Genomic DNA, 53,384 nt, shown 5'->3' on the forward strand with positions numbered 1-53,384 from the left:
CGTCTTGAGCTGCTCGATATCCTCGTCCGGGATCTCGGTGTCGAACGCTTCCTCGAGGTTCATCACCAGGTCCACCACGTCCAGGGAGTCCGCGCCCAGGTCATCGAGGATGGAAGCTTCCGTCGTCACTTCGTCACTTTCGATGTCCAGCTGCTCGCAGAGGATGTCCCGCACCCTGTCAAAGGTCTCCATTTTTCGTTGCCTCCTTCAGTAACGTTGCCTTGCCGCCGGCAGGCGGCCGTCTCTTCACGAAAATCATCATACCTGTTTTTGCCACATTTATCAAGGGCCATGCAGGATTTTTATAATTTATTAACAGTTTCTTTTCCCAAGCCCCTTTGTCCACAAACCGGGGCTGTTCTCGTTATATGCCACAAAATTATGGATTATACCTTTTAGAATTTCTTCATCCCCTTTTCCCTCTTTTCTTTCGCTTTTTGGAAAAATAGGGTATAATCATAGTATCCCGATATGGAACATGTGTTTGTGACAGATTGGAGGATCCGCCATGCAGTTTGCCCTTCTGGGCCATCCGCTCGGCCACAGTCTCTCCCCGCAGGTGCATTCCCTGCTCGCGCGCTGCACCGGGGCAGAGCTTCAGTATACCCTGCGCGACGTGCCGCCGCAGGAGCTTCCCGCCGCAATGCCGGGGCTTCTGGGGCTCGACGGCTTCAACGTCACCATCCCCTATAAAGGGGAGGTCGTCCCTTACCTCGCGCGCCTCGATATGAGCGCCGCGCGCTACGGCGCGGTGAACACCGTCGCGCCCTCCGCCGAGGGGCCGGTCGGCTACAACACCGACTGCACCGGCTTTCTGCGCTCGCTGGGGGATTGGAAGGAAGGGCTGCGAAGCGTTCTGGTGCTGGGCGCCGGCGGCGTTGGGCGGATGTTCGCCATCGAGTGCGCGCGTCTGGGCGCCGCCGTCACCCTCGCGGTGCGCGAAAGCTCGCTGCCGCGGGCCGGGGCGCTGGCAGAGGAAATCACTGCCACCTACCAGGTCCCTGCGCGCGCCCTGCTCACCGGCGACGCGGCAAAGGGGGACGAAAGCTACAGCCTGCTGATCAACGCCACCCCCTGCGGGATGTTCCCGCACTTGGACGAATGCCCCGCGCCGGACGCGCTCATCGAGCGGTGCGGGCGGGTGTTCGATTGTATCTATAACCCTGACAAGACCCGGCTGCTGCGCCGCGCGGGGGAGCTCCAGAAACCCGCTTTGGGCGGGCTTCGCATGCTGATCCTGCAGGCGGCGGCCGCGCAGGAAATCTGGTACGGGGCTAGGTTTCGGGAAGACCAGCTACAAGAAATCGAGGAGCGGCTCGCGCAGGTGCTGTGCAAGGACGGCTCAAAGGAATAGAAACGGAGGAAACCGCTATGGGAAAACCGATCGTGATCTGCGGCTTCATGGGCAGCGGCAAGACCACCGTGGGGCGGCTGCTGGCAAAGCGCCTGCTGGACAAGTTCATCGACCTCGACGAGGAGATCGAGCAGACGCAGAAAATGTCCATCCCCAATATCTTTAAGGAAAAGGGGGAGGAATATTTCCGCGCGCTGGAGCATGTCACGCTGCAAAACGTGCTGCGCTCCCCCGGACCGTTCACCCCGGTCGTCGCCGTGGGGGGCGGCACCCTGATGGACCCGGACAACGCGGCGCTGCTGAAGGAGTACGAGTGCTATGTGGTCTATCTCTCGACCGACTTTGACATCTGCTATGAGCGGATCAAGTCCAGCAACCGCCCGCTGGTCATGCAAAATACCCGCGAGCAGCTGCGCGCTTTATACGACCAGCGCCACGAGGTGTATGCGGGGCTGTGCAACACCCAGCTCTATAACCACGGCGCGCCCGAGCGCACGGTGACCAATATTATCTCCCTGATTAACCCCTTGAGCATCCAAAAGCTCTGACATCTTTGCGCCCTGTTTACATATCATAGGCATGATACTTCATATTGTCAGGGGGATGAGCCCATGTGGGCCAACGAGCAAACATTCTATCAAATCTATCCGCTGGGGTTTTGCGGCGCGCCGAAGGAGAACGACGGCGTCGCCGTCCCGCGCATTCGCAAGGTGCTGGACTGGTGCGATTATCTCGATGGGCTCGGGGTGGGGGCCGTCTATTTCTCCCCCCTCTTCGAGTCCGACCGGCACGGCTACGACACGCGGGATTACCGCAAGATCGACTGCCGCCTGGGCGGTAATGAGGATTTCGCGGCGGTCTGCGGCGCGCTGCATGAACGAAACATCCGGGTGGTGCTCGACGGGGTCTTTAACCACGTCGGCCGGGGGTTCTGGGCCTTTCAGGACGTGCTCCAAAACCGGGAGGCCTCTCCTTACAAGGACTGGTTTTATCTGAACTTCGGTCAGCCGAACGCCCGGGGCGACAATCTTTCCTACGGCGACTGGGAGGGGCACGACGAGCTGGTCAAGCTCAACTTGCAAAACGGCGCGGTCGTCGAGCACCTCTTTTCCTGCATCGAGGGCTGGGTGCGCGACTTCGGGATCGACGGGCTGCGCCTGGACGTGGCTTACTGCCTGGACCGGGAATTTTTAAAACGCCTGCGCCGCTTTTGCAGCGAACGCTTCGGGCCGGAGTTCTTCCTGGTGGGCGAGGTGCTCTTCGGGGACTACAACCTCATCTGCAACGACGAAATGCTTCACAGCTGCACCAATTACGAGTGCTACAAGGGGATGCATTCGAGCTTCAACAGCGGCAACATGTTCGAGATCTCCTATTCCCTGAACCGGCAGTTCGGGCCGGAAAACTGGACCCTTTATAAGGGCAAACATCTGCTCAGCTTTGTGGACAATCACGACGTTTCGCGGATCGCGAGCCTTTTGGCGCAGCCGCGCTGCCTGCCGCTGATCTACGGATTGCTCTTCGGCATGCCGGGGATCCCCTGCCTTTACTACGGCAGCGAATGGGGCGCCGCGGGAACAAAGGAGCCCGGCTCGGACGACAGCCTGCGCCCGTGCTTTGAAAGCCCCCAGCCGAATGAGCTGACCGCCCTCATCCAGCGCCTGATCGCCCTGCGCAAGGAGTATAAGGCGCTCTGCTACGGGGACTACCGCAACGTCGCCGTGCAGAGCCGCCAGCTTTGCTTCGAGCGCAGCTTTGAGGGAGAGCGGATTCTCGTTGCCATCAACGCGGACGAAAACGAGATGCCCATCCCCTTCGCACAGGGGGCGCAGGAGCTGCTGGGCGGGGAGCGCGCCGGGGCGGCGCTGCCCGGCTTCTCGATGGGCTTTTACCGCTTATAAGACCGGACTGAAAAGGGGCCGCGGGAATATTCCCGCGGCCCCTTTTTATTTTTCCATTACAGCTCCCCGAGCCGGTGGTTGATCTCGCGCAGCGCGTAATAGGCGTCCTCAAAGATGGGCTGCAGCTGCCGGTAGCGCGCGACGTTCTCCTTGATCGGTTCGGTCACGCTCTCGACCTTGTGGAAGGCGTGCACCGCGCCGAGGTCCTGATAGACCCCCACGCAGATCCCCGCCAGCACCGCCGTGCCGAGGCTCCCGGCCTCGTCCGAGATGTTGGTCTTGACGATCGGCATGTTGAAGCAGTCGGCCAGGATCTGCCGCCAGACGGCGCTCTTCGAGCCGCCGCCCACGATCCGCATGCTGGTCATGTCGTCCTTGATTCCCTGCATGATCTTTAGGATGATGGTCAGGTTCATCGAGACCCCCTCCATCACCGCGCGCAGCATCTCGGCCCGGGTGCTCTCCCCCCGCAGTCCCAGAAAAGCGCCCTTCGCGCCGTTGTCCCACAGCGGAGCGCGCTCCCCCATCAGATAGGGCAGGAAGATCACCCCGCCCGCGCCGGCGGGGCAGCTCTCGATCTCCTTGTTGATATAGTCGTAGGCGCTGCCGCCCCCCGTCTTTGCGAGCTCCTGTTCGTAGAGGCAGAGCTGGCTCTTCATCCAGTTGACGCTCAGCCCCCCCGCCTGCATGGTCCCCCCGTCGCTGTAGGTGCCGGGGGTGAAGGCGCCCTTCTGGATCCGGCAGCGCGGGTCCATCCCGGGCGCGTCGGTAATCCGGCTCACCCAGCTCGAGGTGCCGAGGCTGGTGTAGGCGTCCCCGGGGCGCAGCACCCCGATCCCGATCATCGAGGCGCGCCCGTCGCCGACCCCCTCGGCCACCGGCGTGCCGGGGGCAAGCCCGGCCTCTTCGGCCACCGAGGCGCGCACCTTCCCGATCAAAGTGCCCGGCTCGACGATGTCGGGGAACTTTTCGACGTCTGCGCCCGCGGCCTTAAAGATCACCTCGGACCAGCAGCGCCCGTACATGTCATAGGCGTGGGTATAGCCCGCGTCGCTCGGGTCGGTGACAAACGATCCGGTCAGCCGCGCGCCGATGAAGTCCTTGGACTGCATGAACTTATAGGTCTTTTCATAGGTCCCGGGCTCGTGCTCCATCAGCCACATCACCTTTTCGATGGTGAAGTTGGCGCTGGGGCGTATCCCCACGATGTTGTAAAAGCTCTGCAGGCGCACCTTCTCCTCCAGGGCGGCCGCCTCCTTGGTGGCCCGCCCGTCGGTCCAGATGATCGAGGGGCGGATGGGCTTGCAGTCCCGGTCCAGCGGCAGGCAGCCCATCATCTGGCCGCTCAGGGAAATGGCCGCCACCTCGGCGGGGTCCAAGCCTTCGAGGATGGCGTGGTTGTTTTTGCAAAAGGCTTTCCACCAGTCCTCGGCGTCCTGCTCGGCCCAGTTGGCGTTGAAGTAGTGCACCGGATAGCTCTCCAGCCGGCTGCGCAGGATGGTTCCGTCAAAGGTGAACAGGGTCGCCTTGTCGGCCGAGGTGCCGATGTCGTGGGAAAGCAGATATTTGGCCATGGGGTTCTCCCTTCTCTCTCTTGTCAGCGCGCGTCCGCCTGCGCCGCGATTTTGATGGCGCTGCCAGCGCCGACCCCGAACCGGGAGACCCCCAGGCCGATCATCTGCTCCACCGTTTCGATGGTGCGGATCCCGCCCGCCGCCTTCATCCTGATCCGGCCGCGGTTGGCTTTGGCCATTATCTCGACATGGTGGAGGGTGGTCGGATCGGGCAGCTTGCCGGTGGCGGTCTTGACGAAGTCCGCCCCGCCCTCGATGACCAGCTCGGTCGCCTTCATGATCTCCTCGTCCGAGAGGATGGACACCTCAATAATGCACTTGAGGGGCTTATCGCCCACCGCGTCCTTGACCGCGCGGATGTCGCGGACCACCTCGTCGTAGAGCCCGGACTTGAAGAGGGGGATGTTCATCACCATGTCGCACTCCTGCGCCCCGAGCGAGATGGCGGTCTTGGCGGCAAAGGCCTTGACCTCGCAAAGGTCGCTCCCGTTGGTGGCGCTGCACCCGGCCCCGGGCAGGGTATCACTCCCCTGCAGCCCTTTTACAATCATCGGGATGAACCAGCGGTTGGTGATGAGGGAGTAAAAGTGATACTCCTTGGCTTGTGCGATCAGCTCCTCATATTCCTTCACCCCCGCCAGGGTGGTGGTCAGCGTCGCATCGGTCATCCGGCAAAACTCGTAGCCTGTTATCATATCATGTCTCCTCCCTTATCTCTGGTTTGCCGCTTCGATCAGCTTGATCCCGCTGCCGAAGCTCACCCCGAAGCGGGAGACGCCCAGCTCGATCATCCGGTCCACCTTCTCGAGCTCCCGAATCCCGCCCGAAGCTTTCATTTTGATCCGGCCCTTGACCGCCTCGGCCATCACCTCGATGTGGTGCACCGTCGCCGGGCCGTCCCGGCCGACGGCGGTCTTGACATAGTCCGCCCCGCCCTCGATCACCAGCTCGCAGGCCTTTCTGATCTCGTCGTCCGACAGCAGCGGGGTCTCGATGATGCACTTAAGTACATGGTCCCCCATCGCGTCCTTGACCGCGCGGATGTCGCGGACCACCTCGTCGTAGAGCCCGGACTTGAAGGCGGGCAGGTTCATCACCATGTCGCACTCGGTGCAGCCGACGCGCAGGTCGTCCTTGGCGAACAGGACCTTGATCTCGGTGGGGACCATGATCCCGCCGCAGCCCGAGCCGACCACGATCCCGGTGCCCCGCACCCCCTCCACCAGCATGGGGTAGAAGCAGGGCACGCCGATGACCGAATAAAACCCATATTTCTTGGCCGCGTCGATCAGCTCCTGGGTCTGCGCCTTGGTCGAGCAGGGGGCGATCAGGGTGCCGTCCATCATGGCGGCGAGTTGTTTTCCATTGACAGGCATTGCGCTTCCTCCTTCTAGCGGTTGTCGGCGGCCTGCATGATGGCAAGCCCGCTTTGATAGCTTACGCCGAACCGGGTCACCCCGAGCTCGATCATCTGATCCACCGTCTCAAGGTCCCGGATCCCGCCCGAGGCTTTGATCTGGATCCTCCCCTTTGCCGCCCTCGAGACCACCTCGATGTGGTGGACGGTGGTCGGGCCGTCCCGGCCGACGGCGGTCTTGACAAAGTCCGCGCCGCCCTCGATCGTAAGCTCTACGGCCTTCTCGATCTCCTCATCCGAGAGCAGCGGGGTTTCGATGATGCACTTTAAGATGTGGTCCCCCACCGTGTCCCGCAGCACCCGGATGTCCTCGACGACCTCCCTGTACATCCCGGACTTGAAGTAGGGGAGGTTGATGACCATGTCGAACTCGTTGCAGCCTAAGGACAGGCCGTTCTTGGCATACTCGGCCTTGATGTAGCTGGGCTGGTTGTCCCCGCACCCGCACCCGAAATGCACGTCGGTGCCGCGCAGCGCCTCGGCGATCACCGGGTAGAACGGCCGCGGCCCAAAGACGCAATGGAAGTGATACTTCTTGGCATAATCGAGCAGCTCCCTGGTCTGTTCGAGCGTCGAGGTCGAGTGGATGAGGGTACCATCCAGCATGTGGGCAAACTGGGTTCCGTTGACGGGCATAGCTGATTCCTTCCTTTCCTCTGAGGGCTGTTTGTGACTTCTACCTTGCGTCGGCCGCCTCCATGATTTTTAAGGCGCTGCCGACCGAAACGCCGAACCGGGTCACCCCGAGCCCGATCATCTCCTCGACCGTTTGGAGCGTGCGGATCCCGCCCGCCGCCTTGATCTGCGCCCGGCCGCGCACCGCCTTCGCGATCAGCTCGACCTGGTGCACCGTGGTGGGCTGTGGGATCGTGCCGGTGGCGGTCTTGACGAAGTCCGCCCCGCCCTCGACCACCAGCTCGGCGGCTGTTTTAATTTCCCCGTCATCCAGCAGCGGCACCTCAATGATACACTTCAAAACGTGATCGCCCACCGCCTCCTTGACCGCGCGGATATCCTCGACGACCTCCTGATACATCCCGGATTTGAAGTAGTGCAGGTTCATCACCATGTCGATTTCTCCGGCTCCCAGGCGCAGGGAATCGAGCGCGGCATGCGCCTTGAGGTAGCCCGGCTCGCAGCCGGTGTCGGTGCAGCAGCCCGAGCCCGCGATGGTGTCGCTCCCGCGCACCCCCGCGGCGAGCAGGGGTACAAAGCAGCGCGGCCCGATCACCGAGAAGAAGTGGTGTTCGTGCGCGAGCGCGATCAGCTTCTCCATATCGTCCTTGGTGCAGCAGCTGCCGATCTGGGTGGCGTCGAGCATGCGGCAGAAATCCTTACCACGTAAGGTCAAGAGGTACCACCGTCCTTTCACAAGTTGGGAGTGGTTTTGCCTTCCTGATTCAGTGTATCGCAGGGCGGTGGGAATGTAAAGATGGGCGCGGGTGTTTTCTCCTGTTTCATTAAAGAACGTGGATAATTTCTGTTTATAACGACATGCCCCAAAACGAATTTGTTGATATTCACAATATTTAAGGCAATAATTTTATACAACATTCCAAAATGTGAACAAATACCGCATTGACGGGCGCGTTCTTGTATTTTATAATGGAGTTGAGAAGCAGGTTAGACACGGCCGGCGCGTCAGCGCCAGTTGGAAAGGTGTGAGCAAGCTATGAAAAACATCAAACGCCTCCTGTCCCTTTGCCTGTGCGCCGCACTTGCCGCGGGCCTCTGCCTGACGGCGGCCGCACAGAATTCCATCCTCCCCCGGGCCGCGGTTGTCATCCAGGGTGAAAACGGAGCGGGAATCGAGATCAGGGGAAATACCGTCTGGGTATCGGACGACAGCCTCGCCGGTTTTCAGCTCATCGATCCCGTCACCGGCGAAGCGCTGCTGTCCGGCGAAGAGCTCGCCGCGCTGAGGGAGTCCCTTCTCTCAGATGAGGGGTGCGATTTCACCGGGCTTTTGGAGGAATACCGCCTCGACCTCTATTTTGTCGGGAGGCTTGACCGGATCAACGCCTTCCAGGCCGGCGCCTTCAAGGGGATCACGGTCTGCGAGGGCTCTTCTGCCCAAAGCCTGATCGCCAGGGACGGCGGCCGGTTCAACGTACTGGGCGACCTGCGCTACGGCGAGGTCTACGGCGCCGATACCCGGCTGCACATCACCGGAACCGCCGGGACGGTTCAGCCCTACGCCGGCGGCTTTGTCGGCGCGAAATACGGCGTGGTGGATTTCGTCAACGGCTCGATGAACGACACCGGGGGCTTCCGCACCCGGATCGCCCAGCGGGACAGCAAGCGTAGGTCCCACACTCCGGAGCTGGTTTGGAACGACGACGGCGTGTACGGCTATTGGCAAGACGATGCGTTTATCCCCGTCTTCTAGCCCCGAACGGCATGGGCTTATCCTGGAATGGTTGTTACTCCGCTAAAAGGGAGCGGGCAGCAGATCGTATCTGCTGCCCGCTCCCTTTCTTATGGGTGCCTCCGGAAATTCCTTCGGTCTTATTTTATTCGTCGTCCTCGATCGGCTCGATCAGGCCGTAGCTGTCGCCCTTGCGCTTATACACCACGCATATTTCGCCCTGCTGCGCATCGCGGAACATGAAGAAGCTGTGCCCCAGCATGTTCATCTGCAGGATGGCCTCCTCCACGCTCATCGGCTTGACCGGGAAGCGCTTGGTCTTCACCACGCTGTAGTCCTCGGCCTCGAGCGCCGGGTCATTATATTCCGGGGCGAAGGCGTCGGTACGGAGCCGCTGCTCGAGCTTGGACTTATTCTTGACGATCTGCCTGACCAACAGGTCCACCACCGCCTCGAGGGAATCCATGCGGTCGTTGGTGGTTTTCTCCGCGCGGAAGTTCATCCCCGCCGCGCGCACGGTGATTTCAACCGTCTCCCGCTCCCCTTCATTGGTCACGGTGACGACAGCCTCGGCGGTCTCGTCAAAAAATCTATCCAGCTTGGAGAGCTTTTTCTGCACACGCTCCTTAAACGAATCTTTTACGGTTGTTTTGCGGGATTTGATGGTGATGTTCATATACACAGCCCCTTTACGGATAGTCTGCGCCACTATGAAATTAGGCAAAATTCATAGTTTTGCTATCTTTAGTATACCATACGCTATGTAAAAAAACAATGAACAATTCCCAATATTTCCATGAAGGGTTCTAACCAGCGGCCGTCGGGCATAGGATATTACTTTGAGCCCTTACAGCGTCGCGCTCTGGTGCCGGGTGACATGGCACCCGAGGCTCACCGCCGCCGGCAGGCAGGCGATATGGGTGGGGGCCGCGAGGATATGCACCCCCAGCGCGGTGGTGCTGCCGCCAAACCCCTGCGGCCCGATCCCCAGGGCGTTGATCCGGCGCAGCAGGCCCTCCTCCATCTCCCGGTAATAGGGGTCGGGATGGGGCTCGTCGAGGCTGCGGCAGAGCGCGCGCTTCGAGAGCAGGGCGCACAGCTCGAAGTCGCCCCCCAGCCCCACGCCCACAATCACCGGCGGGCAGGGCTTGCTGCCGGCGGCGCGCACCGCATCCACCACAAAGTCGCAGACGTCCTCCTTTGAGGCGGAGGGCGAGAGCATGCGCTGTACGCTCATGTTTTCGCTCCCGGCCCCCTTCGGCGCCACCGTCAGGGTAAGCCGGTCCCCCTCGACCAGGGTAACATGCAGGATGGCCGGGGTGTTGTCCCCGGTGTTCTTGCGCCGTAGCGGGTCGGCCACCACCGAACAGCGCAGATACCCCTCCAGGTACCCGGCCGACACCCCCGCATCCACCGCGCTCTGCAGGGTGCCCCCGGTGATGTGCACCTCCTGCCCCAGCTCGGCAAAGACCACCGCCAGCCCGGTGTCCTGGCAGATGGGCAGATTGCACTCTCGCGCCGCCTTCCGGTTCTCGATCAGATCTCCGAGCACCTCCCGCCCGAGCGGGGAGGTCTCCCCCGCCAGCGCCCCGTCCATCGCCCGGCAGAGGTCGTCGGTGAGGGTATAGTTTGCCTTCATGCACAGCTCGCGCACCGCCGCGCTGATCTGCCGCGCCGTAATTTCCCGCATGTCAGAAGCTCCCCCTTACCAAAACGCCGTTTACCAGCACCGCGTCGGGCTTCGCCCCCAGGGCGAGCGGGTCGCCGGAGTAGAGCAGGATGTCCGCATCCTTGCCCGCCTCGAGCGAGCCGACCCGGTTTGCGATCCCGCAGAGCTCTGCCGCCGTGATGGTGATCGCCCGCAGCGCCGCGTCGTAGTCCATCCCGTTTTGATGGCAGAGCCCCGCCGAGAGGGCGAGCATCCCGATCGGCACCTCGGGATGGTCGGTGCAGATGGCGGTCCGCACCCCGGCCGCCGCCAGCTTCCCGGCGCCCGCCAAATCGAGGGCGCGCAGTTCGGGCTTGCTGCGCGAGCCGATCACCGGCCCGGCGATCACCGGCACCTGCCGCGCGGCGAGCAGGTCGGCCACCTCGTGGCCCTGGGTGCCGTGCACGATGGTGTAGGAAAAGCCGAATTCCTTCGCGATCCGCACCGCGGTGAAGATGTCGTCCGCCCGGTGGGCGTGCATCTGAGCGGGAATCTCCCCGCGCAGCAGGGGGATGAGCGCCTCGCACTTGAGATCGAACTCCGGTTCGTCGGCGTCCTCGTCCTCCCCGGCCTTCTGCAAGTCCTCGATGTACCGCTTGGCCTTATAGAGCTGCTCGCGGATGATGGCCGCCGTTGCCATGCGGGTGATCGGGGTCTGGTTCTTCTCGTTGTAGACCGACTTTGGGTTCTCCCCGAAGGCAAACTTCATCGCCGCCGGGGCGCGCACCACCATGTCGTCGATGCACCGCCCGTAGGTCTTGACCGCGCAGAACTGCCCGGCCAGCGGGTTGGCGCTGCCCGGCCCGGTCATCACGGTGGTGACCCCGGCCTCCAGCGCCTCCGAGAAGCCGCGATCCAGCACGTTGATGGCGTCGATCCCCCGCAGGTGCGGCGTGCTCGGGTCGGTCATCTCGTTGCCGTCGTCCCCCTCGAAGCCGAGGGAATCCTCCCACATCCCCAAGTGGCAATGCGGGTCGACGAAGCCGGGGTAGGCGCGTTTCCCCTTGCAGTCCACCGTCTCCTCCCCCGTGCGGGGCAGGTCGGCCCGGCTGCCGACAGCCTTGATCCTGCCGTCCTCGATTTGGATGAACCCATCCCCGATCGGCTTGCCGGCCGCCGGGTAGATGGAAAGATTGACGAGTATCATAACATCCTCCAGAAAGTGATATTTTTCAAAATAAATTTGGACAAGCCTATTTACAAATATTGTAAATTATGTTATTATATGGTTGTCAAGCAAGGGAAGCCAAGCCCTTTCTTGCGTCTGCCGCCCCACCATGCGGCAGAGAAGTGCTGTGCACGAAACTTTCCGGCTGACCCAGCGCCCATCCAGCCCATGCGGCGCAGGATGCAGCCAGACCTTTCACTTCCCCAAACTTCTTTTTTGTGCCTTTTACTTCGTCTTCGCGCCGCTTTTTAAGCGGCGCTCTTTTTTTGCCCGCCGGGCGGGAAAGGCGATTAAGTAAAGGCCAAGGCCCCGAGTCGCCCGTTATCCGGGCGGCGCGACCGAAGCGCCCGGCAGCTCTGCGTCGCTCCTCGGGCGGGTACAAGAATTCCCCCGCCTTGCGACGGGGGAGAACGTGCATTATTTTCTTCCGCGGCGGGAATTCTGATGCTTGACGTTCATGGTCTTCTTCATGTCGGACATCTTATCGTCGCTCTGCTGCATAAACTTGGAGAGCATATCCTCAAAGCTGGCCGGCTGAGGCGGGAACTGGGATGCCAGATTGCTCCGGTTTTGCTGCCCGCCCCGTCCCCGGTTCGCGTTCGGAGCAGGCCTCTGGCCGCCGCTGCGTGGAGCGCCGCCTCCGCCCGCCGGGCGGGGAGAGCCTCCGCGCGGCGCGCCGCCCCTCGGGGGGCCGCCCGCCGGACGCTCGGGCGCTGGGAGGGTGCGCTTGATGGATGCGCTGATCTTCCCATCCTCGGAAATATTCAGAATCTTGACCTTGACGACCTGTCCCATGCTCAGATGCTCGGAAATGTCGTTGACATAGGTCGGCGCGATCTCGGAGATATGGACCATTGCCGTCTGGTCGTTCTCGAACTTGACGAATGCGCCGAACTTGGTGATGCCGGTAACCTTCGCCTCCAGGATATTCCCTACTTCTACCTGCATACTGTTTGCAGTTCCTCCTCAGCTTTGTTGCCCCTCAAATTTTATATGCGAATGCATCAGCTTCCCGATGCATTGATATACACCGTCTCATACGGGTAAACGAAATCAAGCCGCTCGCGTGCGGTACGCTCGATATAATCCATGTCGTCGCCCTTGCTCAGCTGCAGCTCCAGCTCCTTGTTCTCGATCCGCTGCTCCTCGCACTTGCGCTGGATGTCGCTGAGCTCCGCGCGCCGGGCCGTGATGTCGGCCTGCAGCTGGATCAGGGAGACCCCGGAATAGATCGCAAAGGCGATCACCGCCAGACGAAACAGTTTATTCTTAGGCGTGTGGCGCACCGGCGCCTTGCTCTTCTTTGCCCTCATGACGTTTCGCTCCCTTTTTCCCGCGGCGTTTGTCTCTTTCAGATATAACTAGATTATACAACATAACACGCCTGCGTTTCAAGGCGTAATTCGCTTTATGGCAAGTTTTTTTTGAAAGAGCGCCAAAGAAGCCCACAATCCGGATGAAAAGCCGCGCAACCCAGTGGATCACCCGGTAAACCGGACGCAGCAGCAACCGGTAAATGACCCGCGCGATCCGCCGGATCAGGCTGATAATCGCCTTCGAGCAGGCCATCAGCACCCTTGACAGGGTATAGTAGCAGAGCAGGGCCCCGAGCAGCTCGCCGAGCAGGATGAAATAACGGATTTCCCCGTGGTTCTCAGCGATCATGAACAGGAAGGTTACCACCGCGCACACCCCCCAGAAGAGGATGTCCTCGGCCATGACCAGCGGCGCAGGGTTATAGACGGCGATCCTGAGAATGCGGAACAGATCGTATAGCAGCATGAGGCCCGCCCCGAGCAGGATGGACCAGAAAAACAGCAGGGTCTGCTGTGCGATATTGACCTCCAAGAGCCGCAGCCCCCTCTCCCGAATTACGGATTACTTGAAGAGACGGGAAAGGAACCCTCCCCGCTTGGGCTGCGCCTCGCTGTAGCTCAGCGACCAGATTTCGCCCTCCAGGTCGAGCTCGCCGGTCTGCACGTCGATCTTGTTGATATGCAGATCAAACCCCTTGATGGTCAGCTCCCCCAGCTCGGTGAAGGCGATCACCGACTGCTCGTCGTAGCTGTCGATGTCCTGCACCCCCGAGATGGAAAGCCGGTGGCGGTCTTCCAATATTACATTGTGCGGCTGCTGAAAGCCGGTCTTTTCCTTTTCGTCGCTCATGGATCGGTATCCCCCTCGTCCCAATTTTTCACGAACCGGTATACCAATCTATATGCCGCGCCCCTGCGCTCTATTCCCCGGCGGCGAGCACCTCGTAGAGCAGGGGGGCGTCGTCCTTGGTGGCAAATTCCGAAACCTTGAGCACTTTTACCTTGAGCGGGCGCTGCCCGAGCGCGATCTCGATGACGTCCCCCTCTTTGATGGGATAGCTCGCGCGCGCCGGTTTGCCGTCCACCAGGATCCGCCCCGCGTCGCAGGCCTCGTTGGCGATGGTGCGCCTTTTGATCAGCCGGGTGACCTTGAGGTATTTGTCCAGTCTCATGTCCTTCCTCCTTTTTCTTTTCCATTGTATCTCGCCCCCCCGTGCTTTATGCGTGGAGGCGGATAACTAAAATCCCCGGCAGCCCTCACAGGGCACCGGGGATTCCTGATCATGTTGTTAGACCAACTCGATGATGGCCATCTCGGCAGCGTCGCCGCGGCGCGGTCCGATTTTGATGATTCTGGTGTAGCCGCCGTTCTTGTCCTTGTATTTCGGGGCAATATCATCAAAAAGCTTTTTCGCGACATCCTCTTTCGTGATGAAAGAGTACGCCTGACGCTTGGAGTGGAGATTATCAAGTTTCGCCGTCGTGATCATCTTCTCGGTCATCGCACGGACCTCTTTGGCTCTGGTAACGGTGGTTTCGATCTTCCCGTTTTCGAGCAGATAGGTCACCATTGCGCGAAGCATAGCCCTGCGGTGGTCGGTGCTCCTGCCGAGCTTTCTGGTACCTGGCATCGAAATTCACTCCTTCTTTGCAACTTTGCATGATGGTGGGGCATGGCCCCCAGAGGAGACTTCTCTCCTATTCTTCTTCCTTGCTGAGGTTAAAGCCCAGGCTTTCCAGCTTGCTGATAACCTCTTCCAGGGACTTCTTTCCAAGGTTGCGGACCTTCATCATCTCTTCGGGAGACTTGTTGATGAGGTCGTTTACCGTATTGACGCCCGCGCGTTTTAAGCAGTTGAATGCGCGCACCGACAGGTCAAGCTCTTCAATGGTCATCTCAAGGACTTTCTCGCTCATGTTGTCCTCGCTCTTTTCGAGGATCTCCGTGCTGCCCACCTCGTCGGACAGGTCCACGAAGTGGTTGAGTTGTCTATTGAGGATCTTGGCTGCCAGACTGACCGACTCCTTGGCGGAGATCGTACCGTCAGTCCAGACCTCTAATGTCAATTTGTCATAGTCGGTGATCTGCTCAACGCGGGTATTCTCAACCGTGTAGTTCACCTTCAAGACGGGGGTGTAGATGCTGTCGACATAAATCTTGCCGACGATCATTTTGTCTATCTGGTTGCGATCGGAAATCGACTTGTCGCCAAGCATCTTCTCTTTCATCAGCTGCTTGTTGCGGTCGGCCGAGACATAGCCCTGCCCCTTGTCGATCACGATCTCCATGGAAAGGGTCGCGCCCTCTCCCAGGGTGGCGATGTGCATGCTCGGGTCGAGGATCTCAACGTCCGAGTCACACTGGATATCGCCCGCCGTGACTTCGCACTCGCCCTGCGCGTCGATATACACGATCTTGGGCATATCGCTGTAGAGCTTGGCGGTCAATCCCTTAATATTGAGAACGATTTCGGTAACATCCTCTTTCACGCCCGGGATCGTGGAAAACTCGTGCTGGATCCCGTCAATCTTAATCGATGTGACCGCAACACCAGGAAGCGAGGAGAGCAACACACGCCTTAAACTGTTACCCAGCGTCGTACCGAATCCGCGGTCGAGCGGCTCGACGACAAACTTGCCATAGGTCCCATCGGGTTTGAGGTCGACCATCTCGATTTTGGGTTCGATGATTCGTACCATAATTGGTCCCTCCCTTTAAAGGTTCGCATTCCCATGCTGATTTCTGTTCGCTGCCCGTCCACACGGACGGGCGGGCCAGACCAGGATTACTTGGAGTACAGCTCGACGATGAGGTGCTCTTCGACGTCGAGGTCGATGTCCTCACGGTTCGGAAGCTGGATCACTCTTGCCTCAAGTTTATCCTTGTCGACGTCGAGCCACTTCGGAACAGGACGCGCGCCGTTGGTCTCAACGACCGCCTTGATCTTGTCCGAATTCTTGCTCTTGCCCGCGACAGCGATCACATCACCCGCTTTGAGCAGGTAGGACGGGATATCCATCTTTTTGCCGTTGACCGTATAATGGCCGTGGCGGACCAGCTGTCTGGCCTCTTTTCTGGAAGCGGCGAAGCCCACGCGGTAAACCACGTTGTCCATGCGGCTCTCCAGGATCCTGAGCAGGTTCTCACCGGTCATGCCGGGCTTGCGCTCAGCCATATCGAAATATTTCGCGAACTGGCTCTCGAGCACGCCGTAGAAACGTCTGGCCTTCTGCTTCGCACGAAGCTGGAGCCCGTACTCGGAAGTCTTCTTGCGGCCCTGGCCGTGCTGTCCGGGGGCATAGGCCCTGCGGGCAATCGCGCACTTGTCAGTGTAGCAGCGCTCACCCTTCAAAAACAGTTTCTGTCCCTCACGGCGGCACTGACGGCAGACCGCGCCGGTATATCTTGCCATTTAGATTGCACCTCCCTGTATCATAACTATACGCGTCTTCTCTTGGGCGGACGGCAGCCGTTGTGAGCGATCGGGGTGACGTCCTTGATCATGCTCACCTCAAGCCCCGCGGCCTGCAGCGCGCGGATGGCGGCCTCACGTCCGGAACCCGGGCCCTTAACAAACACCTCGACACTCTTGAGCCCATGCTCCATGGCAGCCTTGGCAGCGGTTTCAGCCGCAGTCTGGGCCGCGAACGGGGTGGACTTTCTCGACCCGCGGAACCCGAGCCCGCCCGAGCTTGCCCAGGAAAGCGCGTTGCCCTGCGTGTCGGTGATGGTCACGATGGTGTTATTAAAGGTGGATTGGATATGAGCAGCACCACGTTCGATATTCTTGCGTTCACGACGACGGCGTGTGGTCTTTTTGGCCGTAGCTTTAGCCATCTGCTAATCCCTCCCTTATTTCTTCTTGTTGGCGATGGTCCGCTTCGGACCTTTTCTCGTGCGCGCGTTGGTCTTGGTTCTCTGACCACGCACCGGCAGGCCCTTTCTATGACGGACCCCGCGGTAGCAGCCGATCTCCACCAGGCGCTTGATGTCCATTGCGGTCTTGCGGCGAAGGTCGCCTTCCACCTGTACGTTGTGGTCGATATAGTCACGCAGCTTGGAAACGTCTTCCTCCGAGAGGTCCTTGACGCGGATATCGGGGTTGACTCCGGTGGCGGCGAGAATATCGTTCGCTGTTTTGCGGCCGATACCCAAAATATAGGTAAGGCCTATTTCGACCCGCTTATCCTTCGGCAGGTCTACACCAGCAATACGAGCCATACTTTTGTTGCACCTCCATTATCTCGGTTGTGAGCGGCAGCTCGCGCTGACGCCCGCTTTTCTAGCCCTGGCGCTGTTTGTGCTTCGGGTTCGAACAAATAACCATTATGCGGCCTTTGCGCTTAATGATCTTGCATTTTTCGCAAATAGGCTTAACGGAAGGTCTTACTTTCATAGGGTTTACCTCCTTGTAAATGCCTCTTGAAACATCAAAACTCTGACGGCGCCGCCGGTGCTCACTTCGAGCGCCAGGTGATGCGGCCCTTGGTCAGATCGTACGGGGAAATTTCCACCGTCACCTTGTCTCCGGGCAGAATTCTGATAAAATTCATGCGCAGCTTTCCGGAAATGTGCGCCAGGATCTGATGCCCGTTTTCGAGCTCCACCTGGAACTGCGCGTTGGGCAGCGCCTCGATGACCTTGCCCTCGATCTCAATTACATCACTCTTCGACAAGCTTATTTCCTCCTATCGCACTCTGGGTCGAGCGGGTCTGATAGTTTGTCAGCAGCTTTCTGAGCCGTTTGTCAGTTTGAACGTCCTCTTCATTTGCCCTTTGGCTTGTCGGGGCCAGGTGCTTTTGCCGCTTGCGCTTAGGGTGCGCGAGCGGCCGCAGATCGCCGTCGGCGATCCAGGCGAAATCCTCCTCGGTCCTGAGGATGACGAAAAAGCGTCCCTTGTCCCGCCCCGCCTTGGAGCACACAATCTGGCCTGCCGTCAACGCCGTCCCTCCTCTAGTCCGGATCGGTTAGGATCACGGGACCATTCTCGGTGATGGCCACGCTGTGCTCAAAGTGAGCCGACAGGCTCCCGCTGGCGGTTATCACCGTCCAACCGTCCTTGAGCCTCTTTACCGCGCGGCCGCTGACGTTGACCATCGGTTCGATCGCGAGGGTCATCCCGCTGACCAGGCGTGGTCCGTGCGAAGCCTGCCCGAAGTTCGGCACCTCGGGGTCCTCGTGCATATCCCGCCCGACGCCGTGCCCGACATACTCGGTCACCACGTCGAAGCCCGCCGCTTCGACCAGAGCCTGCACCGCCGCGGAGATGTCTCCGATCCGGTTGCCGGCCGTCGCCGCCGCGATCCCCGCCTCGAGGCCCGCCTTGGTGACGCGCAGCAGCTCCTTCGCCTCGTCGGAAATCTCTCCGCAGGGGAAGGTCGCCGCGTTGTCGCCGTGGAAGCCGTCGATATACGCGCCCACGTCCACGCTGACGATGTCGCCCTCATGGATGACGCGGGAGTGGGAGGGGATGCCGTGGATCACCTCGTTGTTGATCGAGATGCACGCGCTCGCCGGGAATCCGCCATAGCCCAGGAATGATGGAATCGCGCCCTGAGACCTGATGAATGCTTCGACCTGCTTGTCGATCTCGCCGGTTGTGACGCCGGGAGCGACCAGCTGGCCCGCCAGGCGCAGCGCCTGGCCCGAAATTTTTCCAGCCAGCCTCATCTTTTCGAGTTCCGGCCGGTTTTTCACCACTATCATACGGATTATGCCTCCAGGGCTTTGAGGGTCAGGGCGGTGGTGTCCTTGATGTCCTCCTGGCCCTCGACCACCTTGAGCTTGCCCTTGGCGGCATAGTAGCCCTTGAGCGGCTCGGTCTGCTCGTGATAGACATGCAGGCGTTCCCTGACGGTTTCGGGCTTATCGTCCTTGCGGATGATGAGCTCCCCGCCGCACACATCGCACGCCTCGCCCTTTTTGGAGGGCTTGTAGTCGACGTGGAAGGAGGCGCCGCATTTCTGGCAGACCCGCCTGCCGGACATCCTTTTGAGGATCGCCTCGTCGCTCACCTCAAGGTCGATCACCCGGTCGATCTCGACCCCCATCTTGTCCAGCGCCTCGGCCTGAGGCACGGTGCGGGGGAAGCCGTCGAGGATGAAGCCGCCCTTGCAGTCCTCCTGCGCCAAGCGGTCCTTGATGATGCCGATCACGACCTCATCGGGGACGAGCTTCCCGCTGTCCATATAGGACTTGGCGGCCTTGCCCATCTCGGTGCCGTTTTGCACCGCTTCGCGCAGACAGTTTCCTGTGCTGATCGTCGGGATGTGGAGATGCTCGCAAATGACCTGGGCCTGCGTGCCCTTACCGGCACCCGGAGCTCCTAGCAGAATTAAATTCATACCGTTCCCTCCTAATCACGATCCCGGATTATTCCAGGAAGCCTTTATAGTGGCGCATCATCATCTGGCTCTCCAGCTGGCGCACGAAGTCGAGCGCGACGCCGACAACGATGATGATGGTGGTACCGCCTAGCGCGATGTTCATCTTGGCGATGGCGCCCAGCGCGATCGGCAGGATGGCGATGAGCCCGAGGAAGATCGCGCCGACTAAGGTCACCTTGGAGATCACCTTGGCGATGAAGTCGGAGGTGGGCTTGCCGGGACGGATACCGGGGATGGCGCCGTTGTTGCGGCGCAGGTTGTTGGCCATCTCAAGGGGATTGTACTGGATGGCGACGTAGAAGTAGTTGAACGCGATGATCAGCAGGAAATAGAGGATCGCGTAAACCGGTTTGTTGTAATCGAACACACCCAGCAGCTTGCCCCAGAAGCCGGTCGCCTGCGGGTCCACGAACGCCTTGATGGTGCCGGGGATCGCCAGCAGGGACGAAGCGAAGATGATCGGCATGACGCCGGACATATTCACCTTGATCGGAATGTGGGTGCTCTGCCCGCCGTACATCTTGCGCCCCACCACGCGCTTGGCGTAGGTGACGGGGATGCGCCGCTCGGCCTGGGTCATCAGAACGATGAAGCCGATGACCACCACAAAGAGCGCGATGATGGCCGGGACAAAGAAGTAATACTGGTCGCCGATCTTGAGATACTGGTACATCATGGCGATCACGTGCGGGCCGCGGGACACGATGCCGGAGAACAGCATCATCGAGATGCCGTTGCCGATGCCCTTCTCGTCGATCCGCTCGCCGAGCCACATCACGATCAGTCCGCCCAGTGTGAACGAACCGACGATCACGACGGCCGCGAACACCCCGGAGAAGCCGGAGACGTACTTGACCGCGTTCTCGTTGCGCAGCATGACGTAGTAGGCGATGGCCTGCAGCACGCCGAGCCCGAGCGTGGAGTAGCGAGTGATCTTGTTGATCTTCTTGCGCCCATCCTCGCCTTCCTTGGCCATCCGCTCGAGGGCGGGAATGGCGACGGTCAGCAGCTGGATGACGATACTCGCCGTGATGTAGGGCGAAATGCCCAGTGCGAAGAGGGTGGCGCGCTCAAACGCGCCGCCGGAGAGGATGTTGATGAAGCCGAGCAGGTTGCCCCCGCCGTTGATCATATTCTGCATGGCAGCCGGGTCCAGATAGGGCACCGGGACCGCCACCGCACCGAAGCGGAAAATCAGGATGATCGCCAGGGTAAAGAGCATTTTATTCCGCAGATCTTGAATCTTCCACGCGTTTTTTAACGTTTCGAACATTCTAGATCACCTCGGCCTTCCCACCTGCTGCCTCAATTTTCTGCTTCGCAGAATCGGAGAAAGCAGCCACCTTGACCGTGAGCTTTTTGCTCAGCTCGCCGTGGCCGAGGATCTTGACGCCGTCAAGCTCCTTCTTGATGATGCCGGCACTTTTCAGCGCCTCGGCGTCCACCACCGCGCCGTCCTCAAACTTGTTGAGGGCCGAAACGTTGATCGCCGTCATCTTGGTTGCGAATATATTGACGAATCCTCTTTTCGGGACACGTCTCTGCAGGGGCATCTGACCGCCTTCAAAGCCCGGTCTCACACCGCCGCCGGAGCGTGCGTTCTGGCCCTTGTGGCCCTTGCCCGCAGTCTTGCCGTTGCCGGAACCCGCGCCTCTGCCCTTGCGGAACCCTTTGTGGGTGGAGCCGGGCACCGGAGAAAGCTCATGCAATTTCATCTTCCTGCACCTCCTTAGTTGATTACTTTACTACCTCGACGAGGTGGCTGATCTTCGCGATCTTGCCCGTGGTTGCAGGGTTGTCGGGCTGGTTCGTCACATCGCCGATCTTACGAAGGCCGAGGGAATTTGCGGTTGCAATCTGGTCTTTCTTGCGGCCAACTAAGCTCTTTTTCAGTTTAATTGTAACTTCTGCCATCTTGCACCCTTCCTTATCCTAAAATTTCCTGCGCGCTCTTGCCGCGGATGGCGGCAACCTCGTCGACATTGCGCAGAGCCTTCAGTCCGCAGACTGTGGCGGTGACGACATTGCACGGGTTGTTCGAGCGCAGGCACTTGGTGCGGATATCGCGGATTCCCGCGACCTCGAGCACGGCACGTACCGGACCGCCCGCGATAACGCCGGTGCCCTTGGGGGCCGGCTTCATCAGAACGCGGCCGGCACCGAACGCGCCGACGATCTCATGCGGAATCGTGGTGCCCTTGAGCGCAATCTTGCACAGGTTCTTTTTCGCATCCTCGATCCCCTTGCGGATCGCATCGGGGACCTCGCCCGCCTTGCCGATCCCGAAGCCGACGATCCCGTTGCCGTCGCCCACGACGACCAGCGCCGCGAACTTGAAGATCCGTCCGCCCTTGACCGTCTTGGCGACGCGGTTGATCGATACAACCTTCTCGCTCAAATCCAGAGTTGAAGCGTCTATTCGAGTCAAAAGTATACCTCCCTCGCTAGAATTTGAGGCCGCCCTCGCGAGCGCCTTCTGCCAGTTCCTTCACGCGGCCGTGATACAGGTATCCGCCGCGGTCGAACACGACCTCGGTGATCCCCTTCTCCTTGGCCTTGGAAGCTAAGGCCGCGCCCACGCGCTTGCTGGCTTCCTTGTTACCGCCAAAACCGTCGAAATCCTTGTCCATCGAGGACGCGCTGCACAGGGTAACGCCCGCAACGTCGTCGATCAGCTGGGCATAGATGTGTTTCGCGGAGCGGAATACATTCAGGCGGGGACAAGCAGCGGTGCCGGAAATCTTCGAGCGCACCCGGACATGCCTGTGAAGCCTGGCTTTATTGCTGTCTGGCTTTTTCACCATAAGTTCTCACTCCATTCCTTACTTCTTGCCGGTCTTGCCTTCCTTGCGGATGATGATCTCATCGACATACTTGATCCCCTTGCCCTTATACGGCTCGGGAGGACGCTTGCCGCGGATCTCGGCCGCAAACTGGCCGACGCGCTGTTTGTCCGCGCCCGTGACCACGATCTTGTTGGGAGCGGGCACCTCGATGGTGATCCCCTCCGGCTCGGGCATGGTGACCTGATGGGAATAACCCACGGTCAAAACCAGGTTCTTGCCCTGCTTGGCGGCTCTGTAGCCGACGCCGTTGACCTCCAGCTCCTTGGAAAAGCCGGTGGCGACGCCGTTGACCACGTTGGCGACCAGGCTTCTGGTCAGGCCGTGCAGGCTCTTGTGCTCCTTGGAGTCGCTCGGACGGGAAACAGTGATGACGTTCCCTTCCATACAAAGAGCCATCGCGGGGTGGGCATCCATCTCCAACTGGCCCTTGGGGCCCTTTGCGAAGACGTGGTTGCCGTCGAGCTTGACTTCCACGCCCGCCGGAACCGTAATCGGTTTTCTACCTGTACGTGACATTCTCTGACACCCCCCTACCAAACAAACGCAAGAACTTCGCCGCCGACATTCTCCTTGCGAGCCGTCTTGTCGGTCATAATGCCCTTCGGAGTGGACAATATCGCGATTCCAAGGCCCTTCATGACCTTGGGTGCATCCTTGCAGCTGGTGTATATACGCAGGCCGGGTTTGGAGACCCTGCGCAGTCCTGTAATTACCTGGGATTTGTTGGGACCGTATTTTAGCGCAATACGGATGATTCCCTGCTTTCCATCATCAACGTTCTGGAAGCTCTTGATATACCCCTCGTCCAGAAGGATCTGCGCGATGGCAGCCTTCATCTTGGATGCGGGAATATCAACCGTATCATGTTTCGCTGAGTTCGCGTTTCTGATACGCGTCAACATATCAGCGACTGTATCGGTAAGATACATACCGTCAACCTCCTTTGCTCGTGCTTGTGCTTACCAGCTAGCCTTTTTCACGCCGGGTATCTGACCTTTATAAGCAAGTTCCCTAAAGCAGATACGGCAAATACCGAATTTGCGAAGATAAGCGTGCGGCCTGCCGCAGATCTTGCACCGGTTATACGCACGGGTAGAGAACTTAGGAGTCCTTTGCTGTTTGACTTTCATGCTTGTTTTAGCCAAGAATCGTTCCTCCTTACTTTGCGAACGGTGCGCCCATCAGCGTTAAGAGCTCACGAGCCTCTTCATCGGTCTTCGCGGTGGTCACGAAGGTGATATCCATGCCGCGAACCTTGTCGATCTTGTCATACTCGATCTCCGGGAAGATCAGCTGCTCGCGAATACCCATGTTGTAGTTCCCACGGCCGTCGAAGCCGTTGGGATTGATCCCCCTAAAGTCGCGAACGCGCGGCAGCGCGACGTTGAAGAACCGGTCGATGAACTCGTACATGTTCTCCTTGCGCAGCGTCACCTTGGCGCCGATGTTCATGCCTTCGCGCAGCTTGAAGTTTGCGACCGACTTCTTCGCCCGGCAGACGATCGGCTTCTGGCCGGTGATCGCCGAAAGGTCGGTAACGATCGCGTCGATGATCTTCGGGTTGTCGCGGGCTTCGCCGCAGCCGACGTTGATGACGACCTTCTCAAGTTTCGGGATCTGCATGACGCTCTTGTAGCCGAATTTCTTCATCAGGGCCGGGGCTACTTCTTTTTTGTAGTAGTCGTTTAACCTAGCCATGTCTTCTCCTCCTCACTTTAGAAAGTCTCGCCGCAGTCTTTATGATTGCAAACTCTTTCCTTGGTACCGTCTTTCAAAATCTTGTGGGACACGCGGGTCTTCTTTCCACACTTCGGGCAGACGGGCATAACCTTGCAGGCGTACAGGGGAGCCTCGGCGGAGACGATCCCGCCCTGCTGACCCATCGCGCGGGGCTTGACGTGCTTGGTCGCGACGTTGATCCCCTCGACGATGACCTTGCCCTCCTTGGGGCTGGTCTCGAGCACCTTGCCCTTTTTGCCCTTGTCCTTGCCGGAAATGACCTCTACGGTGTCACCCTTTTTCACATGCAATTTGTTCATATGGTCAGCACCTCCTTACAGAACCTCAGGGGCGAGGCTTAAAATCTTGAGGTATTCCTTGTCGCGCAGCTCCCTCGCCACAGGTCCAAAGATACGGGTGCCCCTCGGGTTTTTGTCTTCTCTTATAATAACGGCAGCGTTTTCGTCAAAACGGATATAGGTCCCGTCGTTGCGGCGGACACCCTTGGCTGAACGCACGATCACTGCCTTTACAACATCGCCTTTTTTCACGGTGCCGCCGGGAGCGGCCTTCTTGACCGAAGCCACCACCACGTCGCCGATATTGGCGTATCTCCTGCGGGAGCCTCCCAGCACGCGGATGCACATGAGCTCCTTCGCGCCGGTGTTGTCGGCTACCTTGAGACGGGTCTGCATCTGTATCACAGAGCGTTCCTCCTTTCGGCAGAATGATTATTTCGCTTTCTCGATTACTTTCACAAGTCTCCATCTCTTGTCCTTGGACAGGGGACGTGTTTCCATAACCTGCACCTTGTCGCCGATGTTGCACTCGTTCTTCTCGTCGTGCGCCTTGAGCTTATAGGTGCTCTTCATGATCTTTTTATAAAGGGGGTGCTTGACGTTGTCCTTGACGGCAACCACGATGGTTTTGTCCATCTTGTCGCTGACAACGGTTCCAACCCTGGTTTTTCTGAGGTTTCTTTCGCTCACAGCCTGCTCCTCCCTTCCAAATTACTGCGCGCTCTTGTCAGCATTCTCGGTCATCACGGTCATGATGCGTGCGATATCCTTCTTCACCGCATTGATGCGGGCGGGATTTTCGAGCTGATTGATCGCGTGCTGGAAGCGCAGGTGGAAAAGCTCGGCTTTGAGGTCAGCCAGTTTTTCGTTAAGCTCTGAGGCGGAAAGTTCTCTAATCTCAACAGCCTTCATTACTCCTCACTCCCCTTTTCTTCCTTACAGACGAATTTGCACTTGACCGGCAGCTTGTGCGCAGCAAGACGCATGGCCTCGCGGGCGAGCTCCTCGGGAACCCCGCCGATCTCGAACATCACGCGGCCGGGCTTGACAACGGCGACCCAGTATTCCGGGCTGCCCTTACCGGAACCCATTCGGGTCTCGGCCGGCTTCTCGGTGATCGGTTTGTCCGGGAAAATCTTGATCCAGACCTGGCCGCCACGCTTGATATAACGGGTCATGGCGATACGGGCCGCCTCGATCTGATTCGAGGTGATCCAGGCCGGCTCAAGAGCCTGCAGGCCAAAATCGCCGTAGGTCACGGTGGTGCCTCTGGTCGCCTGGCCCTTCATGCGGCCTCTGTGAACTCTGCGGTACTTTACTCTCTTCGGAAGCAGCATTATCTTTTGCCTCCTTCCCTGCGGGGCTGTCTCACGTCGCCCAGAACCTCTCCGGCGTAGATCCAAACCTTAACGCCGATTCTGCCATAGGTCGTATTCGCCTCGGCAAAGCCGTAGTCGATGTCGGCGCGCAGCGTCTGGAGCGGCGTCGTGCCCTCATGGTAATGTTCGGTCCTCGCGATCTCCGCGCCGCCCAAACGGCCGGAAACGCAGACCTTGACTCCCTTGGCGCCCAGTCTCATCGCTCTCTGGATCGACTGCTTCATCGCGCGGCGGAAGGAAATCCGGCGCTCGAGCTGGCTGGCGATGCTCTCGGCAACGAGCTGTGCGTTCTTGTCGGGCTGTTTCACCTCGACGATATTGACGAAGACCGCAACCTTGTCGGTCTTGTTCTTGTTGATCAGCTTCTCGCACTGCAGGCGCAGCTTCTCAATCTCGGAACCGCCTTTGCCGATGACCATGCCCGGCTTGGCGCAGTGGATATGGATACGAACCTTGGTCGCGTCGCGCTCGATCTCGATGCGCGGGACGCCTGCGGCGTACAGGGTCTTTTTGAGGAACTTGCGAAGATTGTAGTCCTCAACGAGGGTATCGCCGAAAGCACTGTCCTTAGCAAACCAGCGGGAATCCCAGTCCTTGATTACGCCCACGCGAAGACCGTGGGGATTCACTTTTTGGCCCATAGTTTACCTCCTCTTTCAGCTTATTCCTTTTCCTTAAGGACAAGGGTGATGTGTGACGTTCTCTTTAAAACCCTGTTGGCTCTGCCCTGGGCTCTGGGCCGGATCCTCTTGAGAGTGGGACCGGGAGTCACAAAGCATTCGGCAACATAGAGATTTTGCGGATCCATGCTGTGGTTGTTCTCGGCATTGGCGATCGCGCTCTTCAGCAGCTTCTCCAGCAGCTCACAGGCGGCCTTGGGAGTGTGCTTAAGAATTGCCATCGCCATGTCGGTCGGCTTGTTCCTGATCAGGTTCAGCACGATCTCGACCTTACGCGGCGAGATGCGGGCATATTTCAGATAAGCCCTTGCTTCCATTATTTCTCCTCCTTTCAGCCCTGCTCTATTTGGTCTTTCTTGCCCCGGCATGGCCTTTGTAGGTTCTGGTAGGCGCAAACTCGCCGAGCTTGTGGCCTACCATATCTTCGGTGATATAAACCGGAACGTGCTTGCGTCCGTCGTGAACGGCGAACGTGTGTCCAACGAAATCCGGGAAAATGGTGGAGGAACGGCTCCAGGTCTTGAGCACGCGCTTCTCACCGGAAGCGTTGAGCTCCTTCACTCTCTTGAGCAGCACAGGCTGCACGTATGGGCCCTTCTTGATACTTCTACCCATTGATCATCTGCCTCCTTTCAGCCCGCGTTACTTCGCGTTGCGGCGTTTGACGATAAACTTGTCGGAGCGGTTGTGGTGCTTGCGGGTCTTGTAACCGAGGGTCGGCTTGCCCCACGGGGTAACCGGGGACGGGCGGCCGATCGGCGACTTGCCCTCACCACCGCCGTGCGGATGGTCGCAGGGGTTCATGACGGAACCGCGCACCGTCGGGCGCACGCCCATGTGGCGCTTGCGGCCGGCCTTACCGATCTTGACGTTCTCGTGGTCGACATTGCCGACCTGGCCGATGGTGGCCATGCAGCCGACCGGCACGTTGCGAAGCTCGCCGGAGGGCAGGCGCACCAGGGCGTAGGCGCCCTCCTTGGCCATCAGCTGGGCCATGATCCCCGCGCTGCGCGCGAGCTGCGCGCCCTTGCCGGGATAGAGCTCAACGTTGTGGATGAAGGTACCGACCGGGATGTTGGTCATCGGCAGCGCGTTGCCCGGCTTGATGTCGGCCTTTTCGCCGGCCATCACGATGTGCCCGACCTTCAGGCCGTTGGGCGCCAGGATATAGCGCTTCTCGCCGTCCTCATACTGCACCAGCGCGATGTGGGCGCTGCGGTTGGGGTCGTACTCCAGGGTGAGCACGGTGGCGGGCATGTCTCTCTTATCTCTCTTGAAGTCGATCACACGGTATTTGGTGCGGTTGCCGCCGCCCTTGTGGCGGACGGTGATTCTACCGTTGTTGTTGCGGCCGGAGTGCTTTTTCATCGGTTCGAGCAGGCTCTTCTCCGGCTTGACCTTAGACAACGAAGAGAAATCGGTGACGGTCATCGACCGTCTGGACGGCGTAGTAGGCTTATAGCTTTTAATAGCCATTCGATTTCACTCTCCTCATAACTGAAATTAGCGGGACTTATGAGTCATCCCATACAATAGAATCTCGAGGCTCTGCCTCTCGATTCATTGGAAAAACCGCTGTCGCGCTCGCGCGCTTCCTGCCGCCGATGGCGGCCGCGCGGTTTTTCTCATTAAGAATCCTCGGCGCACGGCACCTCGCGCCGCTGTCGCGGCAACAGAATTCTTCTTGTGAGGCCGCGCCGCGTCTTGCGTCCGGGGCCTCGAGGGATTCCGGCTTAGACCATGCTCTCGAAGAACTCGATCCCCTTGGAATCCTCTTTCAGGGTGATGACGGCTTTTTTCCACGCGGGGGTGTAACCGCCGTGCATGCCCTGTCTCTTATACCGGCCGCGCACGTTCAGGGTGTTGACTTTGGCAACCTTCACGTCGAACAGCTTCTCGACCGCCTGGGCGATCTCGATCTTGTTGGAATCCTTCGCGACCTTAAAGGTGTATTTCTTGTCCGCAACACCGGCCATGGTGGCCTCGGTGATGATCGGCTTGAGAATGACGTCGTGAGCGGTTTTCATTACCGGTACACCTCCTCGATCTTCTCTACGGCGCTCTTGTCGATAATGACCTTATCGTAGCAGAGCAGGTCGTAGGCGTTGATGGTGTTGACTAAAGCGGTCTTCACCCCGGGGATGTTCGCCGCGCTCTTGATGACCTTGGCGTCCACGCCCGGCATGACGATCATCGCCTTGCGCTCGGCGCCGAGGGCTTTGAGCATCTCGACCATCGTCTTGGTCTTGTAATCCTCGCTCGCGATCTTGTCGACCACGACCAGGTTGTTCTCCTGCACCTTGGAAGAGAGCGCCGACTTGATGGCCAGCCGCTTGACCTTCCGGTTGAGGGTGTAGCTGTAGTCGCGGGGCTTGGGGCCGAGCGCGATACCGCCGTGGCGCCACTGCGGAGCGCGGGTGGAACCCTGGCGCGCATGGCCGGTGCCCTTCTGTCTCCAGGGTTTCTTGCCGCCGCCGCTGACCTCAGTGCGGGTCAGGGTGGACTGGGTGCCCTGGCGCTGGTTGGCAAGATAGTTCTTTACCGCATCGTGGAGAACGGACTTGTTGGGCTCGATCCCAAAGATGGCGTCCGAGAGGGTGATCTCGCCGACGCTCTTGCCGGTCATATCCACTACCTGTAAATTTGGCATAGTGCTTCCTCCTTCCCTTACGCCTTCACGCTGTCGGTGATGTACACCAGTCCGCCTTTCGGACCGGGCACAGCGCCTCTGATCGCGATCAGGTTATTTTCCGCATCCACCTTGGCCACCGTGAGGTTCTGGACCGTCACTCTTTCGGCGCCCATGTGGCCCGGAAGCTTCTTGCCCTTGAACACTCTCGACGGGCTGGAGGTCGCGCCGTTGGAACCCGCGTGCCGCGCAACAGGACCGGAACCGTGGGTTTCCTTGAGCCGGTGGTTGCCGTAACGCTTGATGGTGCCCGCGTAGCCTTTGCCCTTGGAAGTGCCGATCACATCGATTGCGTTGCCGCACTCGAAGGTATCCGCCTTGATCAGGTCGCCGACATTCAGCGCGGAGCAGTCATCGAGCCTGAATTCCTTGAGGTGTTTTTTCGCCGCAACATCCGCTTTCGCGAAATGGCCCTTCTGCGGCTTGTTGACTTTCTTGTCCGAAACGTCGCCATAACCGATCTGCACGGCTTCGTAGCCGTCGTTTTCGGTTGTTTTCTTGGAAACGACGATACACGGACCCGCCTCGATCACCGTGACGGGGATGACATTTCCCTTCTCGTCAAAGATCTGGGTCATGCCGACTTTTTTGCCGATGATACATTTTTGCATGGTTTTGGTTTACCTCCTTCGGTTATTGGTTGGCAGTGTGCCAACTTGACCTACCGCCCCTCCTGAGCGGGCGGCGATGAGCGGCTGGACCTTAGAGCTTGATCTCGATGTCCACGCCGGCGGGGAGCTCAAGACTGGTCAGCGCTTCCACCGTCTTGTTGGACGGGCGCAGGATGTCTATGAGTCTCTTGTGGGTTCTCATCTCAAACTGTTCGCGGCTGTCCTTGTACTTGTGGACCGCGCGCAAAATGGTCACGATCTCCTTCTCGGTCGGCAGGGGAATCGGGCCGGATACCCTTGCCCCGGTGCGCTTCGCGGTCTCCACGATCTTCTGCGCAGACGCATCCACCAGAGAGGAATCATAACCTTTCAGTCTGATTCTGATTTTTTCCTTGACTGCCACTTGCCATCGCCTCCTAATTCTTTGTCGTGAGGCTCCTTTTAAATTCCGAACACGCCGCCGTGTGTTCAGTCGCTTTGCATAGAAAAACCGGATAAACCCTTCGCACGGGAGCCGAACCCTTCTGGGCGCGGCCCGCGCAGGTTTAGCCGGACTTCATGCCTGTCCCACCGCAGGCCAAAGAGCCTGTCGGACGGGCCACGACACAACCTGTCGGTATTTAAAGTCGCCCGGTTTGAAATCGGACATACTCGGCGGAAATTACCCGCAAACTGCGGCAACCTCCCGCTTCAACGCATATCTTGTGCAGTCACGCTTAAATAATATACCATACCAAAGGAAAGAATACAAGTTTTTTCAAAATATTTTTCTTGAAACCCGTAATTTTATGAAAAAACGCCGTCCCGGGGGTGTTTTTTGTCCCCGGAACGGTCATTTTGCTGCAATATACGGCCTGTTTTCAGCATTCCCAGTCGCAGACCACCCGCTCGGTGATCACGGTGTGGATGTATGCCTTCATCTTTAAATGTTCCGGGTGGTCCTGGTAGAAATCGAGCGCCGCCCGGTCCCGCAGCTCGGTATACAGGCAGAGGTCGTACCCGGCGGGGTTAAAATTGATCCCCACCTCGGCGCGCTGCAGCCCCTCCACCTTCCCCGCCAGGGCCTCGAGCCCCGACTTGATCTTCTCCGCGGCCTCCTGCCGCTCCCGCCCGCTGTCAAAAGCGCGCAGCTTCCACATCACAATATGCTTGACCATATGCTTCCTCCCTTTCTTCCCTTATCTTGGGGCGGCCGGCTCCGGTCTAATCCCGGTTCCGGCGCCAATATTTGCGGTCCAGGCTGCGGTACTGCACCGCCTCGGCGACGTGCCGGCGTTCGATTTTCTCGCTGCCGTCCAGGTCGGCGATGGTGCGGGACACCTTGAGAACCCGATCGTATGCCCGCGCCGAGAGGCCCATCCGCTCGAAGGCCCGGCGCAGGACTTCGAGCGCCTCGCCGCTCATCTGGCAAACCTCCCGTACCATGCCGGGGGCCAGATGTGCGTTGCAGTCGGCCCCGGTCCATGCCCGGCGGGCCAGCTGGCGCTCCCGCGCCGCGATCACCCGCGCGCGGATGTCGGCCGAGCACTCCGACTCGGCCCCCGCTGACAGGGTGTCGAACTCCACCGGCATGACCTCGACGTGCAGGTCGATCCGGTCCAGCAGCGGCCCGGAAACCCGCCCGATGTAGCTGTCGATCTTCTTCTCACCGCAGATACACTCCTTGGCCGGATGTCCATAGTACCCGCAGGGACAGGGGTTCATCGCCGCCACCAGCATGATCGTGCTCGGGTAGCGCAGCCGCGCGTTTGCCCGGGAAATGGTCACCGCGCCGTCCTCGATGGGCTGGCGCAGCACCTCCATCGCCGCGCGGGAAAACTCGGGCAGCTCATCCAAAAAGAGCACCCCGCCGTGGGCCAGGGAGACCTCGCCCGGGCGCGGGATGGGCCCGCCGCCCGAGAGCCCCGCCGGGCTGACGGTGTGGTGCGGCGCGCGGAACGGCCTCGTGCGCAGCAGCGGGGTATCCGGCGGCAGCAGCCCCGCCACCGAGTGGACCTTGGTGATCTCGATCGCCTCGGCGAAGGAGGGCGGGGGCAGGATGGAGGGAATCCGTTTGGCGATCATGCTCTTCCCGGAACCCGGGGTGCCGATCATCAAAAGATTGTGCCCGCCCGCCGCCGCGATCTCGGCGGCCCGCCGCGCCATCGCCTGGCCCTTGACGTCCCTAAAGTCCGGCAGGAGCTGCGCCGGCGCCTGTGAAAGTTCGAGCGGCGGCGCGGGCTCGATCGGCTTTCGCCCGGCAAAGTGGTCGAGCAGCTGCATGACGCTTTGCACCGGGTAGATATCGATCCCTCCGGCAATGGAGCCCTCCCGGGCGTTGGCCGCCGGAAGATACACCCCGCGCAGGCCCTGCTCCTTCGCCTTGAGCACCATCGGCAGTATGCCGGGCACCGGGCGCACCTCGCCCGAGAGGGAGAGCTCCCCCAGAAAGGCGAAGCCCTCGAAGGAGCCGGGCAGCTCCCCCAGCGCGCCGAGCAGTCCTATTAATATAGGAAGGTCGTAGAGGGTGCCGCCCTTGCGCAGGTCGGCCGGGGCGAGGTTGACCACCACCCGGCCGGGGCGCAGCTCCAGCCCGCTGTTGCCCATCGCAGCCTTGACCCGGTCCCGCGCCTCCTTGACCGCCGCATCCGGCAGCCCGACGATTTCAAAGGCGGGCATCCCCCGGTGGTGGTCCACCTCCACGGTGACCGGGAACGCGTCGATCCCCATCAGGCCCAGGCTCATGGTCTTTGCAAACATCCGCTCGTCCTCCCCGCTGTCGAATCCTGTCGCCTTATTGTACCATGAACGGCGCGCAAATGGTATACCCCCCTACAGATATCCCGGCCCGCTTGCGGCTAGGGCTCCGTCTCCTCCGCCTCGCAGCGGGGGACCGGGCAGCGCCCGAGCAGGAAGAGCAGCAGCCCCACCGCCGGCAGCAGCGCCGCGGCCAATGCGAGATAGGCGCTGCCGATCCCGTGCCGCCCGCCCAGCGCCCCGGCGGCGGGGGAGGCGCCCATCATCAGCACGCTGAAGGTCATCGAGCCGATCGAGATCAGGGTGGCCCGCTGATCGGAGGGGATCATGGAATTGAGCTCCCGGTCGTTGACGGTGGCCAGCGCCTCGCTCCACATTGCGCTCAAGAAACCGCCCGCCACCCCGAGCAGGAGGCCATTGCCCGCGGCGAACAGCAGCCCCAGCGCCGTCCCGGCGCCGCAAAGCGCCAGGGTCTGCCGGTAGCTAATACGCTTTGCCAGCAGGACCGCCGCCTTCGCCCCCGCCATCCCGCCGAGGCTGACGCCCAGCAGCAACAGCCCCAGCAGATAGGAGGAGGCCCCCTGCTCGGTCAGCTGCTGCTGCAAAAAGAAGCCGCAGAGAATGCTCCCCGTCTCGACCGCCGACCCCGCCAGCATGCACAAAAAGGCGCGCGGGGTGCGGCGCAAAAAGCGCAGGGAGTCCTTTGTCTGCCGGGCCAACTCTCCCGGCAGCCGGCGCAGCCCCAGGCGGGGCCGCTCGCGCTGGCGCTCGGTGACTGCGGGCTCGCGCAGCGCCAGCGCTGCCAGCGCGCCGCAAAGCCCCAGCAAAACGTCGAGCCGGTAGCACCAGCGCCAGCCGATGAGGAGCGCCACGCCGCTGAGCAGGATCCCGCCGCCCTGTGCCAGGCGAAAAAGCAGATTTTGATTGGAGCACACCCGCAGATACCGACCCGCCTCGCGTTCCTGCAACAGGGAATCGTAGGTGATCGCCTCCCGGGTGCCGGAGGCAAGGTTATACTCCATCGCGCAGAGCCCCAGCGACAGGCAGACGCCGAAGAGGTCGGTGCTCATCAGCATGCCCAGGGCCGCCGCCCCGCTCATCAGCCGGCTGCAGACCAGGGTGCGCTTTCGCCCGAGCAGGTCGGCGAGCATGCCGCTGGGCACCTCGCAGCAGAAGCTGACCACATGGAAAAAGCCCTCGGCGATCCCGACCTCCAGCAGGGAAAACCCCCGCATGAGGAGGAAAATGACCCATACCCCCTCGCCCAGAGAGAAGCCGCTCAGGAGCTCATATAAATAGAGGCATTTGATCTGTTTGTTAAGATTCATCGCGTTTCCTTCCCGTCTTTCAAATATTTGTGAAAGCCGGGGCAGGAACGCCCTGCCGGCAAAACAAAAGGCCGCAGCGACGCTGCGGCCCAAAATTCCGATTGGAATTGCCGTCACCGTCTCAAAAAAGGCGCACCTGTCCCCTGGACGGCAAAAACGTTTCCTTTCTGGATCCGGACACAAACCATCTTCCACCCCACCGCGGCGCGCCTCCCTCCCTTATAATAAAACCAATTATATCGGAAGCGGGCGGGCATTGTCAAGCGCGGCGGCGGCAAACCGGACAAAAATTTGGATTATCCATTTCCAAATTCAGCAAAAAATGATAGAATAAAGGAGTAAGCTAACTCTTAACCACTATAACCGGAGGTGCTCGAGATGAGTGATTCTCATAAGCTGTATCAAACCTGGTGCGAGAAGGTGGACGATCCCGCGCTCAAAGCTGATCTGCTGGCCGTCGCAAACGATGAGCCAGAGATTGGCGACCGCTTCTACCGCACCCTGTCCTTCGGCACGGCCGGGCTGCGCGGCGTGCTCGGCGCCGGCACCAACCGGATGAACGTCTACACCGTGGGCGCGGCCACCCAGGGGCTCTGCCAGTGGCTGGGCAAGAAATATGGGGACGCCGCGGTCGCCATCGCCTACGACAGCCGGAACAACTCCACCCTGTTTGCGCAGCGCTCGGCAGAGATTTTGGCTGCCAACGGGATCAAGGTACATATCTTCGACGAGCTCATGCCCACCCCGGCGCTCTCCTTCGCCATTCTCCACCTGCACTGCCAGGCGGGGATCGTCGTCACCGCCAGCCACAACCCCGCCAAGTACAACGGCTACAAGGTCTATGGGCCCGAGGCTTATCAGCTCTCGCCCGAGGAGGCGGACGAGGTCCTGCGCGAGATCGAAACGGTGGACTATTTTAGCGGGATCAAGACCATCCCCTTCGAGGAGGGGCTGCGCACGGGAGTGATCCAGTACATTGGCAAGGATACGGTGGACGCCTACATCGACGCGGTGCTCAGCGAGCAGGTGGACAAGGATATCTGCCGCCAGTCGCCCATCAGCGTGGTTTACACCCCCTTAAACGGCGCGGGCAACCACTGCGTGCGCAAAATTCTGGACAGGATCGGGGTGGAAACGGTCGCGGTGGTGCCCGAGCAGGAGCAGCCCGACGGCGACTTCCCGACCTGCCCCTACCCGAACCCCGAGGAGGCCACGGCGATGGAGCTGGGGCTGCGCCTCTGCGAGCGGCTGGGCTATGACATCCTGCTCGCCACCGACCCGGACTCCGACCGCGCGGGGGTGGCGGTGCGCCACCAGGGCAGGATCGTGCGCCTGAGCGGCAACGAGATCGGGGTGCTCATGCTCCAGTACATCGTGGAGCGCCGCCGCGAAACGGGCACCCTGCCAAAGGACCCGATCGTGGTCAAGTCGGTGGTCTCAACCAAGCTGTGCGACCGGCTGGCAGGGGAGCTCGGCGTGCAGGTGATCGACGTGCTGACCGGCTTCAAGTACATCGGCGAGCTGGTGGCCGAGCTCGAGCAGAAGGGCGAGGCGGACCGGTTCTTATTGGGCTTCGAGGAGAGCTCGGGCTATCTCACCGGGCCGCACGCGCGGGACAAGGACGCGGTCAACGCGGCGATGATCATCTGCGAGATGACCGCCTACTACAAGTCCAAGGGCAAGACCCTGCTCGACGTGCTCGACGGGATCTACAGCGTCTGCGGGCGGTACCTCAATGTGGTGGACAGCTACACCTTCGAGGGCGAGGACGGCAGCGTGAAGATGGCCGGGATGCTGCGCGCCCTGCGCGCCGGGGCGCCGAGCGAGATCGGCGGCCATGCGGTCGCGGCCACCGGGGACTATCTGAGCGGCAAGCGGGCGCTGGCGGACGGCGGGGAGGAGACGATCACCCTGCCCGAATCGGACATCCTCGAATACACCCTCGAAAACGGGGCCAGCGTGATCGTGCGCCCCTCGGGGACCGAGCCGAAAATCAAGGTCTATTATTCGCTGAGCGCCGCCACGTTGGAGCAGGCACAGCAGCTCTATGAGCAGGTTTCGGCCGGTGTCAAGGCGCTTTTGGGCGTCTGAGCGGATTTCCTGAAACTTCTGCTTGCATTTTAAAATGAACTGTGCTATGATTAGTCGTACTACCGATATGGACGAGGTCAAGCTCCTCGTCGGCTGAAAGAGGTGAAAGATATGAAGAAGGGTATTCATCCGAAGTACGAGCCCACCACCATCACCTGCGCTTGCGGCGAGGTCATCGAGACCCGTTCCACCAAGAAGGACATCCGCGTGGAAATTTGTTCCAAGTGCCATCCGTTCTTCACCGGGCGGCAGAAGCTGGTCGACACCGGCGGACGTGTGGATCGTTTCAACAAGCGCTTCAACCTGGGCAAATAAGAATGATAAAATGGCGCGGAGGCTTCCGCGCCATTTTTGTTTTGCTCTCAAATTCATTCGGAGGAGGCGGGTTTTTGTGGATTACCGGACCATCCGGCAGGAGGCCAGCGATGAATTTACCGAGCGGCGCTCCCGCTTCATCGGCACCGCGAGACCGGTGCAGCATGAGGCGGAGGCGACCGAATGGATCGCCGGGCTTCGCCAGAAGTATTGGGACGCTTCCCACAACGTCTATGCCTATATTCTGCGTGAGGGGAACCTGCGCCGCTATTCGGACGACGGCGAGCCGCAGGGCACCGCCGGGCTGCCGGTGCTCGACGTGCTGCAAAAGGAGGGGCTCTGTGACCTCTGTGTGGTGGTCACCCGCTATTTCGGTGGGATTCTCTTAGGCGGGGGCGGGCTGGTGCGCGCCTACTCCCACTCGGCCAAGCTGGCAGTGGACGCCGCCGGAATCAAGACCATGCGCCCGTGCGCCGTGCTGGAGCTGGACTGCGACTACTCCCTCTACGGTAAGATCAGCTACCTGCTGCCCCAGTTCGGGGTAAAGACCCTCGGCAGCGACTTCGGCGCGGTGGTCCATCTGCGGCTGCTGATCGCCGCCGGGCGCAAGGAGGGCTTTGTAAAACAGCTCCAGGAGCTCAGCTCGGACACGGTCCGCCCCTACCTTTGCGAGGAATATTTCGCCGAGCTGGACTGAGATTCCCTTGACAAAAAAGCTGGAAGAGTTATGATAATACTGCCGCGTTCGGAAACGCGGCAGTCTTTCTGTTGATAGACCAATCGACGAGGAGAGGATTCTATTGCAGCGAGCCCCAAAACAGCCCGACCGCCACTCACTCCGGCAGCTCCAGCGGCGCACCGTGCTGCTGTGCTTTCTGGCTTACACCGTATCATACCTCTGCCGCACCAATCTCTCGGTGGTGCTCACCCCGCTGGGCCAGGACCTGGGCGCCAGCCGATCGATGCTCGGGATGGCCGGAACCGTCTTTTTCTGGACCTACGCGCTCGGTCAGCTGATCAGCGGCGGGTTCGCCCAGCGGCTCAACGCCAAGAACATGGTCTTTTTGGGGCTGCTCTGCTCGCTTTGCTGCAACCTGCTCATCGGGCTTTGCCGCAGCTACTTGCTTCTGACGGTGCTCTGGGGGCTCAACGGCTTCGCTCTTTCAATGATCTGGTCCTCCATCGTGCGCATCTGCTCGAGCTGGTTCACCTCCGGGCAGTACGGGCAAGTCTCGGTCATTATCTCGCTGCCGACCACCGTGGGGTACGTCCTCTCCTGGGGAATCACCGGACTGCTGATTAGCTTTGTCAGCTGGCGCTGGGCCTTCTTCCTGCCGGCCGCCTGCACGCTAATCTTTTTAATCTTCTGGATGTTCATGGTGCGCAATTTCCCCGAGGAGTTCGACCACTCCCTCGAAGAGCTGTGCACGGAGGAGGCCGAAACCGGCGGTCCCGGGGCGCCCGCCGCGGAGGCGCCCGCCAAGCCGGCAGTGGGGCTCTTAAAAATCCTGTTCAGCTTCACCATGATCATCACCGCCATCATCTGCATGGTGCAGGGCGCTGTCAAGGAGTCGATCAATCTCTGGACCCCGACCATTCTCGGCGACCTCGCGGGCGAGGGGGCAGGGGGGCTGGTGTCGATGTCCTCCATCCTGGTGCCGGTCATCGGCACGGTGGGGATCCTGCTCTCCTCCTGGATCGACAAGAAGTCGAAGGGCCGCTCGAACATCTCGCTCTTCCTGCTTTCGGCGCTGCTCCTGGCGCTCAGCCTCGGGCTGATCGTGCTGCAGCGCAGCTTCTTCGGATCGGTCGGGGTGATCAGCGCGATCATGGCGGTGCTCTATTGCATCAATGTCATCACCACCGCGATCGTCCCGCTCAAATTTGCCCACACCGGACGCAGCGCCCAGCTCTCGGGAATCCTCAACTTCCTCACCTATCTGGGCGCGGCCCTGGGCAGTATGTTCACCGGGATTTTCAGCGACGCCTTCGGCTGGAACGGCGCCTTCTTCCTCTGGGCCGGGCTATGCCTGCTCGCCTTCGCGGCGGTGGTCTTCTCTTTGTTCGAGCGAAAAAAAGTATAGTCAAAAGGACCGGAGCACATGCTCCGGTCCTTTTGCTTATAATTCCAATTGGTCAATGACCTCTTTGAGCGCCCGGGCCGACTTCTCGAGCGCCTGCTGCTCGCCCGCATCGAGCGGCACGTCGAGGGTCTGCTCGATCCCCCGCCGTCCGACGATGCTCGGCAGCCCGAGGCAGAGGCCGTCCAGCCCATAGTGCCCGCTGACCAGCCCCGAAACGGTGAGCACCGAATGCTCGTCGCGCAGGATGGCCTCGGCGATCCGCAGCACCGCCAGCGCGATGGCATAGTAGGTCGCCCCCTTCTTCTGGATGACCTCGTAGGCGCTGTTCTTGACCTCGTCGTAAATCTCCTTCATGCAGGCCATGTCCCCGCATTTCTGGCAGCTGCGGCAGAAGTCGGCGATGTCCACCCCCGAAACATTGGCGCTGCTCCAGACAGGCAGCTCGGTATCCCCGTGCTCGCCGATGATGAAGGCGTGCACATTGCGGCTGTCCACCTCCAGGTGCTCGCTGAGCAGATACTTGAGCCGGGCGGTGTCCAGCACGGTGCCCGAGCCGATCACCCGCTCGGGCGGGAAGCCGGAAAGTTTCAGCGCCACATAGGTCAGCACGTCCACGGGATTGGCCACCACCAGCAAGATACATTCCCGGTTATAGCGCACGATCTGCGGGATGATCGAGCCGAAGATGCGGGTGTTTTTCTGTACCAGGTCGAGCCGGGTCTCATTCGGGCCCTGGTTGGCCCCGGCGGTGATGATCACCAGCGCACAATCGACGAGGTCGCAGTAGTCCCCCGCCCAGACGTTCACCGGGCGCACGAACGGGTCGCAGTGGCTCAGGTCCATCGCCTCGCCCTCGGCCTTCTCGCGGTTTTGATCGATGAGCACCATCTCGGAAAAGAGCCCGCTGCGCAGCAGCGCAAAGGCGGTGGTCGCCCCGACGAACCCGGTGCCGATGATGGCGCATTTTTGGATGTTCAGCATAACGGCAAAGCCCCCTTTTTCGGTTAGTTTTTCCGAAAAGGGGGGCTTTATGTTTATCGGCCCCCGTTCAATGCGATAAAGTGGAAGAAGGCCCGCAAGGCTGAAACCCCGCTCTATCATCCCCCTGTCAAGAGGGTGACGATATATTTTCTACCCTAAGCAGGAACTCGCTCAGCGTCCTGTTCATCCTGGCGCCCGAGTTATAGGGCATCTCCCCCGCGGCAAAACCGACATTGGCGCCGTAGTTCTGGATTCCGATCACCCGGCTCTGCAAATCCAGAATCGGCGCGCCGCTCTGCCCGTGGGAGATGTCGAGCCGGTAGAGCAGGTCGTCCTCCCGCACCAGCGAAAGCATCCCGTGCGCGAGCAGCGGGCTTTGCATGGCGCCGTCATACCCGGCGATGAGCGCCTCTGTGCCGGCGAGGGCAGAATCGGGATACGTCTCCCAATCGGCCAGCTGCAGCGGCTGCATCTCCTCAAAGGGCTCAAAAAACGCGATCACCCCGTAGTCGAACCGCCAATCCCGGTCCTGCTTCCACCGCTCGGGCAGATAGAAGCCCGCGTTGTCCTCCCGTAATTCACGGCTGCCGAAGGGCGCCCCCTCCGCATTGAGTCCCGGGTAGACGGTGACCGACGCCACCTGCCCGCCCCGCCCGTAGCTGGTGTCATAGAGGCAATGTCCCGCCGTGGCGAGCAGCCCGGGGCCGTAGAGAAAGCCGGTCCCATCGCCGGTGGTCCCGTTTTGGTAGGTGATCTTCAGTTTGCAGATGGCGTTGTAGGGGGCCGCCGTGGTGTCCGCCACCGGCACACGGTCATCCTCCCCGAAGACGGTGCCCTCCTGTGCGGTGGCGCCCTGGGAAAGAAAAAGAAAGGACAGAAGAAATGAGAAAATCAAAACCAGTTTTTGCATGGCTTCCTCCCGTTTTTCTCCATCATACCGGAAATTGCCGCCCGCTTACAAGCGGTAAATCCTGGGGGCAAAAAAATTGGCCCCGGAGTGGTAATCCGGAGCCCAGAGCAGAGAATTTGGTTTATCCAGCGGTTTTGGATCAGCAAAGTTTGGGCTGCCGGCGCTGCGGCAGCGCCCAGAAAAGGGAGCCGGCCGCGATCGGCAGATAGAAGGTCACCAGCCTCCAGAGCAGCACGGCCAGCGCCACGCTGCCCGCACTCGGGAAAAAGAGGCCAAAGAGGACGAAGAAGCTGCCCTCCGCCCCACCCGACGCGCCCGGAAGGGGCACGAATGAGGAGACCATCAACACAAAGGCGCTCGCGCAGATCACGGTAAAGGCCGAGACCTCCCGCGCGCCCAGCGCGAGACAAACGAAGTAGGAAGCCGCGAAGAAGGCGGTCAGCTGCAGCACGGTCATCACGACTAAGCCCAGCAGGATCCAGCCGCTGCGGCGCAGCAGGCGAAAGCTCCTGGTGAAGCCTTCGATTTCCCGGGAAAGCTTCTCCGTCATCTCCTGCGGGCGCTTGCAAAGGCGAGCCTTGCACAGCAGCCGGATGAGCGCCATCCCGAGCGCCTTTGCCGCCCTCGGGAAGAAGCAGATGCATACGAGCCCCACCACCACGGCAAAGTTGACGCAGAAGCCCACCAGCACCAAGACGGAAAACCCGCTCACCCGGCTGGCGAAGTAGGAGAAGCGGAAGAGAAGGGTAATCAAGGAGTAAACGCTCAGCACCGTCTGATAGACGATGAACTTGCACAGCAGCGCCGACGAGGCCTCGCCCAGCGGCATGCCGCAGCGCGCGAGCCGCCAGGCCTGGACCGGCTGTCCGCCGCTGGCGAACGGGGTGATGCAGTTGAAGAGCTGCCCGATCATCGAAACGCTGACGCTGTCCGACAGCCGCTGACCAGGGTAAACCCGCTTAGCGGTCAGGTGGAGCGCCAGACTCTCGAAGAGCCAGTAAAACAGCATGCAGCCCAGCGCCCCCCACAAAAAGACGGGGTGCACCCGGCGCAGAGCGCCGAAGATGGCCGCCGGGGTATCCACCAGGAAGAGGCACCCGACCACCACTGCCGCCGTGACCAGCAGCACCAGAAGGTTAAAGATGTTTTTGCGCTTCATAGGCTTTTCCCGCCCGGTGGGGCAGGCTCCTTTTCTGTTTCATGGTCTGCCGCTCGTAGACCGTTTCATAAAACTCGTTCCACATCCGCGCCACGCTCTCGCGGCTGTAGTATATATGCCCCTGATGGGACATCTCCCGCGCTGCCTGTAGTGCTGCGGGGGATTGGCGCAGCCGCTCGATCTCGCGCACGAAATCGTCGTTGTCGTGGCCCTTGAGATAGAAATCGAAGAGAATGTTCTCATACAAGCTCAAGTCCCGCACCAGAATGGGGGTCGAGCAGTTCATCGCCTCCAGGATGGTCATGGGGAAGAGCTCGCCGTAGGAGGGTAGGAACATCACGTCGCTCAGGTTATACAGCCCGTTCATCTGCCCGCGCTCGACGAGCCCGAGCAGCCGCACATTTTCGGGCAGGTTCTTCGCCGCCTCGCGTATTTCCTTGTAGCCGTCCGAGATCGCCCCGAAGGCGAAGTCCCCGGCCCAGAGGAAGGTGACCTGCGGCAGCCTTTTTGCCACCTCGAGGAAGTCGAAGAAGCCCTTGCGCTTTTGCAGCTGCCCCACGCAGAGGACCACAAAGGCGTCGTTGTCGATGTCGTATTCCCGGCGCAGGCGCCCGCGCTCCTCCCCCGCCACCGGGTAAAACTCCTCGCTGCTGACAAAATTGGGGATATAGCGGATCTTTTCCTTCGGGATCCCGTATGCGGCCAGCTTTTCCACAAAGTCGGGATTGACCGTCACCAGATAGTCCATACTCTTGTAAAAGCGGATGACATAGCGGTAAAAGACCGCCTTGCAGAGCCCCGGGAGCTTAATGCTGCTCTCCAGCGTCTCGGGCAGGAAGTGCACATAGCCCACTGCTGCGCCGTGCAGCTTGACAAACGGCAGGGACAGGAAATAACCCAGGTTGATGGTGTGGAAATGCGTGATATCGTACCGGCCGCTTTGGTTTTCGCTGACCTGGAAGCGGCCGGCCAGCTCCCCGCTCACCAGCGAAACCTGTTCCTCATAGGCGGAGAGCACCCCCTGCCCTTTGATGGTGTCCGCCCGCGAACGCATATTGATCCGGATCAACGTCCTCACCCTCTCTTAGGTTTCCTCACTGTTTTTATCCTATCACGGAAAGCTCTAATTTTTCTTAAAACAATCCGTCAATTTTCTTACAATGTGGTTTAACTGTATTAACCGAACTAACTGTATTAATTCGATTAATACAGTTATACCATAGGTTTTTTCAATTTGCAAGCAAAACAAGGTGGAAATTTTTTAAAATTTTCCCGTGCATTTGTGAACAATGTGTGAAGTCTCGTTTGCAAAGCAAGGGGCAATTGATTATAATGGATTTATCTTTTACGGGAAGGGGGCTCGGCGATGGAACACGGTCAACCACTTGTGACGGTGATCATCCCACTTTATAACGGGGCGCGCACCATTGTGGAGACCCTGCGATCGGCCTGTGCGCAGACGGTGCGGGAGCTGGAAATCCTGGTGATCGACGACGGCTCGTCCGACGGCGGCCCGGCGCTGGTGGAAGACTTCTCCCGCGACGACGCGCGGGTGCGGCTGCTGCGCAATGAGAAGAACCTCGGCGTGGGGCGCACGCGCAACCGCGGTATGCGGGAAGCGCGGGGGGAGTATCTTGCCTTTTTGGATAGCGACGACCTTTGGAAACCACAAAAGCTGCAGCGTCAGCTGGCGCTGCTCGAAGAAACCGGAGCGGACCTGTGCTTCGCCGCCTATGCTTTCATCGACGAAGCCGGGAAGGAAACCGGGCGGGAATACCGGGTGCCGCAGTCGGTCGACTACGACGGGCTGCTGGGCGAGAATGTGATCGGCTGCTCGACCGTGGTGCTGCGCCGCAGCCGTACGCAGGGTTTTTGGATGGACCCGCACTACTTTCACGAGGATTACGTCTTCTGGCTCGAGCTGCTGAAATCCGGCCGCCGGGCCGTGGGGGTAAACGAGGTACTGGTGCTCTACCGCACCGGCGGTCGTTCGGGCAACAAGCTCAGAGCGGCAAAAAACCGCTGGATCGTCTACCGGAAAAGCCAGCGTCTCGGATTCTGGCGCTCCTGCGGCTGCTTCTGGCGGTATGTGAAGGGGACGCGAAAAAAATATTTTTAGGTTTCATTTTTACAAGTATTGGGATTCTCAAGGGTTTACAACCCTTGAGCAGGTGCGGGCAGAGCCCGCGGCCTTTCCGGATTGTTGGCACTCGCGGTTACAAATCCTTCCAAAGATCAGGAAGGGGAGCAAAAAGCTCCCTGTGGGAGGTTTTTGTGTGGGGAAACCCTATCAAGGGGTTTCCCCATGACGGCAAAGCCGTCATCTTCTTGCGTAATACAAAAGTAAGGGCCCGGGGTTTCCCCCGGGCCCTTTTTATCAAAGAATAATACAGATCAAGCCGCCGCAGCCTTCGTTGATGATCCGCTCGATGGTTTCCTGCAGCCGCATGCGCGCGTCGGTCGGCATACGGTAGAGCTTGTTGTGCAGCCCCTCGTTGACCAGGTCATGCAGGGATTTGCCGAAGATGTTCGAGTCCCAGATCTTTTCGGGGCTCTCCTCAAACTCCTTAAGCAGATACATCACCAGCTCCTCGCTCTGCTTTTCGCTGCCCACGATGGGCGAGACCTCGGTGTTGATCTGGGCGCGCATCATGTGGATGGAAGGGGCGGAAGCCTTGAGGCGCACGCCGTAGCGGCCGCCCTGCTTGACAATCTCCGGCTCCTCGAGCTCCAATTCATCCAGCGAGGGCATGACGATCCCGTATCCGGTCGCCGCCACCTCCTCGAGCGCCCCCTCGATCTTCTGGTATTTGCGCTTGATCTCGGCCAGCTCGATCATACAGGGCATGAGCGCCTCCTCGCAGGAGATATCCAGCCCCGTGGCCTCGGAGAGAATCCGGTAGAACAAGGTCGACGGCGTAACCACCCGCAGCCGCACGCAGCCGGTGCCGAGGTCCACCGAGGCCACCTTGACCTCGCGGATGTTCTCGCACTCCGCCATATCCTCGAAGCGCGGCCCCACCTCGCTGATCCGCTCGATGTCCTTGGCGCAGCCGCAGATCGCATCGTAGACCGAGGTTTTGAGCCAATGCCCCTTTTCGAGCGAGACGATCCAGCGCGGCAGGTCGAAGCGGATCTCCCGGATGGGGAACTGGTAGAGCACCAGGGAGAGGATCTCCTTGATGTCCGCTTCGCCGAGCTCCAGGCAGCTCTTGGCGATGACCGGCACCCCGTAGCGCTCGGAGAGCTCCTGCGCCAGCGCCTGGGTGCGCTCGGCGGTCGGGTGCACCGAGTTTAGGAGCACCACGAAAGGCTTGTTGATCGCCTTGAGTTCGGTGATGACCCGTTCCTCGGCCTCCTCATATTCGTCCCGGTCCAGGTCGGTGATCGTCCCGTCGGTGGTGACCACCAGCCCGATGGTGCTGTGCTCGTTGATCACCTTCTGGGTGCCGATCTCGGCGGCCATATTGAAGGGGATCTCGTTTTCAAACCAGGGGGTCATCACCATGCGGGGCTGGTCGTTCTCGACATACCCCAAGGAGCTCGGGATGATATACCCCACGCAGTCGATCAGCCTCACGTTCATCTGTACGTTGTCCCCGAGGGTGATCGCGACCGCGTCCTCGGGCACGAACTTGGGCTCGGTGGTCATGATGGTCTTGCCGCCCGCGGATTGAGGCAGCTCGTCGATCGCCCGCTCGCGCTTGAAGTCGCTTTCAATGTGGTCGATGACGACCTCCTCCATGAAGCGCTTGATGAAGGTGGATTTCCCGGTACGCACCGGCCCCACCACGCCGATATAGATGTCGCCCCCCGTGCGGCGGGCTATGCTCTGATAAATGTTGGTCTGCATAGTTGTCCTCCCCTTGTGCTGTTTTCGAAGTTTCATCCCGCCGGCCGGGCGGGGGCACCGCGGCGCTTACACCACCGGGATCAAAAGCATCCTCTTCTCGCAAAGGCGGCCGCCCTCGAGCGAATTCTCGCTCATCACCGCCGCGAGCGAAGTGTTGTACCGCTTGGCGATGTCCCAGATGTCCTCGTCCCGCTCGGCATAATAAATGATCAGGGAGGCATCCTCGCACTCGCGCTCCTTGGGTTTCGTGGTGTCGCAGACAATGCTCGCCGCCACGCTGGGCCGCGTCACCGAATAGATGCACCCGCAGAGCAGCACGTCTGCGCGGCACTCGAGCTTATCGGCGCCCACCATGCTGTACGAGCAGGAAAGGACGGCGCCGCGCGGGGCGAAGATCACGCTGTCATAGCTCTCCTCGAGCGGGATTTTGTACTCGCACTCCTCGGGCTGCTCGTGATAGGTGATCTCACCCGACTCGCTCTGGCAGAACATCCCGTAGACCAGCTTGGCGGTGATCAGCACCTCTCCCCCCTCGTAGCGGGAGGAGGCGTCGGCCACGGTGCAGAACAGGTCAATCACCGAGCGCACATCCGAAGGCAGGTCGACCATCGCCTTGTGCGCGCAGGTCTCCTCCACCACCTTGATCAGGTTCATGCAGGCCATGGGCACCTTCTCCATGTGGCAGTCGAACTCGGTGGAATAGCAGTCGGTGATCAGCTGCAGCTGCTGACGGCGGTGGGAGCGCACCCGGGCGTTCAGCGAACAATCCATCGCGAACAGCCGGCTCTCCCCCTCGAGATTGACCTTGGGCGCAAATTCGCCCGAGATAACGCCCAGCTCCACCTCGCACTGGCAATCCTCGTCCACCCCTTCCACATCCACGATCTGGCTGATGGGCAGGGAATACTCCATGATTTCGGGGGCCATGCCCTCGCCGTCGGGCTGGTAGAGCAGATGGACCATCAGCTCCCCCTTGACGACCACCTTGCCGCTGATTACCTTGTAGTCCCCGAGCCTTGCCACGCACTCCTGGCGGATCACACTCTGCACCGCCGGCTTTGCGGCGCCCAGCTGCAAGTCCTCATGCATGGTGAACTGGCAGGAGACATCCCCCGCGATCTCGGTGATCTCGCTGCTGGCGCTGCGCAGCTGGATCCCGGCCCCGTCCGCGTCGCAGACGACCTCCTCGCTCTTGCGCGAAAAGACCCGGCACTCCAGCGTGACGGCGCAGCGGATCTCAAACCGGCGCTGGTTGACCGCGCGGCAGTTGACATAATCGGTGCGGCAGCAGACGTCCACGATCGGGTCCTGCACCTGCATCTTCAGATCACAGCTCTTGGTATAGGGCAGCCTCTGCTCGCTGCAGCGGATGTTCCCGTCATTTCCCAGGTAATAGACCTTGAGCGCGCAGCTGAGATCCACCGTCAGCTTGTCGCCCACGATCTGGCTGGAGATCACCTTCGCCGTGCAGAAGCAGCGCAGGATTTTCACGATGTCCGGACAGTAATCGGGTAGCAGCACGTCGCTTTCCACGGACTGCTCGAGATTCCCTTCGTACACCATTTCGTTTATAACAACCGCCTGTCTCGAAACACTCAGCTCCATTCGGATGTTCTCCCCTTTTCCATTTTCTACTCAAATATATGAGGACACGCCATGCAATATACCCTTCTTTCTGCAAAACAGGGGGCGCAAAAGCGTAAAATACGCTTTTGCGCCCCCTGCAGGCGTTCCTATCCCGGGCATCCTCAGCGCAGCTGCGCCGCCCAGTTCCCGTTTTCAAAGACACAGATTTCATTGCCCAGCTGGTCGATCCCCACCACCGTCATATCGGCGGTGCCAATCATGAAATCGACATGCACCAGCGAATCGTTGGCCCCGGCCCTTACCAGCTGCTGCTTGCTCATCGCGGTCCCGCCCTGCAAGCAGGAGGCGTAGGCGCGCCCCAGCGCCAGATGGCAGGATGCGTTCTCATCGAACAGGGTATTGTAGAAGAGTGTCCCCATGTCCGATATGGGCGAGCAGCTGGGCACCAGCGCCACCTCGCCCAGGCGGTAGGAGCCGTCATCCACATGGATCAGCCGCCGCAGGGCCTCGAACCCCTTTTTGGCGGTGTAATCGAGCACATAGCCGTTTTCAAACATCAGCGAGAAGTCCTCGATCAGGGTCCCCTCATAGTTGAGCGGCAGGGAGCCGGTCACCACCCCGTCCACCCGCTCGCGGTGCGGCAGGCAGAAAACCTCCTCGGTCGGCAGGTTGGGGAAGAACCCGACCCCGGAGCGGGTCGTTTCCGAACCGCCGCCCCAGACATGCTTGCGCGGCAGGCCGAGCACAATGTCCGTCCCGCTGCCGTTATAAAAGTGCAGCGAATCGAACTGCTGCATATTGAGCCAATCCCGCCGTTTTTTAAGCTGGCGGCCGTGCTCCTTCCATGCCTCCTCCGGGTCGGGCAGGTCGGCGCGCACCGCCCGGAAGATCGCCTCCCAGAGTCTGCGCACGGCCTCCTGCTCCTCACAGTCCGGAAAGACCTTGCGCGCCCAGGGCTTGGTGGGGGCGGAGATGATGCTCCACTGCACGCCGTTTACATCGAGTACATTATGGAATGGTTTATACGCTTTGAAGAGCGCGCGGGTATTGACCGCCTGCTTTTGGCTATCCACATCAGAAAAGATTTCGGGATCGCCCGCGGCAATTTGCAGCACGGCGGCGCCCTGTTCGGCGTAGGAATTGCGGGAGTCGGCGAGCCAGGCGGGCACTGTCTCGAAGACCTCGAGGGCAGCGTGCTGGAAGCGGATTTTCTGAAATTTTTCGTCCGAGTAATGGATGGTCACATCGCGCGCGCCCGCACGGTAAGCCTCCTCGGCGATCAGGCGCGCGAAGGGCGCGCAATCGACGGGGGACATGAGCAGCAGTTCCTGTCCCGGCTGGAGATTGACCCCGGTGCGCACGGCGAGGGTAGCATAATTTTTGAGACAGCTTTCAAAATTCATGAAGCGACCACCTTTCCCGGTTTATCACGCTACTATTTTAACATGAACCGCCGGATTCAGCAAGCGGGTGGCGAGCCGCCACACCCGATTCGCGGTGGCGAGCCGCCACACCCGATTCGCGAAAGAACCAGGTTGCAACGCAGACATGCTCAGCCCGCGCTCTTAATGAGAGCGCAGCGAAGTGGGGTTACAAGGGGGCGACGCCCCTTTGGCGGGGCGTGGGGCAGCGCCCCACGGTCTTAAAAGCGTAGCGAGGCGCGGGGAGGGGAGGACGAGCTTCCAGTGGAAGGTCGGACGGGGAACCCCCAAGAGGGGGTTCCCCCAAAGCGGCGAAGCCGCAAAAAATTCGCTAAATGACTGAACTCAGCACACTCTAAGTAAAAATATTATTTCGTATTATTTTAATACTAAAATGCACTATTTTCTACCAATTACGATATTATTGTTTCATTAAGGAGTGAGCTATATGAGCCCGGTCACTAGCCCATTGAAAGAAAGGGTCAGCATCACACTGGATAGTGATGTTGTAAATAAAATTACTCAGTACGCCCGTATGGACGGAAGGAACTTTTCGCAGTACATAAATTTTGTTCTTATGCGGCACATCCGTGCAGTGGAGAAAAGACAGAATGAAAAGAAAACCCTTTAGGCTCTATGGCTCCTACGTCGCCGTCCTGCTCGAGCTCTTGGCCCTGCTCAGGGGCTGTACCATTCAGATTGAAAAGGAGGTATCCCCTTGCGTGCTTACCACCCGGGAGACGATTGCGGACGCATCGTCTTCGACCCCGACGAGATCATGCGCAAACGCGGCCTCACCGATGCCGGGCTCTGCCGCCGCGCCCAAATCCGCCCCGAACAACTCCGCCGTTACCGCCAAAACAAAATAAGATTCGTAACCCTCGATGTGGCCGAACGCCTCTGCTTCGCACTGGAATGTCAGTTTACCGACATTTTCCACTACCTCCCGCCCGCCGGGGAGGGTTCCGCTGCCGGAGAGGGTACCGCCGCCGGAGAGGGTACCGCCGCTGAAGAGGGTACCGCCGCCGAGGAGGGTACCGCCGCCGGGGAGCAGGCTTTTTAGGGGAACCCCCTCTTGGGGGTTCCCCCTCGGCCCTCCACTGGAGGCCCGATTCCCCCTCCCCGCGCTTCGCTGCGCTTTAAGACCGTGGAGCGCTGCCCCACACCCCGCTCAAGGGTCAGGAACCCTTGAGAATCCCTTTATACAGAACGCGGGCTGAGCACTTCTGCTTTGGATCTAGTTCTTTCGCGTATAGGGAGCGGCGGCTCGCCGCACAGAAAAACGCGGTGGATTTCTCCACCGCGTTTTTTGTTCGTTTATTGCCGTATTTTTAGTTTTCCTCTTCATTCCAAGAGTACATCTTGCGCAGCTCGCGCCCGGTCTCGATGAGCTGATGCTCGCTCTCCCTGCGCCGCATGGCGTTGAAGTGCGGGCGGCCTACACGGTTTTCCAGAATCCAGTTGCGCGCAAAGGTGCCGTCCTGGATCTCGCTTAGCACCTTCTTCATCTCCTTCTTGGTCTCCTCGGTAATCATCCGCTTGCCGACCTCATAATCGCCATATTCCGCGGTGTCAGAAATCGAATAACGCATCCGCTCAAAGCCGCCCTGGTAGATCAGGTCAACGATCAGCTTCATCTCGTGGATGCACTCGAAATATGCGCTCTCCGGCTCGTACCCGGCCTCGACCAGGGTCTCAAAGCCCGCCTTCATCAGCGCGGTCACGCCGCCGCAAAGCACGCACTGCTCGCCGAACAGGTCGGTCTCGGTCTCCTGCTTGAAGGTGGTCAAGAGGCAGCCGGCTCTTGCGCCGCCGATCCCGGCCGCATAGGCCAGCGACAAATCGAGCGCGCGCCCGGTGTAATCCTGATACGCGGTCACCAGCACCGGCACGCCCTTGCCCGCCAGGTACTCGCTGCGCACGGTGTGCCCCGGGCCCTTCGGCGCGACCATGAACACGTCCACGTTCTTCGGCGGCACGATCTGGCCGAAGTGGATCGAGAAGCCGTGCGCAAAGGCCAGCGCCTTGCCCTCGGTGAGGTTGGGCTCGATGCTCTCCTTGTAGAGCGCCGCCTGCTTCTCGTCGTTGATCAGGATCATGATGATATCCGCCGCCTTGGCCGCGTCAAAAGCGGTCATGACGGTCAGCCCGGCCGCCTCGGCTTTGGCCCAGGACTTGCTGCCCTCGTATAACCCGACGATCACCTTGACCCCGCTCTCGTGCAGGTTGAGCGCATGGGCATGGCCCTGCGAGCCGTAGCCGATGATGGCTACCGTCTTGTTGTCGAGCAGTCCGAGGTTGCAGTCGCTCTCATAAAAAATCTTTGCCAATGGTAACATCTCCCTTTTTATAATTTCAGCAGATACCTACTTTTTCCCGTTTCCTATGGTGTCCGTGCCCTTTTGCAGGGCCACGGTGCCGGTGCGCACGATCTCCCGGATCGAGAAGGGCTTGAGCATCTCGATGATCAGCTCCACCCGCTCGGGGGTGTCGCTGAGCTCGATGGTCATCGTGCCCAGCGTGATGTCGGCGATCTTCGCGCCCATGATGTCGCAGATGTTTACAATATCCGGCCGCTCGCCCTGGCGCGCGGCCACCTTGATCATCAAAAGCTCCCGGCAGACCAGCTCCCCCTGGGGGATTCGCCGCACCTTGATGACGTCAATGAGCTTGTTGAGCTGCTTTTCCACCTGCTCGGCCACGTAGGAGTTGCCCTCCACCACGATGGTCATGCGCGAAAGGGTCTTGTCCTCGGTCACCCCAACGGCCAGGCTCTCAATGTTGTAGCCCCGCCGCGCGAACAGCCCGGAAATGCGGGAGAGGACACCGGCCTGGTTTGCCACCAGGATCGAAATCGTCTGTTTCATCTCCCCCACCTCCTAAATCGAGCTCTCATCGGGATCGACCACACATTCCAGCAGATACGGCCCCTCGCTTTGCAGCATCTCGCTGACCGCCAGCGGGATGTCCATTTCGTCGCTCAGCCGCGCGCAGGGGATGCCATAGGCCGCGGCCAGCTTGAGGAAATCGGGGCTCCCGTCGAGGAAAATCCCCGAGAGGGTGCCGCCATATTGATTCTGCTGCAGCTCGCGCACCATGCCGAGCCGCCCGTTCTTCATCACGACGATCTTGACGTCCAGGCCCTCCTGGCAGATGGTCGCCAGCTCGTTCATCTGCATCTGGAAGGAGCCGTCGCCGCAGATGACCACCGTCTGGCGGCCGGGGGCGGCGAGCTTGGCCCCCACCGCGGCGGGCACCGAATAGCCCATGGTGCCCATCCCGCCCGAGGTGAGGAACCGCCCGTTTTGAAACGAGAGGTGGTTGGCCGCCCAGATCTGGTTCTGGCCCACATCCGCCGCCACCACCGCGTCGGGGGACAGCTGCTGCGAAAGCCCGCGCACGAAGACGCGGGGATTGACGCTCCCCTGCCGGGGCGAAAGGTCGTAGCGCACCGCCTGGCGCTTTTCCTCCAGCAGCCGGATCCACTCCGCGCTCTCGCAGCGCCCGGTGCAGCCCAGCAGCTGGGTCACCACGTTTTTCGCGTCCCCCACCAGGGGGATCGCGGCCCCGACGTTCTTGCCGATCTCGGCGGGGTCCACGTCGATATGTACCACCCGCGCGCGCTTCTCCACCACGCCCGGCGAGGTCATCGCCCGGTCGCCGGCCCGCGCGCCGATGATCACCAGCAGGTCGGCGTTGTGCACCGCGAAGTTGGCCGCGCTGTTGCCGTGCATGCCGAGCATCCCGTAGAAGAGAGGGTGCCCGCTCGGCACCGCCGAGAGGCCCATCATGGTCGAGACCATCGGCACCTGGCACTGCTCGGCCAGAGACAGCACCTGCCCGCCCGCCCCGGCGGCGAGCACCCCGCCGCCCAGGCAGATGAGCGGGCGGTAGGACTCCATGACCGCGTCCGCCACCCGGCGGATCTGGGGCGGATTGCCGCTGACGGTGGGCTTATAACCCCGGATATTGACGGTATCCGGATAATTGAATTCGATCATTTCCTTCTGCACATCGATCGGGATGTCGATGAGCACCGGTCCCGGACGCCCGGAGGAGGCGATATAAAAGGCCTCCTTCATGATCCGCGGGATCTGGGTGGGGTCCTTGACCAGCCAGCTGTACTTGGTGAAGGGCTCGGCCGCGCCGGTGATGTCCGCCTCCTGGAACACGTCCCGCCCGATCTGGTCGCGGCTGACCTGGCCGGTGATGGCCACGATCGGGATGGAATCCATATAGGCGGTGGCGAGCCCGGTGATCAGGTTGGTCGCTCCCGGGCCGCTGGTCACCACCACCACGCCGGGACGCCCGCTCACCCGGGCATAGCCCGAGGCGGCGTGGCCGGCGTTCTGCTCCTGCCGCACCAGTACGTGGTGGATCGGGGAGCCCGCCAGACTGTCATAAAACGGACAGATCGCCGCGCCCGGATAACCAAATACGACCGATACGCCCTCGTGTACAAGTGCTTCCACCATGCCCTGTGCCACTGTGATCATCGTCTGTCGCGCTCCTTTCGAAAGGTTTATTTCAATAATTATACGCTTTCTGCTATGCTCCCGTCAAGATATTTCACCACTTTGCACTGTAAAACGGTGAAGCGGGCCGCTCAAAAGCGCTTTGGAGCCCTTTTCATTCCAGCGCCGCCACATTTTGCACATTGACTTCTTCGGGAGGGTGTTCTACAATATTTTTAGCTTATCCGACCCCGCCGCACTGACAGAACCTCAGCCGCTGCGCGACGCAAATAACCGGCAATCTTACATAGAAACAGGAGAACACTATGATGAACGACCCTCAGCAGCTACTCTTTTCCCTGCGTTCGATGACCGTCTACCGCGGGCTGCTCCAAGACCCCGCCGTCAAGAGCCTCTTGCAGCTGCTCGACAGCCGCGAGTGCCCGCCCGCCCAGGCGGCGAAGAGCTACGGCGACCTCTTCTGCACCCTGACGAAGGCCGGGATGTCCTTAAGCGACTACCTGTATGAGCAGGTAGTCTACGACGACAACCTCTATACCCGCCTGTGTGCCGGGAACAAGCCGGTCCCCGAGGCGCTGCTCGCGGCGGCGCGCCACGACCTTTCGGCCATCGGGAGCCTCGCGTACCTGGGCGCGCAGGAGCTGAAAAGTCACCTGCGCACCTGCTACCCCACCCTGGGCGATGCGGTGGACGCGCTGCCCGAATATTCCTGCGAGCACGCCCGCTTCACCCTGCACGAGGGCGACTGGGCGGCCGAGGCCGAGGCGCTGCGCGAATTCTGCCGGGATAACGGCTACGGCAAGTTCGCCCGCCACCACGTCTTCGTACCGGACGAGGACGCCAACCTGGCGCCGCTCGAGAGCTACGACCCGGTGACGCTCGAGGACCTGATCGGCTACGAGCAGCAGATCAACACGGTCAAGGAGAACACCCTGGCGCTGCTCGCCGGGAAGGGCGGGGCGAACATCCTGCTCTACGGCGACAAGGGCACTGGCAAGAGCTCCACCGTCAAGGCGGTGGCCAACTC

Annotated in this window: 71 protein-coding genes (2 of these 71 running past the window's edge); 12 read left to right on the forward strand and 59 right to left on the reverse strand. The window is 60.4% G+C overall.

Features of this window, described 5'->3' with window-relative positions; all coding sequences use genetic code 11:
• On the reverse strand, positions 1–192 hold the 5' portion of the coding sequence (gene acpP, locus B5477_RS01705) for an acyl carrier protein (protein WP_079698090.1). It extends 66 nt beyond the left edge of the window; the window shows 192 of its 258 coding nt (coding positions 1–192); it begins with the start codon at positions 190–192; its stop codon lies off the left edge, out of view.
• A gap of 316 nt (positions 193–508) precedes the next feature.
• Here acpP and B5477_RS01710 point away from each other — a divergent pair, with 316 nt between their 5' ends.
• From B5477_RS01710 to B5477_RS01720, 3 genes are all read left to right on the forward strand, one after another.
• Positions 509–1,354: a shikimate dehydrogenase family protein gene (locus B5477_RS01710; protein WP_079698091.1), complete on the forward strand. Its 846-nt coding sequence runs from the start codon at positions 509–511 to the stop codon at positions 1,352–1,354.
• 17 nt (positions 1,355–1,371) lie between these two features.
• Positions 1,372–1,902 carry a shikimate kinase gene (locus B5477_RS01715; RefSeq protein WP_079698092.1) on the forward strand — a complete coding sequence of 177 codons (531 nt, stop codon included), beginning with the start codon at positions 1,372–1,374 and terminating at the stop codon, positions 1,900–1,902.
• A gap of 63 nt (positions 1,903–1,965) precedes the next feature.
• Positions 1,966–3,255 (forward strand): alpha-amylase family glycosyl hydrolase, encoded by a 1,290-nt coding sequence (locus tag B5477_RS01720; RefSeq protein ID WP_079698093.1) that lies wholly within the window; start codon positions 1,966–1,968, stop codon positions 3,253–3,255.
• A gap of 56 nt (positions 3,256–3,311) precedes the next feature.
• On the opposite strand, the gene B5477_RS01725 is transcribed toward B5477_RS01720, so the two are convergent.
• Genes B5477_RS01725 through deoC (B5477_RS01745) form a run of 5 tightly spaced genes read right to left on the reverse strand, consistent with a single transcriptional unit; the run spans position 3,312 to position 7,597 of the window.
• On the reverse strand, positions 3,312–4,829 hold the full coding sequence (locus tag B5477_RS01725; protein ID WP_079698094.1) for a xylulokinase: 1,518 nt from the start codon (positions 4,827–4,829) through the stop codon (positions 3,312–3,314).
• Between the two features lie 23 nt (positions 4,830–4,852).
• Positions 4,853–5,524 carry a deoxyribose-phosphate aldolase gene (deoC, locus tag B5477_RS01730; protein WP_079698095.1) on the reverse strand — a complete coding sequence of 224 codons (672 nt, stop codon included), beginning with the start codon at positions 5,522–5,524 and terminating at the stop codon, positions 4,853–4,855.
• Positions 5,525–5,539: 15 nt separating this feature from the next.
• Entirely contained in the window at positions 5,540–6,205 is a 666-nt protein-coding gene (gene deoC, locus B5477_RS01735; protein ID WP_079698096.1) for a deoxyribose-phosphate aldolase, read from the reverse strand.
• Between the two features lie 14 nt (positions 6,206–6,219).
• Positions 6,220–6,882, reverse strand: a complete 663-nt coding sequence (deoC, locus tag B5477_RS01740; RefSeq protein WP_079698097.1) for a deoxyribose-phosphate aldolase — start codon at positions 6,880–6,882, stop codon at positions 6,220–6,222.
• A 40-nt stretch (positions 6,883–6,922) separates the two neighbouring features.
• The gene (gene deoC / locus B5477_RS01745; protein WP_143533522.1) at positions 6,923–7,597 is read right to left on the reverse strand and encodes a deoxyribose-phosphate aldolase; all 675 of its coding nucleotides are present in this window, start codon (positions 7,595–7,597) and stop codon (positions 6,923–6,925) included.
• A 321-nt stretch (positions 7,598–7,918) separates the two neighbouring features.
• Between deoC (B5477_RS01745) and B5477_RS01750 the strand changes: the two genes are divergently transcribed.
• Positions 7,919–8,635, forward strand: coding sequence for a hypothetical protein (locus tag B5477_RS01750; protein ID WP_079698099.1), 717 nt, complete (start codon positions 7,919–7,921; stop codon positions 8,633–8,635).
• Between the two features lie 124 nt (positions 8,636–8,759).
• Here B5477_RS01750 and hpf read toward each other — a convergent pair whose 3' ends face one another.
• From hpf to B5477_RS01965, 43 genes are all read right to left on the reverse strand, one after another.
• Positions 8,760–9,290, reverse strand: a complete 531-nt coding sequence (gene hpf / locus B5477_RS01755; RefSeq protein WP_079698100.1) for a ribosome hibernation-promoting factor, HPF/YfiA family — start codon at positions 9,288–9,290, stop codon at positions 8,760–8,762.
• A 171-nt stretch (positions 9,291–9,461) separates the two neighbouring features.
• On the reverse strand, positions 9,462–10,304 hold the full coding sequence (locus tag B5477_RS01760; RefSeq protein ID WP_079698101.1) for a fumarate hydratase: 843 nt from the start codon (positions 10,302–10,304) through the stop codon (positions 9,462–9,464).
• Between the two features lies 1 nt (position 10,305).
• The gene (locus B5477_RS01765; protein WP_079698102.1) at positions 10,306–11,469 is read right to left on the reverse strand and encodes an amidohydrolase; all 1,164 of its coding nucleotides are present in this window, start codon (positions 11,467–11,469) and stop codon (positions 10,306–10,308) included.
• 438 nt (positions 11,470–11,907) lie between these two features.
• Positions 11,908–12,438: a S1 RNA-binding domain-containing protein gene (locus B5477_RS01770; RefSeq protein ID WP_079698103.1), complete on the reverse strand. Its 531-nt coding sequence runs from the start codon at positions 12,436–12,438 to the stop codon at positions 11,908–11,910.
• A gap of 56 nt (positions 12,439–12,494) precedes the next feature.
• A complete protein-coding gene (locus B5477_RS01775) occupies positions 12,495–12,803 on the reverse strand; it encodes an FtsB family cell division protein (protein WP_079698104.1) in 309 nt (102 codons plus the stop codon).
• Entirely contained in the window at positions 12,760–13,338 is a 579-nt protein-coding gene (yabQ, locus tag B5477_RS01780) for a spore cortex biosynthesis protein YabQ (RefSeq protein ID WP_079698105.1), read from the reverse strand. Before yabQ ends, B5477_RS01775 begins: the two co-directional genes overlap by 44 nt.
• Before the next feature lie 30 nt (positions 13,339–13,368).
• Positions 13,369–13,656: a sporulation protein YabP gene (gene yabP, locus B5477_RS01785; RefSeq protein ID WP_079698106.1), complete on the reverse strand. Its 288-nt coding sequence runs from the start codon at positions 13,654–13,656 to the stop codon at positions 13,369–13,371.
• Between the two features lie 70 nt (positions 13,657–13,726).
• Entirely contained in the window at positions 13,727–13,978 is a 252-nt protein-coding gene (locus B5477_RS01790) for an RNA-binding S4 domain-containing protein (RefSeq protein WP_079698107.1), read from the reverse strand.
• Positions 13,979–14,095: 117 nt separating this feature from the next.
• A complete protein-coding gene (rplQ, locus tag B5477_RS01795) occupies positions 14,096–14,437 on the reverse strand; it encodes a 50S ribosomal protein L17 (protein ID WP_079698108.1) in 342 nt (113 codons plus the stop codon).
• A 67-nt stretch (positions 14,438–14,504) separates the two neighbouring features.
• Positions 14,505–15,506, reverse strand: coding sequence for a DNA-directed RNA polymerase subunit alpha (locus B5477_RS01800; RefSeq protein WP_079698109.1), 1,002 nt, complete (start codon positions 15,504–15,506; stop codon positions 14,505–14,507).
• Positions 15,507–15,592: 86 nt separating this feature from the next.
• Complete coding sequence (gene rpsD / locus B5477_RS01805; RefSeq protein WP_079698110.1) at positions 15,593–16,219, reverse strand: 30S ribosomal protein S4; 627 nt, start codon at positions 16,217–16,219, stop codon at positions 15,593–15,595.
• A gap of 26 nt (positions 16,220–16,245) precedes the next feature.
• Positions 16,246–16,644: a 30S ribosomal protein S11 gene (rpsK, locus tag B5477_RS01810; RefSeq protein ID WP_079698111.1), complete on the reverse strand. Its 399-nt coding sequence runs from the start codon at positions 16,642–16,644 to the stop codon at positions 16,246–16,248.
• Positions 16,645–16,659: 15 nt separating this feature from the next.
• The gene (gene rpsM, locus B5477_RS01815; RefSeq protein ID WP_079698112.1) at positions 16,660–17,028 is read right to left on the reverse strand and encodes a 30S ribosomal protein S13; all 369 of its coding nucleotides are present in this window, start codon (positions 17,026–17,028) and stop codon (positions 16,660–16,662) included.
• A gap of 61 nt (positions 17,029–17,089) precedes the next feature.
• Complete coding sequence (gene rpmJ / locus B5477_RS01820; RefSeq protein ID WP_024729495.1) at positions 17,090–17,203, reverse strand: 50S ribosomal protein L36; 114 nt, start codon at positions 17,201–17,203, stop codon at positions 17,090–17,092.
• Between the two features lie 61 nt (positions 17,204–17,264).
• The gene (infA, locus tag B5477_RS01825; protein ID WP_079698113.1) at positions 17,265–17,483 is read right to left on the reverse strand and encodes a translation initiation factor IF-1; all 219 of its coding nucleotides are present in this window, start codon (positions 17,481–17,483) and stop codon (positions 17,265–17,267) included.
• Positions 17,470–17,748 carry a KOW domain-containing RNA-binding protein gene (locus B5477_RS01830; protein WP_079698114.1) on the reverse strand — a complete coding sequence of 93 codons (279 nt, stop codon included), beginning with the start codon at positions 17,746–17,748 and terminating at the stop codon, positions 17,470–17,472. Before B5477_RS01830 ends, infA begins: the two co-directional genes overlap by 14 nt.
• Positions 17,749–17,761: 13 nt before the next feature.
• Positions 17,762–18,514, reverse strand: a complete 753-nt coding sequence (map, locus tag B5477_RS01835) for a type I methionyl aminopeptidase (protein WP_079698115.1) — start codon at positions 18,512–18,514, stop codon at positions 17,762–17,764.
• Between the two features lie 5 nt (positions 18,515–18,519).
• Positions 18,520–19,152 carry an adenylate kinase gene (locus tag B5477_RS01840; protein WP_079698116.1) on the reverse strand — a complete coding sequence of 211 codons (633 nt, stop codon included), beginning with the start codon at positions 19,150–19,152 and terminating at the stop codon, positions 18,520–18,522.
• Between the two features lie 28 nt (positions 19,153–19,180).
• Positions 19,181–20,467, reverse strand: a complete 1,287-nt coding sequence (secY, locus tag B5477_RS01845) for a preprotein translocase subunit SecY (RefSeq protein WP_079698117.1) — start codon at positions 20,465–20,467, stop codon at positions 19,181–19,183.
• Between the two features lies 1 nt (position 20,468).
• Positions 20,469–20,909 carry a 50S ribosomal protein L15 gene (gene rplO / locus B5477_RS01850; protein ID WP_079698118.1) on the reverse strand — a complete coding sequence of 147 codons (441 nt, stop codon included), beginning with the start codon at positions 20,907–20,909 and terminating at the stop codon, positions 20,469–20,471.
• A 22-nt stretch (positions 20,910–20,931) separates the two neighbouring features.
• Complete coding sequence (gene rpmD / locus B5477_RS01855) at positions 20,932–21,108, reverse strand: 50S ribosomal protein L30 (RefSeq protein ID WP_079698119.1); 177 nt, start codon at positions 21,106–21,108, stop codon at positions 20,932–20,934.
• A gap of 13 nt (positions 21,109–21,121) precedes the next feature.
• Complete coding sequence (gene rpsE, locus B5477_RS01860) at positions 21,122–21,622, reverse strand: 30S ribosomal protein S5 (protein ID WP_079698120.1); 501 nt, start codon at positions 21,620–21,622, stop codon at positions 21,122–21,124.
• Positions 21,623–21,638: 16 nt separating this feature from the next.
• Complete coding sequence (gene rplR, locus B5477_RS01865; protein WP_079698121.1) at positions 21,639–21,998, reverse strand: 50S ribosomal protein L18; 360 nt, start codon at positions 21,996–21,998, stop codon at positions 21,639–21,641.
• An 18-nt stretch (positions 21,999–22,016) separates the two neighbouring features.
• Complete coding sequence (gene rplF / locus B5477_RS01870; protein WP_079698122.1) at positions 22,017–22,556, reverse strand: 50S ribosomal protein L6; 540 nt, start codon at positions 22,554–22,556, stop codon at positions 22,017–22,019.
• A 14-nt stretch (positions 22,557–22,570) separates the two neighbouring features.
• Positions 22,571–22,969 carry a 30S ribosomal protein S8 gene (rpsH, locus tag B5477_RS01875; RefSeq protein ID WP_079698123.1) on the reverse strand — a complete coding sequence of 133 codons (399 nt, stop codon included), beginning with the start codon at positions 22,967–22,969 and terminating at the stop codon, positions 22,571–22,573.
• 30 nt (positions 22,970–22,999) lie between these two features.
• Positions 23,000–23,185, reverse strand: a complete 186-nt coding sequence (locus B5477_RS01880) for a type Z 30S ribosomal protein S14 (protein ID WP_079698124.1) — start codon at positions 23,183–23,185, stop codon at positions 23,000–23,002.
• A gap of 13 nt (positions 23,186–23,198) precedes the next feature.
• Positions 23,199–23,738: a 50S ribosomal protein L5 gene (gene rplE / locus B5477_RS01885; RefSeq protein ID WP_079698125.1), complete on the reverse strand. Its 540-nt coding sequence runs from the start codon at positions 23,736–23,738 to the stop codon at positions 23,199–23,201.
• A gap of 17 nt (positions 23,739–23,755) precedes the next feature.
• Positions 23,756–24,079, reverse strand: coding sequence for a 50S ribosomal protein L24 (rplX, locus tag B5477_RS01890; protein ID WP_079698126.1), 324 nt, complete (start codon positions 24,077–24,079; stop codon positions 23,756–23,758).
• A gap of 15 nt (positions 24,080–24,094) precedes the next feature.
• A complete protein-coding gene (gene rplN / locus B5477_RS01895; protein ID WP_079698127.1) occupies positions 24,095–24,463 on the reverse strand; it encodes a 50S ribosomal protein L14 in 369 nt (122 codons plus the stop codon).
• 27 nt (positions 24,464–24,490) lie between these two features.
• A complete protein-coding gene (gene rpsQ, locus B5477_RS01900) occupies positions 24,491–24,748 on the reverse strand; it encodes a 30S ribosomal protein S17 (protein WP_079698128.1) in 258 nt (85 codons plus the stop codon).
• 21 nt (positions 24,749–24,769) lie between these two features.
• Positions 24,770–24,970, reverse strand: a complete 201-nt coding sequence (rpmC, locus tag B5477_RS01905) for a 50S ribosomal protein L29 (RefSeq protein WP_079698129.1) — start codon at positions 24,968–24,970, stop codon at positions 24,770–24,772.
• On the reverse strand, positions 24,970–25,395 hold the full coding sequence (gene rplP / locus B5477_RS01910) for a 50S ribosomal protein L16 (RefSeq protein WP_079698130.1): 426 nt from the start codon (positions 25,393–25,395) through the stop codon (positions 24,970–24,972). The genes rpmC and rplP overlap by 1 nt, the downstream gene beginning before the upstream one ends.
• Positions 25,395–26,078, reverse strand: a complete 684-nt coding sequence (gene rpsC / locus B5477_RS01915) for a 30S ribosomal protein S3 (protein ID WP_079698131.1) — start codon at positions 26,076–26,078, stop codon at positions 25,395–25,397. Before rpsC ends, rplP begins: the two co-directional genes overlap by 1 nt.
• Positions 26,079–26,098: 20 nt before the next feature.
• On the reverse strand, positions 26,099–26,434 hold the full coding sequence (rplV, locus tag B5477_RS01920) for a 50S ribosomal protein L22 (RefSeq protein WP_079698132.1): 336 nt from the start codon (positions 26,432–26,434) through the stop codon (positions 26,099–26,101).
• A gap of 25 nt (positions 26,435–26,459) precedes the next feature.
• Positions 26,460–26,732: a 30S ribosomal protein S19 gene (gene rpsS, locus B5477_RS01925; protein ID WP_079698133.1), complete on the reverse strand. Its 273-nt coding sequence runs from the start codon at positions 26,730–26,732 to the stop codon at positions 26,460–26,462.
• A gap of 27 nt (positions 26,733–26,759) precedes the next feature.
• Positions 26,760–27,593 (reverse strand): 50S ribosomal protein L2, encoded by an 834-nt coding sequence (gene rplB / locus B5477_RS01930; protein ID WP_079698134.1) that lies wholly within the window; start codon positions 27,591–27,593, stop codon positions 26,760–26,762.
• A 257-nt stretch (positions 27,594–27,850) separates the two neighbouring features.
• Entirely contained in the window at positions 27,851–28,144 is a 294-nt protein-coding gene (gene rplW / locus B5477_RS01935) for a 50S ribosomal protein L23 (RefSeq protein ID WP_079698135.1), read from the reverse strand.
• Positions 28,144–28,767: a 50S ribosomal protein L4 gene (gene rplD / locus B5477_RS01940; protein WP_079698136.1), complete on the reverse strand. Its 624-nt coding sequence runs from the start codon at positions 28,765–28,767 to the stop codon at positions 28,144–28,146. Before rplD ends, rplW begins: the two co-directional genes overlap by 1 nt.
• A gap of 17 nt (positions 28,768–28,784) precedes the next feature.
• Positions 28,785–29,417, reverse strand: a complete 633-nt coding sequence (rplC, locus tag B5477_RS01945; protein ID WP_079698137.1) for a 50S ribosomal protein L3 — start codon at positions 29,415–29,417, stop codon at positions 28,785–28,787.
• 91 nt (positions 29,418–29,508) lie between these two features.
• Positions 29,509–29,820: a 30S ribosomal protein S10 gene (gene rpsJ, locus B5477_RS01950; RefSeq protein WP_079698138.1), complete on the reverse strand. Its 312-nt coding sequence runs from the start codon at positions 29,818–29,820 to the stop codon at positions 29,509–29,511.
• Between the two features lie 457 nt (positions 29,821–30,277).
• On the reverse strand, positions 30,278–30,574 hold the full coding sequence (locus B5477_RS01955; protein ID WP_079698139.1) for a Dabb family protein: 297 nt from the start codon (positions 30,572–30,574) through the stop codon (positions 30,278–30,280).
• Between the two features lie 46 nt (positions 30,575–30,620).
• Entirely contained in the window at positions 30,621–32,156 is a 1,536-nt protein-coding gene (locus tag B5477_RS01960; RefSeq protein WP_079698140.1) for a YifB family Mg chelatase-like AAA ATPase, read from the reverse strand.
• Positions 32,157–32,254: 98 nt separating this feature from the next.
• A complete protein-coding gene (locus tag B5477_RS01965) occupies positions 32,255–33,481 on the reverse strand; it encodes an MFS transporter (RefSeq protein ID WP_079698141.1) in 1,227 nt (408 codons plus the stop codon).
• Here B5477_RS01965 and B5477_RS14785 point away from each other — a divergent pair.
• The 5 genes from B5477_RS14785 to B5477_RS01985 all read left to right on the forward strand — a co-directional run bounded on the left by B5477_RS14785 (position 33,468) and on the right by B5477_RS01985 (position 37,971).
• The gene (locus B5477_RS14785; RefSeq protein ID WP_143533523.1) at positions 33,468–33,815 is read left to right on the forward strand and encodes a hypothetical protein; all 348 of its coding nucleotides are present in this window, start codon (positions 33,468–33,470) and stop codon (positions 33,813–33,815) included. The two genes, B5477_RS01965 and B5477_RS14785, sit on opposite strands and share 14 nt — an antisense overlap.
• Positions 33,816–33,859: 44 nt before the next feature.
• Positions 33,860–35,572 carry a phospho-sugar mutase gene (locus B5477_RS01970; protein WP_079698245.1) on the forward strand — a complete coding sequence of 571 codons (1,713 nt, stop codon included), beginning with the start codon at positions 33,860–33,862 and terminating at the stop codon, positions 35,570–35,572.
• Positions 35,573–35,683: 111 nt separating this feature from the next.
• A complete protein-coding gene (gene rpmE / locus B5477_RS01975) occupies positions 35,684–35,887 on the forward strand; it encodes a 50S ribosomal protein L31 (protein ID WP_079698142.1) in 204 nt (67 codons plus the stop codon).
• Between the two features lie 76 nt (positions 35,888–35,963).
• Entirely contained in the window at positions 35,964–36,584 is a 621-nt protein-coding gene (locus tag B5477_RS01980; RefSeq protein WP_242942094.1) for an IMPACT family protein, read from the forward strand.
• Positions 36,585–36,687: 103 nt separating this feature from the next.
• The gene (locus tag B5477_RS01985) at positions 36,688–37,971 is read left to right on the forward strand and encodes an MFS transporter (protein WP_159448893.1); all 1,284 of its coding nucleotides are present in this window, start codon (positions 36,688–36,690) and stop codon (positions 37,969–37,971) included.
• A gap of 36 nt (positions 37,972–38,007) precedes the next feature.
• Here B5477_RS01985 and B5477_RS01990 read toward each other — a convergent pair whose 3' ends face one another.
• The 4 genes from B5477_RS01990 to B5477_RS02005 all read right to left on the reverse strand — a co-directional run bounded on the left by B5477_RS01990 (position 38,008) and on the right by B5477_RS02005 (position 42,090).
• Entirely contained in the window at positions 38,008–38,952 is a 945-nt protein-coding gene (locus B5477_RS01990) for an L-lactate dehydrogenase (protein ID WP_079698145.1), read from the reverse strand.
• 127 nt (positions 38,953–39,079) lie between these two features.
• Positions 39,080–39,862 (reverse strand): trypsin-like serine peptidase, encoded by a 783-nt coding sequence (locus B5477_RS01995; protein ID WP_079698146.1) that lies wholly within the window; start codon positions 39,860–39,862, stop codon positions 39,080–39,082.
• Between the two features lie 139 nt (positions 39,863–40,001).
• Positions 40,002–41,021 carry a lysylphosphatidylglycerol synthase transmembrane domain-containing protein gene (locus B5477_RS02000; protein WP_079698147.1) on the reverse strand — a complete coding sequence of 340 codons (1,020 nt, stop codon included), beginning with the start codon at positions 41,019–41,021 and terminating at the stop codon, positions 40,002–40,004.
• Positions 40,999–42,090, reverse strand: a complete 1,092-nt coding sequence (locus B5477_RS02005; protein WP_117507640.1) for a glycosyltransferase family 4 protein — start codon at positions 42,088–42,090, stop codon at positions 40,999–41,001. The genes B5477_RS02000 and B5477_RS02005 overlap by 23 nt, the downstream gene beginning before the upstream one ends.
• A gap of 297 nt (positions 42,091–42,387) precedes the next feature.
• On the opposite strand from B5477_RS02005, the gene B5477_RS02010 reads away from it, so the two are divergent.
• Positions 42,388–43,140, forward strand: coding sequence for a glycosyltransferase family 2 protein (locus B5477_RS02010; protein WP_079698148.1), 753 nt, complete (start codon positions 42,388–42,390; stop codon positions 43,138–43,140).
• 258 nt (positions 43,141–43,398) lie between these two features.
• Here B5477_RS02010 and spoIVA read toward each other — a convergent pair whose 3' ends face one another.
• The 3 genes from spoIVA to B5477_RS02025 all read right to left on the reverse strand — a co-directional run bounded on the left by spoIVA (position 43,399) and on the right by B5477_RS02025 (position 47,864).
• Positions 43,399–44,874, reverse strand: coding sequence for a stage IV sporulation protein A (gene spoIVA / locus B5477_RS02015; protein WP_079698149.1), 1,476 nt, complete (start codon positions 44,872–44,874; stop codon positions 43,399–43,401).
• A gap of 66 nt (positions 44,875–44,940) precedes the next feature.
• A complete protein-coding gene (locus tag B5477_RS02020; RefSeq protein WP_079698150.1) occupies positions 44,941–46,479 on the reverse strand; it encodes a DUF3794 domain-containing protein in 1,539 nt (512 codons plus the stop codon).
• A 143-nt stretch (positions 46,480–46,622) separates the two neighbouring features.
• A complete protein-coding gene (locus tag B5477_RS02025) occupies positions 46,623–47,864 on the reverse strand; it encodes an aminopeptidase (RefSeq protein WP_079698151.1) in 1,242 nt (413 codons plus the stop codon).
• A 736-nt stretch (positions 47,865–48,600) separates the two neighbouring features.
• On the opposite strand from B5477_RS02025, the gene B5477_RS02035 reads away from it, so the two are divergent.
• A complete protein-coding gene (locus B5477_RS02035; protein WP_079698153.1) occupies positions 48,601–48,945 on the forward strand; it encodes a helix-turn-helix domain-containing protein in 345 nt (114 codons plus the stop codon).
• 268 nt (positions 48,946–49,213) lie between these two features.
• Here the strand turns inward: B5477_RS02035 and ilvC are convergent, their stop codons facing one another.
• The 3 genes from ilvC to ilvB are packed head-to-tail and all read right to left on the reverse strand — an operon-like array spanning position 49,214 to position 52,378.
• Positions 49,214–50,212: a ketol-acid reductoisomerase gene (gene ilvC, locus B5477_RS02040; protein ID WP_079698154.1), complete on the reverse strand. Its 999-nt coding sequence runs from the start codon at positions 50,210–50,212 to the stop codon at positions 49,214–49,216.
• A 36-nt stretch (positions 50,213–50,248) separates the two neighbouring features.
• Positions 50,249–50,749, reverse strand: coding sequence for an acetolactate synthase small subunit (gene ilvN / locus B5477_RS02045; protein ID WP_079698155.1), 501 nt, complete (start codon positions 50,747–50,749; stop codon positions 50,249–50,251).
• Between the two features lie 12 nt (positions 50,750–50,761).
• Positions 50,762–52,378 (reverse strand): biosynthetic-type acetolactate synthase large subunit, encoded by a 1,617-nt coding sequence (ilvB, locus tag B5477_RS02050; RefSeq protein ID WP_079698156.1) that lies wholly within the window; start codon positions 52,376–52,378, stop codon positions 50,762–50,764.
• Between the two features lie 284 nt (positions 52,379–52,662).
• Between ilvB and B5477_RS02055 the strand changes: the two genes are divergently transcribed.
• Positions 52,663–53,384, forward strand: partial view of an ATP-binding protein gene (locus B5477_RS02055; RefSeq protein WP_079698157.1) — the 5' portion only. 514 nt of this gene lie beyond the right edge of the window; 722 of the gene's 1,236 nt are visible here — the first part of the coding sequence; it begins with the start codon at positions 52,663–52,665; its stop codon lies off the right edge, out of view.

The sequence above is a fragment of the Provencibacterium massiliense genome (assembly GCF_900169495.1).
GTDB lineage: Bacteria > Bacillota > Clostridia > Oscillospirales > Ruminococcaceae > Harryflintia > Harryflintia acetispora.

What these genes read in the sequence shown, in the direction of transcription:
- B5477_RS01710 (WP_079698091.1), top strand. Translation starts at nt 509, where the DNA reads ATGCAGTTTGCCCTTCTGGGCCATCCGCTCGGCCACAGTCTCTCCCCG.
- B5477_RS01715 (WP_079698092.1), top strand. Translation starts at nt 1,372, where the DNA reads ATGGGAAAACCGATCGTGATCTGCGGCTTCATGGGCAGCGGCAAGACC.
- B5477_RS01720 (WP_079698093.1), top strand. Translation starts at nt 1,966, where the DNA reads ATGTGGGCCAACGAGCAAACATTCTATCAAATCTATCCGCTGGGGTTT.
- B5477_RS01725 (WP_079698094.1), bottom strand. Translation starts at nt 4,829, where the DNA reads ATGGCCAAATATCTGCTTTCCCACGACATCGGCACCTCGGCCGACAAG.
- deoC (WP_079698095.1), bottom strand. Translation starts at nt 5,524, where the DNA reads ATGATAACAGGCTACGAGTTTTGCCGGATGACCGATGCGACGCTGACC.
- deoC (WP_079698096.1), bottom strand. Translation starts at nt 6,205, where the DNA reads ATGCCTGTCAATGGAAAACAACTCGCCGCCATGATGGACGGCACCCTG.
- deoC (WP_079698097.1), bottom strand. Translation starts at nt 6,882, where the DNA reads ATGCCCGTCAACGGAACCCAGTTTGCCCACATGCTGGATGGTACCCTC.
- B5477_RS01750 (WP_079698099.1), top strand. Translation starts at nt 7,919, where the DNA reads ATGAAAAACATCAAACGCCTCCTGTCCCTTTGCCTGTGCGCCGCACTT.
- hpf (WP_079698100.1), bottom strand. Translation starts at nt 9,290, where the DNA reads ATGAACATCACCATCAAATCCCGCAAAACAACCGTAAAAGATTCGTTT.
- B5477_RS01760 (WP_079698101.1), bottom strand. Translation starts at nt 10,304, where the DNA reads ATGCGGGAAATTACGGCGCGGCAGATCAGCGCGGCGGTGCGCGAGCTG.
- B5477_RS01765 (WP_079698102.1), bottom strand. Translation starts at nt 11,469, where the DNA reads ATGATACTCGTCAATCTTTCCATCTACCCGGCGGCCGGCAAGCCGATC.
- B5477_RS01770 (WP_079698103.1), bottom strand. Translation starts at nt 12,438, where the DNA reads ATGCAGGTAGAAGTAGGGAATATCCTGGAGGCGAAGGTTACCGGCATC.
- B5477_RS01775 (WP_079698104.1), bottom strand. Translation starts at nt 12,803, where the DNA reads ATGAGGGCAAAGAAGAGCAAGGCGCCGGTGCGCCACACGCCTAAGAAT.
- yabP (WP_079698106.1), bottom strand. Translation starts at nt 13,656, where the DNA reads ATGAGCGACGAAAAGGAAAAGACCGGCTTTCAGCAGCCGCACAATGTA.
- B5477_RS01790 (WP_079698107.1), bottom strand. Translation starts at nt 13,978, where the DNA reads ATGAGACTGGACAAATACCTCAAGGTCACCCGGCTGATCAAAAGGCGC.
- rplQ (WP_079698108.1), bottom strand. Translation starts at nt 14,437, where the DNA reads ATGCCAGGTACCAGAAAGCTCGGCAGGAGCACCGACCACCGCAGGGCT.
- B5477_RS01800 (WP_079698109.1), bottom strand. Translation starts at nt 15,506, where the DNA reads ATGGTACGAATCATCGAACCCAAAATCGAGATGGTCGACCTCAAACCC.
- rpsD (WP_079698110.1), bottom strand. Translation starts at nt 16,219, where the DNA reads ATGGCAAGATATACCGGCGCGGTCTGCCGTCAGTGCCGCCGTGAGGGA.
- rpsK (WP_079698111.1), bottom strand. Translation starts at nt 16,644, where the DNA reads ATGGCTAAAGCTACGGCCAAAAAGACCACACGCCGTCGTCGTGAACGC.
- rpsM (WP_079698112.1), bottom strand. Translation starts at nt 17,028, where the DNA reads ATGGCTCGTATTGCTGGTGTAGACCTGCCGAAGGATAAGCGGGTCGAA.
- rpmJ (WP_024729495.1), bottom strand. Translation starts at nt 17,203, where the DNA reads ATGAAAGTAAGACCTTCCGTTAAGCCTATTTGCGAAAAATGCAAGATC.
- map (WP_079698115.1), bottom strand. Translation starts at nt 18,514, where the DNA reads ATGATAGTGGTGAAAAACCGGCCGGAACTCGAAAAGATGAGGCTGGCT.
- B5477_RS01840 (WP_079698116.1), bottom strand. Translation starts at nt 19,152, where the DNA reads ATGAATTTAATTCTGCTAGGAGCTCCGGGTGCCGGTAAGGGCACGCAG.
- secY (WP_079698117.1), bottom strand. Translation starts at nt 20,467, where the DNA reads ATGTTCGAAACGTTAAAAAACGCGTGGAAGATTCAAGATCTGCGGAAT.
- rplO (WP_079698118.1), bottom strand. Translation starts at nt 20,909, where the DNA reads ATGAAATTGCATGAGCTTTCTCCGGTGCCCGGCTCCACCCACAAAGGG.
- rpmD (WP_079698119.1), bottom strand. Translation starts at nt 21,108, where the DNA reads ATGGCAGAAGTTACAATTAAACTGAAAAAGAGCTTAGTTGGCCGCAAG.
- rplR (WP_079698121.1), bottom strand. Translation starts at nt 21,998, where the DNA reads ATGGTGAAAAAGCCAGACAGCAATAAAGCCAGGCTTCACAGGCATGTC.
- rplF (WP_079698122.1), bottom strand. Translation starts at nt 22,556, where the DNA reads ATGTCACGTACAGGTAGAAAACCGATTACGGTTCCGGCGGGCGTGGAA.
- rpsH (WP_079698123.1), bottom strand. Translation starts at nt 22,969, where the DNA reads ATGTATCTTACCGATACAGTCGCTGATATGTTGACGCGTATCAGAAAC.
- rplE (WP_079698125.1), bottom strand. Translation starts at nt 23,738, where the DNA reads ATGGCTAGGTTAAACGACTACTACAAAAAAGAAGTAGCCCCGGCCCTG.
- rplX (WP_079698126.1), bottom strand. Translation starts at nt 24,079, where the DNA reads ATGAACAAATTGCATGTGAAAAAGGGTGACACCGTAGAGGTCATTTCC.
- rpmC (WP_079698129.1), bottom strand. Translation starts at nt 24,970, where the DNA reads ATGAAGGCTGTTGAGATTAGAGAACTTTCCGCCTCAGAGCTTAACGAA.
- rplP (WP_079698130.1), bottom strand. Translation starts at nt 25,395, where the DNA reads ATGCTGCTTCCGAAGAGAGTAAAGTACCGCAGAGTTCACAGAGGCCGC.
- rpsC (WP_079698131.1), bottom strand. Translation starts at nt 26,078, where the DNA reads ATGGGCCAAAAAGTGAATCCCCACGGTCTTCGCGTGGGCGTAATCAAG.
- rplV (WP_079698132.1), bottom strand. Translation starts at nt 26,434, where the DNA reads ATGGAAGCAAGGGCTTATCTGAAATATGCCCGCATCTCGCCGCGTAAG.
- rpsS (WP_079698133.1), bottom strand. Translation starts at nt 26,732, where the DNA reads ATGGGTAGAAGTATCAAGAAGGGCCCATACGTGCAGCCTGTGCTGCTC.
- rplB (WP_079698134.1), bottom strand. Translation starts at nt 27,593, where the DNA reads ATGGCTATTAAAAGCTATAAGCCTACTACGCCGTCCAGACGGTCGATG.
- rplW (WP_079698135.1), bottom strand. Translation starts at nt 28,144, where the DNA reads ATGAAAACCGCTCACGACGTCATTCTCAAGCCGATCATCACCGAGGCC.
- rplD (WP_079698136.1), bottom strand. Translation starts at nt 28,767, where the DNA reads ATGCCAAATTTACAGGTAGTGGATATGACCGGCAAGAGCGTCGGCGAG.
- rplC (WP_079698137.1), bottom strand. Translation starts at nt 29,417, where the DNA reads ATGCAAAAATGTATCATCGGCAAAAAAGTCGGCATGACCCAGATCTTT.
- B5477_RS01955 (WP_079698139.1), bottom strand. Translation starts at nt 30,574, where the DNA reads ATGGTCAAGCATATTGTGATGTGGAAGCTGCGCGCTTTTGACAGCGGG.
- B5477_RS01960 (WP_079698140.1), bottom strand. Translation starts at nt 32,156, where the DNA reads ATGTTTGCAAAGACCATGAGCCTGGGCCTGATGGGGATCGACGCGTTC.
- B5477_RS01965 (WP_079698141.1), bottom strand. Translation starts at nt 33,481, where the DNA reads ATGAATCTTAACAAACAGATCAAATGCCTCTATTTATATGAGCTCCTG.
- B5477_RS01970 (WP_079698245.1), top strand. Translation starts at nt 33,860, where the DNA reads ATGAGTGATTCTCATAAGCTGTATCAAACCTGGTGCGAGAAGGTGGAC.
- rpmE (WP_079698142.1), top strand. Translation starts at nt 35,684, where the DNA reads ATGAAGAAGGGTATTCATCCGAAGTACGAGCCCACCACCATCACCTGC.
- B5477_RS01990 (WP_079698145.1), bottom strand. Translation starts at nt 38,952, where the DNA reads ATGCTGAACATCCAAAAATGCGCCATCATCGGCACCGGGTTCGTCGGG.
- B5477_RS01995 (WP_079698146.1), bottom strand. Translation starts at nt 39,862, where the DNA reads ATGCAAAAACTGGTTTTGATTTTCTCATTTCTTCTGTCCTTTCTTTTT.
- B5477_RS02000 (WP_079698147.1), bottom strand. Translation starts at nt 41,021, where the DNA reads ATGAAGCGCAAAAACATCTTTAACCTTCTGGTGCTGCTGGTCACGGCG.
- B5477_RS02010 (WP_079698148.1), top strand. Translation starts at nt 42,388, where the DNA reads ATGGAACACGGTCAACCACTTGTGACGGTGATCATCCCACTTTATAAC.
- spoIVA (WP_079698149.1), bottom strand. Translation starts at nt 44,874, where the DNA reads ATGCAGACCAACATTTATCAGAGCATAGCCCGCCGCACGGGGGGCGAC.
- B5477_RS02020 (WP_079698150.1), bottom strand. Translation starts at nt 46,479, where the DNA reads ATGGAGCTGAGTGTTTCGAGACAGGCGGTTGTTATAAACGAAATGGTG.
- B5477_RS02025 (WP_079698151.1), bottom strand. Translation starts at nt 47,864, where the DNA reads ATGAATTTTGAAAGCTGTCTCAAAAATTATGCTACCCTCGCCGTGCGC.
- ilvN (WP_079698155.1), bottom strand. Translation starts at nt 50,749, where the DNA reads ATGAAACAGACGATTTCGATCCTGGTGGCAAACCAGGCCGGTGTCCTC.
- ilvB (WP_079698156.1), bottom strand. Translation starts at nt 52,378, where the DNA reads ATGATCACAGTGGCACAGGGCATGGTGGAAGCACTTGTACACGAGGGC.